This is a genomic window from Aeromonas rivuli, from assembly GCF_000820045.1.
Classification (GTDB): Bacteria; Pseudomonadota; Gammaproteobacteria; order Enterobacterales; family Aeromonadaceae; genus Aeromonas; species Aeromonas rivuli.
This window is the reverse complement of sequence record NZ_CDBJ01000100.1, coordinates 248,596-289,264: the sequence shown is the minus strand read 5'-3', so window position 1 is coordinate 289,264 and position 40,669 is coordinate 248,596. Positions and strand designations below refer to the sequence as shown.

36 protein-coding genes (1 of these 36 cut by a window edge) are annotated in these 40,669 nt (G+C 61.5%); 21 read left to right on the top strand and 15 right to left on the bottom strand.

Going from position 1 to position 40,669, the window contains the following annotated elements:
* Positions 1-638: hypothetical protein (locus BN1130_RS21065; protein ID WP_052448281.1), on the bottom strand; the 638-nt coding region annotated here is incomplete at its 3' end.
* Positions 639-849: 211 nt separating this feature from the next.
* On the opposite strand from BN1130_RS21065, the gene BN1130_RS21060 reads away from it, so the two are divergent.
* Positions 850-1,164 (top strand): DUF1496 domain-containing protein, encoded by a 315-nt coding sequence (locus BN1130_RS21060; RefSeq protein WP_042044388.1) that lies wholly within the window; start codon positions 850-852, stop codon positions 1,162-1,164.
* Positions 1,165-1,492: 328 nt separating this feature from the next.
* Here the strand turns inward: BN1130_RS21060 and BN1130_RS21055 are convergent, their stop codons facing one another.
* Positions 1,493-2,941 (bottom strand): catalase, encoded by a 1,449-nt coding sequence (locus BN1130_RS21055; protein WP_042044387.1) that lies wholly within the window; start codon positions 2,939-2,941, stop codon positions 1,493-1,495.
* A gap of 160 nt (positions 2,942-3,101) precedes the next feature.
* On the opposite strand from BN1130_RS21055, the gene BN1130_RS21050 reads away from it, so the two are divergent.
* Positions 3,102-3,593 carry a GNAT family N-acetyltransferase gene (locus BN1130_RS21050; protein ID WP_042044386.1) on the top strand — a complete coding sequence of 164 codons (492 nt, stop codon included), beginning with the start codon at positions 3,102-3,104 and terminating at the stop codon, positions 3,591-3,593.
* Entirely contained in the window at positions 3,590-4,447 is an 858-nt protein-coding gene (locus tag BN1130_RS21045; RefSeq protein WP_042044385.1) for an AraC family transcriptional regulator, read from the top strand. Before BN1130_RS21050 ends, BN1130_RS21045 begins: the two co-directional genes overlap by 4 nt.
* A gap of 114 nt (positions 4,448-4,561) precedes the next feature.
* On the opposite strand, the gene BN1130_RS21040 is transcribed toward BN1130_RS21045, so the two are convergent.
* On the bottom strand, positions 4,562-5,467 hold the full coding sequence (locus tag BN1130_RS21040) for a DMT family transporter (protein ID WP_042044384.1): 906 nt from the start codon (positions 5,465-5,467) through the stop codon (positions 4,562-4,564).
* A gap of 123 nt (positions 5,468-5,590) precedes the next feature.
* Positions 5,591-6,031 (bottom strand): DUF2214 family protein, encoded by a 441-nt coding sequence (locus BN1130_RS21035; protein WP_042044383.1) that lies wholly within the window; start codon positions 6,029-6,031, stop codon positions 5,591-5,593.
* Between the two features lie 102 nt (positions 6,032-6,133).
* Between BN1130_RS21035 and BN1130_RS21030 the strand changes: the two genes are divergently transcribed.
* Complete coding sequence (locus BN1130_RS21030; protein WP_052448280.1) at positions 6,134-7,717, top strand: sensor domain-containing diguanylate cyclase; 1,584 nt, start codon at positions 6,134-6,136, stop codon at positions 7,715-7,717.
* A gap of 104 nt (positions 7,718-7,821) precedes the next feature.
* Here the strand turns inward: BN1130_RS21030 and BN1130_RS21025 are convergent, their stop codons facing one another.
* The 6 genes from BN1130_RS21025 to BN1130_RS21000 all read right to left on the bottom strand — a co-directional run bounded on the left by BN1130_RS21025 (position 7,822) and on the right by BN1130_RS21000 (position 13,165).
* On the bottom strand, positions 7,822-8,493 hold the full coding sequence (locus BN1130_RS21025) for an HAD family hydrolase (RefSeq protein WP_042044381.1): 672 nt from the start codon (positions 8,491-8,493) through the stop codon (positions 7,822-7,824).
* An 85-nt stretch (positions 8,494-8,578) separates the two neighbouring features.
* Positions 8,579-9,586: an ABC transporter ATP-binding protein gene (locus tag BN1130_RS21020; protein WP_042044380.1), complete on the bottom strand. Its 1,008-nt coding sequence runs from the start codon at positions 9,584-9,586 to the stop codon at positions 8,579-8,581.
* A gap of 6 nt (positions 9,587-9,592) precedes the next feature.
* Complete coding sequence (locus BN1130_RS21015) at positions 9,593-10,369, bottom strand: ABC transporter permease (protein WP_042044379.1); 777 nt, start codon at positions 10,367-10,369, stop codon at positions 9,593-9,595.
* A complete protein-coding gene (locus BN1130_RS21010) occupies positions 10,362-11,261 on the bottom strand; it encodes an ABC transporter permease (RefSeq protein ID WP_042044378.1) in 900 nt (299 codons plus the stop codon). Before BN1130_RS21010 ends, BN1130_RS21015 begins: the two co-directional genes overlap by 8 nt.
* The gene (locus BN1130_RS21005; protein ID WP_042044377.1) at positions 11,261-12,094 is read right to left on the bottom strand and encodes an alkaline phosphatase family protein; all 834 of its coding nucleotides are present in this window, start codon (positions 12,092-12,094) and stop codon (positions 11,261-11,263) included. The genes BN1130_RS21010 and BN1130_RS21005 overlap by 1 nt, the downstream gene beginning before the upstream one ends.
* 9 nt (positions 12,095-12,103) lie before the next feature.
* Complete coding sequence (locus tag BN1130_RS21000) at positions 12,104-13,165, bottom strand: ABC transporter substrate-binding protein (protein WP_042044376.1); 1,062 nt, start codon at positions 13,163-13,165, stop codon at positions 12,104-12,106.
* Between the two features lie 187 nt (positions 13,166-13,352).
* On the opposite strand from BN1130_RS21000, the gene BN1130_RS20995 reads away from it, so the two are divergent.
* Positions 13,353-14,078 (top strand): UTRA domain-containing protein, encoded by a 726-nt coding sequence (locus BN1130_RS20995; protein ID WP_198135321.1) that lies wholly within the window; start codon positions 13,353-13,355, stop codon positions 14,076-14,078.
* A 57-nt stretch (positions 14,079-14,135) separates the two neighbouring features.
* Here the strand turns inward: BN1130_RS20995 and BN1130_RS20990 are convergent, their stop codons facing one another.
* Positions 14,136-14,900 (bottom strand): helix-turn-helix domain-containing protein, encoded by a 765-nt coding sequence (locus BN1130_RS20990; protein WP_042044375.1) that lies wholly within the window; start codon positions 14,898-14,900, stop codon positions 14,136-14,138.
* 401 nt (positions 14,901-15,301) lie between these two features.
* On the bottom strand, positions 15,302-16,201 hold the full coding sequence (locus BN1130_RS20985) for a LysR family transcriptional regulator (RefSeq protein WP_042044374.1): 900 nt from the start codon (positions 16,199-16,201) through the stop codon (positions 15,302-15,304).
* Positions 16,202-16,458: 257 nt separating this feature from the next.
* Between BN1130_RS20985 and BN1130_RS20980 the strand changes: the two genes are divergently transcribed.
* The 3 genes from BN1130_RS20980 to BN1130_RS20970 all read left to right on the top strand — a co-directional run bounded on the left by BN1130_RS20980 (position 16,459) and on the right by BN1130_RS20970 (position 17,985).
* Positions 16,459-16,791, top strand: coding sequence for a hypothetical protein (locus BN1130_RS20980; protein WP_042044373.1), 333 nt, complete (start codon positions 16,459-16,461; stop codon positions 16,789-16,791).
* A gap of 29 nt (positions 16,792-16,820) precedes the next feature.
* Positions 16,821-17,507, top strand: coding sequence for a pirin family protein (locus tag BN1130_RS20975; RefSeq protein ID WP_042044372.1), 687 nt, complete (start codon positions 16,821-16,823; stop codon positions 17,505-17,507).
* A gap of 85 nt (positions 17,508-17,592) precedes the next feature.
* Complete coding sequence (locus tag BN1130_RS20970) at positions 17,593-17,985, top strand: DoxX family protein (RefSeq protein WP_042044371.1); 393 nt, start codon at positions 17,593-17,595, stop codon at positions 17,983-17,985.
* Between the two features lie 12 nt (positions 17,986-17,997).
* Here BN1130_RS20970 and BN1130_RS22495 read toward each other — a convergent pair whose 3' ends face one another.
* Positions 17,998-18,231: a hypothetical protein gene (locus BN1130_RS22495; protein WP_157014129.1), complete on the bottom strand. Its 234-nt coding sequence runs from the start codon at positions 18,229-18,231 to the stop codon at positions 17,998-18,000.
* Here BN1130_RS22495 and recC point away from each other — a divergent pair.
* From recC to BN1130_RS20940, 6 genes are all read left to right on the top strand, one after another.
* Complete coding sequence (recC, locus tag BN1130_RS20965) at positions 18,230-21,640, top strand: exodeoxyribonuclease V subunit gamma (RefSeq protein WP_042044370.1); 3,411 nt, start codon at positions 18,230-18,232, stop codon at positions 21,638-21,640. The two genes, BN1130_RS22495 and recC, sit on opposite strands and share 2 nt — an antisense overlap.
* Before the next feature lie 2 nt (positions 21,641-21,642).
* A complete protein-coding gene (gene recB / locus BN1130_RS20960) occupies positions 21,643-25,245 on the top strand; it encodes an exodeoxyribonuclease V subunit beta (protein ID WP_042044369.1) in 3,603 nt (1,200 codons plus the stop codon).
* 8 nt (positions 25,246-25,253) lie between these two features.
* A complete protein-coding gene (gene recD / locus BN1130_RS20955; RefSeq protein WP_157014128.1) occupies positions 25,254-27,293 on the top strand; it encodes an exodeoxyribonuclease V subunit alpha in 2,040 nt (679 codons plus the stop codon).
* Between the two features lie 42 nt (positions 27,294-27,335).
* On the top strand, positions 27,336-28,892 hold the full coding sequence (locus BN1130_RS20950) for a coiled-coil domain-containing protein (RefSeq protein WP_042044367.1): 1,557 nt from the start codon (positions 27,336-27,338) through the stop codon (positions 28,890-28,892).
* 74 nt (positions 28,893-28,966) lie between these two features.
* Positions 28,967-29,680, top strand: coding sequence for an SIMPL domain-containing protein (locus BN1130_RS20945; RefSeq protein ID WP_042044366.1), 714 nt, complete (start codon positions 28,967-28,969; stop codon positions 29,678-29,680).
* A gap of 344 nt (positions 29,681-30,024) precedes the next feature.
* A complete protein-coding gene (locus BN1130_RS20940; protein WP_042044365.1) occupies positions 30,025-31,035 on the top strand; it encodes a sensor domain-containing diguanylate cyclase in 1,011 nt (336 codons plus the stop codon).
* A 126-nt stretch (positions 31,036-31,161) separates the two neighbouring features.
* Here BN1130_RS20940 and BN1130_RS20935 read toward each other — a convergent pair whose 3' ends face one another.
* On the bottom strand, positions 31,162-32,685 hold the full coding sequence (locus tag BN1130_RS20935; RefSeq protein ID WP_042044364.1) for an EAL domain-containing protein: 1,524 nt from the start codon (positions 32,683-32,685) through the stop codon (positions 31,162-31,164).
* Between the two features lie 493 nt (positions 32,686-33,178).
* On the opposite strand from BN1130_RS20935, the gene BN1130_RS20930 reads away from it, so the two are divergent.
* Positions 33,179-35,101, top strand: coding sequence for an EAL domain-containing protein (locus BN1130_RS20930; RefSeq protein WP_042044363.1), 1,923 nt, complete (start codon positions 33,179-33,181; stop codon positions 35,099-35,101).
* Between the two features lie 94 nt (positions 35,102-35,195).
* Here the strand turns inward: BN1130_RS20930 and BN1130_RS20925 are convergent, their stop codons facing one another.
* On the bottom strand, positions 35,196-36,098 hold the full coding sequence (locus tag BN1130_RS20925; protein WP_042044362.1) for a 1-aminocyclopropane-1-carboxylate deaminase/D-cysteine desulfhydrase: 903 nt from the start codon (positions 36,096-36,098) through the stop codon (positions 35,196-35,198).
* Positions 36,099-36,167: 69 nt separating this feature from the next.
* Here BN1130_RS20925 and BN1130_RS20920 point away from each other — a divergent pair, with 69 nt between their 5' ends.
* From BN1130_RS20920 to BN1130_RS20895, 6 genes are all read left to right on the top strand, one after another.
* Complete coding sequence (locus tag BN1130_RS20920; RefSeq protein ID WP_042044361.1) at positions 36,168-37,031, top strand: hypothetical protein; 864 nt, start codon at positions 36,168-36,170, stop codon at positions 37,029-37,031.
* Between the two features lie 156 nt (positions 37,032-37,187).
* Positions 37,188-37,781 (top strand): PilN domain-containing protein, encoded by a 594-nt coding sequence (locus BN1130_RS20915; protein WP_042044431.1) that lies wholly within the window; start codon positions 37,188-37,190, stop codon positions 37,779-37,781.
* A 70-nt stretch (positions 37,782-37,851) separates the two neighbouring features.
* A complete protein-coding gene (locus BN1130_RS20910; RefSeq protein WP_042044360.1) occupies positions 37,852-38,493 on the top strand; it encodes a type II secretion system protein M in 642 nt (213 codons plus the stop codon).
* A 7-nt stretch (positions 38,494-38,500) separates the two neighbouring features.
* Positions 38,501-38,797 carry a SctD/MshK family protein gene (locus BN1130_RS20905; protein WP_042044430.1) on the top strand — a complete coding sequence of 99 codons (297 nt, stop codon included), beginning with the start codon at positions 38,501-38,503 and terminating at the stop codon, positions 38,795-38,797.
* Positions 38,798-38,918: 121 nt separating this feature from the next.
* The gene (gene mshL / locus BN1130_RS20900) at positions 38,919-40,598 is read left to right on the top strand and encodes a pilus (MSHA type) biogenesis protein MshL (protein ID WP_042044359.1); all 1,680 of its coding nucleotides are present in this window, start codon (positions 38,919-38,921) and stop codon (positions 40,596-40,598) included.
* A 53-nt stretch (positions 40,599-40,651) separates the two neighbouring features.
* Positions 40,652-40,669, top strand: partial view of an ExeA family protein gene (locus tag BN1130_RS20895; RefSeq protein WP_042044358.1) — the start only. It continues 873 nt past the right edge of the window; 18 of the gene's 891 nt are visible here — the first part of the coding sequence; its start codon is at positions 40,652-40,654; its stop codon lies beyond the right edge, outside the window.

Sequence of the window (40,669 nt, the reverse complement as noted above, 5' to 3'; positions counted from 1 at the left end):
TTGTTGGCGCTGTCGGTGACCGCCTTGGTCTGATCGCTGATGGCCTTGTTAGCACTGTCGGTGACCGCCTTGGTCTGATCACTGATGGCCTTGTTGGCGCTCTCTGTTACCGACTTGCTGGCACCCTGCACGGCACCATCGAGCGCCGCACTGGCGGAGCCGGTCATGGCCCCCTTGAGGGCATTTGCACTGGTATGCTGCCAGCCATCCATCTCGCTCGGCCAGCTTGGCGTCATCTGACCCAGTTGTTCGCCAAAGACCTCGACCACATCCCCCTTGAGCAGCTTGACCGCCATCTGGTTGGTGTCCGAGTTCCAGACCAGACCTGCCTTCTGAGCCATGTCGGGCACCGGGGTATAGCGGGATACCACATAGAAGAGCGGACCCTCTTGCTGCAGCTCGCCAGCGGTCTTGAGCAGGGCAACGGTGGTGTCATAGTTGGGGCCGAGCAGGGCCGTCATCCTGTCCTTGATGAGGGGCTGTTCGAACAGGTTGACCTCATTGGGATCGAAGCCAACCAGGGGTTTGAGGAGGGCCCACATCAGCTGGCTGGAGGGGCCCATCAGCAGCAGGGGGGCGACACAGGCGGATAACATCAGGCTCAGGCAAGCGGCCTTGAGGAAGGTCATGATACGCATTAGGAGAAAATCCAGATAACGATTTGATAACTAAGGTAATCTAGGCCTCGTCATGGCCAGGTTTCCAGGGGTTGTGGCGGCCACTTCCTGTACAGGCAAGCGGGGCGCTGGCAGGCTACCATAATGGTTCCGGAATACCAGCTGGCCCACTAGTTATTAATCAAGTTTTCCCCCGTTCTGGTCGCCTGCAAGGGGTAACCAAGGAGTCGTTATGAAATCAGTCGGCATCATGCTGGCCCTGTGGGGCCTGAGTACAGTGGCGGTGGCCGAGCCCTTGCGCCATTCGACCCGGGTGGGCACGGATCTGCTGCTGCCACTGGGCTCATTGCCGGAGCGAGTCTGCTGGTTTGCGGATCAGAAGTATTCCCTTGGCGCCCAGCTTGAGCAGGGGGGATCCTGGCTGGTCTGTGCCCCCATCAACAGTCAGGAGAGTAATGGCCCGCTGGCTTGGCGCTCCGTGCAACAGCAGCCGAGTGACGAGGCGCAACCCGATGCACAGATTGAGCGCATTCAGACCCCTCGCTGAGGCTTTTCTTGATCCAGTTAAAGACAGGGGCGGGATGGCTATCGCATAATGTGCCCTCGCTCACAATTGGCATGGGACCCAAGACTATGGCTCGTCGCTCTTCTAATATTCAACGTCGTCGCAATAGTTGGTGGTACAAACGCCTGTTGGTCAGGGAGCGGGAAGAGCGCGAAGCGCGGTCCGTTCGGGATTGAGACAGATTGATGAGAAACGGGAACCCCAGGGTTCCCGTTTTTTATTTATCTCTCGGTGGCATGGGCGCTGAATATTGGGCGTCATTGATGGAAGCGGGGCCTGCAGGCCCCGTTTTTACGTTGCTGCCTGCGGCTCAGCGTTGCAGGGCGGCCAGGGCCAGCTCGACCCGCTTGGCGTATTCGGGATCGGCCTGCTCGAAGTGCTTGAGCTGGGCCGCGACTATGGCGTCATCTTCCACATTGATGAGAGAGCGCGCCAGGTTGGCGGCGAGGCGAGCACGCTGCCCCTCGTCCATGATGCGGAACAGGTTGCCCGGCTGGCTGTAGTAGTCGCTGTCATGGTCACGGAAGTCATGGTGCAGGGCGGCCCCTTCCAGACTCAGGGCCGGTTCGTGCTGCTCGCTCGGTTGCTGGGTGCCGAAGCGGTTCGGCTGGTAGTTGGGGCTGGCGCCACCGTTGCTGTCGGAGCGCATGGCACCGTCACGATGGGCGCCGTGGTGGAACGGGCAGCGCGGGGCGTTGACCGGCAGCAGACCGTGATTGACGCCGAGGCGATAGCGCTGGGTATCACCGTAGGAGAACAGTCGACCCTGTAGCATGCGATCCGGCGAGAAGCCGATACCTGGCACCACGTTGGCCGGGGTGAAGGCCGCCTGCTCCACGTGGGCGAAGTAGTTGTCCGGGTTCTGGTTAAGCTCCAGTACGCCGACCGGGATCAGCGGGTAGTCCTTGTGCGGCCACACCTTGGTGAGGTCGAACGGGTGGATATGGTAAGTCTGGGCCTCGGCCTCCGGCATCACCTGCACATAGACCTTCCAGCGCGGGAAGTCCCCTTGCTCTATGGCGTTGAACAGATCCGCCTGGCTGCTCTCCCTATCCTGCCCGACGACATTGGCCGCCTCTTCATCTGTGTAGAAGCTGTGGCCCTGCTCTGTCTTGAAGTGGAACTTGACCCAGAAGCGTTCACCGGCCGAGTTGATAAAGCTGAAGGTATGGCTGCCGTAGCCGTTCATCTCCCGCAGGCTCTTGGGGATGCCGCGATCGCTGAACAAGATGGTGACCTGATGCAGGGATTCCGGGTGGCGTGACCAGAAGTCCCAGGCGGCGGTGGCGCTGCGCAGGTTGGTGCGCGGATCCCGCTTCTGGGTGTGGATGAAGTCGGGGAATTTCAGGGGATCGCGGATGAAGAAGACGGGGGTGTTGTTGCCCACCAGATCCCAGTTGCCCTGCTCGGTATAGAACTTGAGGGCGAAGCCGCGCACATCGCGCTCGGCATCGGCGGCGCCCTTCTCACCGGCCACTGTGGAGAAGCGCAGGAAGACAGGGGTCTGCTTGCCGACTGCGTTGAAGAGATCCGCCTTGCTGAACTGGCTGATGTCGTGGGTCAGGGTAAAGGTGCCGTAGGCGCCGGAGCCTTTAGCGTGAACCACTCGCTCGGGAATGCGCTCGCGGTCGAAGTGGGCGAGTTTCTCCATCAACCAGATGTCTTGCATCAGCACCGGGCCGCGGGGGCCGGCGGTGAGGCTGTTGTTGTTGTCGACGACGGGGGCACCGTTGGCGCTGTGCAGGGTCTTGTCAGTCATGGGGCATCTCCTTGTGATGATGGAGGCACGATACGGCAAGGGGCGCGAGCGGGGCCAATCGGTCAGTTCTAAGTGTTTGATAGGTGGCCCTAATGGAGTTGGCTACGGACACAAAGGGCGCTATTTTGGACGGACGTTCACGGATCAGGGAGGAGAGGGGATGGTTGAGATCAGGATTCGTCAGGCGGAGGCCGGGGATGCCCAGGGGCTGCGGGATCTCTATGCCATGCCAAAGGCTCAGGCAGGCACCCTGCAGATGCCCTATCCGACCCTGGCCATGTGGCAGCAACGGCTGGCCGAGCGTAGCGGCTACGGCCTGGTGGCCATAGTGGATGAGCTGCTGGTCGGCGATCTGGGGCTCTGGCTCGAGCCGAATCCACGTCGTCGCCATGTGGCTGGCATCGGCATGGGGGTCCGGGATGACTGGACAGGCCGCGGGGTGGGCTCGGCCCTGCTGGGGGCAGCGGTGGATCTGGCGGACAACTGGCTCAACCTGCAGCGGCTCGAGCTGACGGTCTACAGCGACAACACGGCCGCTATCGCACTCTACCGCAAGTTCGGCTTCGAGCAGGAAGGTTGCTCACCCGCCTATGCGTTTCGTGAAGGGCGCTTCGTCGATGCCCTGCATATGGGGCGGGTCCGTCTGTCATGATCGACTATCGCGAGCGCCTGATCCCCGTGCTGCGGGCGCTGGAGCAGGAGCCGGATCTCTCCATCGAGGAGCTGGCGAGCCGCGCCTGCCTCTCCCTCTATCACTTCCACCGGGTCTTCACCGCCGTGGTGGGGGAGGCGCCGGGGGAGATGTGCCGGCGGCTGCGGATGCAGCGGGCGGCCTGGCAGCTCTGCTACACAGACGCCAGCGTCACCGCCATCGCTCTGGGGGCGGGTCTGGCCAGCTCCCAGGCCTTTGCCAAGGCGTTTCGCCGTCACTATGGCTGCACCCCGGGGGAGTTTCGCCGTGACAAGGGCAAGAACGGACACCATGAGCGCAAGGATGGACACGCATGGGATGCCCCCCTCCCTTATGCTGAAGGCCACTCATCAGCAAGGAGCAACACCATGAAAACCGTCGAGATGGATGCCCGCACCCTGGCCTATATCCGGGTCACAGGCCCCTATGGCGAAGGCTATGACGCCGTCTGTAACCGCCTGCACCAGTGGGCCGCGCCCCGCGCACTGGAAGGGGGGGAGTGGATCTTCATCTACCATGACAACCCGCAAGTGACGCCGCCGGCCCAGTGTCGCACCGACATAGGTGTCACGGTGCCGGTGGGGACCCAGGGGACGGGGGAGGTGGAAACCCAGCTCATCCCCGCCGGGCGCTACGCCCAGTCCCGCTACCTCATCACGGATCGCAACCAGTACGGGCCGTTGTGGCAGGAGCACATAGGCGACATAGTGTCCGCCGGGCTGGAGTTTGGCAGCGGCCCCTGTTTCGAGCTCTATCACAGCGTGAGCAACGATCCCCTGCGCGACGATGTCAGCTTCTGCTCCAGCGTGCGATAGCGTGCGATAAGGGGGCGGCAATAAAACGAGGCGCCCAAAGGCGCCTCGTTTTATTGGGGGGGCCATCCCGTCGGCACCTTCTTTCCCGCGCCACCGATCAGCATGCCGCCCGTATCAGGGCTGGCTGGGCACCTTGTCCCGGCGGGATTTCCACCACCAGCGCAGTCTGATCTGGGAGAGAAGCATACCGATCAGCATCAGGATGCAGCCGATGACGGCGCGTTCATCGAGGATCTCGCCGAGCAGCAGCACACCACCGATGGCGGCGAATACTGTCTCCAGGCTGAGAATGATGGCGGCGTGGGCCGGATGGGCACCGCGCTGGCCGACCACCTGCAAGGTGTAGCCGATGCCGACCGAGACCAGCCCCGCGTAGAGCAGGGCCTGCCAGCCCGCCACGGCACCGCTCAGGGTCGGGGTTTCGATGACGAAAGCCGTGCCAAGACTGAGCAGGCCACACACCACGAATTGCACCCCGGCCAGGCGGATAGGGGCGACCCGGTTCGAGTAGTGATCCAGCACCAGCAGGTGAATGGCCCAGAACAGGGCACCGATCACCTGCAGCAGGTCGCCATAGCCGATGGTGAAATCATCGGTCACGCTGAGCACATAGAGCCCGACCATGGCGATGAGGGCGCCGACCCAGGTGTTGGCCCCCGTCTTGTGGCGCAGCGCCAAGCCGAGCACCGGCACCAATATGATGTAGAGACCGGTGATGAAGCCTGCCTTGGCGGCCGTGGTATAGAGCAGCCCCACCTGTTGCAGGGAGGCGGCGCAAAACAGCACGCCCCCCGCCAGGGTGCCGCCGATCAGCAGCAGGCGCGGGTTATCCTCAGCGCGAGGTTGCGTCGGTTGACGGGATTTTAGCCACCAGAGCAGGGGCAGGAGCGAGAGGGCCCCGAGCAGGAAGCGCAGGCCATTGAAGGTGTAAGGCCCCATGTGATCCATTCCCAGCCGCTGGGCGACGAAGCCCAGCCCCCAGATGGCGGCGGCCATCAGCAACATCATGTTAGAACGCATAAGGTTTCATCCCTGAAATCAAAAAGTTGAACTTCCTTCCTGTGCCACCATACCGACAGCCATGGCGTTTGTCTTGGCCGAGCTCAGACAGGCCCCTGTGACTGGCTGCGAGTATTGAATGGGTCAGGAGCTGGAGCTATGGGCCAGCAGCGGGATCAGCATCAGCAGCAGCAGGTCGATGCGCAGTATCCAGATCACCCACAGCTGCTGTTGCGTCGACACCATGGGAGCCCTGCCCCGCCGCAGGGATTGGCGCCAGCGATAGAAGAGGCGGCTCGGATAGCCGAAACTCAGCGCCATCAGCATGAAGAGCACCAGTTTGAGCCGGTAGCTGGGCAATTGCAGCAGTGCGATCGGGCCCTGAGGCTCTGCGTAGAGTTGCATCAGGCCACTGATGAACAGCAGCAGCAGGGCCAGCGCCGCCAGACCATCGGCGATCAGCAACTTGCGCACCTGCTCGATGGACATGCCGCGCCTGAACAGAAAATACTCGGAGGTGAGGGCGCCGGTGAGCAGGATCAGGGCGCAAAAATGCACCGCGATCCAGTTGTCGTGAGTCAGCATGGCAGCGCAGGTTGTGGGTCAGTGCACATCTCTCTCTTCCTTTGGACGCCGTCGTGACGGGCTGTTAATCTGGCTCAAATGTCCCTGTCACCGGAGTCAAGCTTGAGCAAGTCTCCTACCACCAAAAAGCACTGGTCTCTGGTGAGCCGCATGCGGCTGGGCCTGCTTGTGCTCTTTATTCCCGTGCTGGTGTTGGGGGGCATTTACTATCTGCACATGGCCCGTAGCCTGCAACAGGAGCTGGAGCAGCGGCTCAGCGCCAATAACAGCCAGCTGCGTGAGAGCCTGGTTGAGCCCTACCTGGCCGAGCTGGAACGACAGTTTACCCTTATCTATGACCAAGTGAAGGCCGGGGATGTCGGCGGCAGTGAACTCGGCAACACCCACAGCTACCGCCATGACTGGCAGCTCTACAAGGGGCTGGCCTCGGATATTATCGCCATCTACCTCGGCACCGAGCGGCGCCTGGTGCTCAGCTACCCGGACTGGGATCACAACCCGGCCTATGATCCCCGTACCCGGCCCTGGTATCAACTGGCCTTGGCGCACCCGGGGCAGCGGGTCTGGACCGAGCCCTATTACGATTACACCACGGGGAATTTGCTGATCTCCATCGCAAAGACGCTCACCGACGAGCAGGGCAAGATCCTGGGTGTCTTTGCAATCGACTCCCAGTTGCAGCCCCTCTCACTCCTGCTCAATCGGCCCGGTGAAGATGGCTATCAGAGCATCATCAGTGCCTCGGGTCGCCAGCTGGCCCACCCTGATCCCAAGCAGCTGTTCAAGATGATGCCCCATCCCGGTTGGCTCAGGCGCTTTACCGACGACAGGGGGCTCTTCTTCGACGAAGAAAATCGCCAGTTTGTCTCCTACAGCCACTTGCCGGAGCAGGGGTGGGTGCTGGTCAGTGTCAAGCCTGCGGCCAGCCTGAATCAGACGGTGGCCCGCGCCTCCCTCAACGTGCAGCTCATGGTGGTACTGGCCTCCGTGCTCTATCTGGTACTGGCCATCGTCTGGACCCGCTATTTCAGGCGCATGCTCAACGAGATTGCCCGGATGATCCGCTACAGCCGCCATGATCCCTCTGCGACCCAGGTGGGCAGCATACAGGAGCTGAAACATATCTATGCCGAGCTGGCCGCAACCAGTCAGGATCTTCATGAAGTACGCCAGCTGGCGAACCTCGACAAGCTGACCGGCCTCTACAACCGCCGTTTCTTCGATGACCAGTTGGCTGAATTGCTGAGCGAGAGGGAGCCCTTCTTCCTCGCCATGTTCGACCTCGACGACTTCAAAGGGGTCAACGACACCTTTGGCCACCACACCGGGGACATGGTGCTCAAGCGGGTTGCCACCCTGGCCATGGAGCAGTTGGGCGAGCGGGGCTGGGTCTGTCGCTATGGTGGCGAGGAGCTGGTGGCCCTGCTGACGGGGGAGGATCAGCGCATGATCTTCGCCCTGCTCGACGAGTTTCGTGAGCGGGTAGCCAGCCTGACGTGGCGTGAACCCGGGCTGCGGGTCACCCTGAGCGGCGGGCTGGTGGCCAGTGGCCAGGCCCGGGAGGCCAAGGAGTTGATCGTCGCGGCGGATGCCGAGGTCTATCGCGCCAAGCGGGCGGGCAAGAATCGCTGCTATCAAGCGGGAGAGCCGGCCTCTGACCCCGACCCCCTGCTCAGGCAGGTATAGTCAGGGCCTGGCTGTTTTCGCCGGCTGCTGGATGGAAAAAGGAGAGGAGAGCACTGGCCTCCTCTCCTTTTTATGGGGCGTCAGGCTGTCTCGGCCCCTGGCCGTTACGGCACCCTTGTCTCGGCGAGTTGCCACTGCAGGCAGGGCCAACCCGCCTGCTCGGCGGCTTGGCGAAGGCGGGGGGCGGGATTGACCGCATGGGGATGGGGCACGGCTTGCAGCAGCGGCAGATCGTTGTGGGAGTCGCTGTAACCAAAACTCTCCTGCCAGGGATCGTCAAGCCCGCCAAACAGCTGGTTGATGCGCGCCACCTTGCCCTCCCGAAAGCTCAGGGTACCCCGGGTCTGGCCGGTCAGCAGGCCTTCCTCTTCGTCGAGCAGGATGGCGATGCAGTGATCCATGCCCAACATGCGCGCCATGGGGGCGACCAGATGCTCGCCAGAGGCGGAGATCAGCACCAGGGTATCCCCCTGTTTTCGATGCCAGTCGATGCGGGCCAGCCCCTCCGGATAGATCCGCTCGCGCAACACTTGCTCGGCAAAGTGCTGGCACTGGCCATCGAGCCAGACTCTGGATTTGCCCGCCAGGGGTTGCAGGGTGAAGGCCATGTATTGGTGCATGTCCAGCTTGCCCTGATGGTAGAGGGACATCATGGCCTGCTCCTCGGCCACCATGCTCACCGGGGCCAGCTCCTGGGCCACCATGTACTCCAGCCAGAGGCTGGCGGAATCCCCGGCAATCAGGGTCTCATCCAAATCAAACAGTGCCAGTGCCATCTCGGCTCCTTGCTATGAATACGGGGGGCTGGCGGGGCGGCACCCTGGCCGCGCCACCGCTGAAAAGAGCATGCAAACCCTCGGCTTATGCTACCTCACACAGCTGATCCCGGGCCACCGCCAGGGTGACGGCGCTGCCGACCGGCAGCAGATCCCGGGCCGAGCGGTTGAGGACGTCCACCGTCAGCAACCCGGCCTCGCACGCCACCTGATAGCGGATGATGTTGCCGAGCAACTGCTGGTGGCGTATCACTCCCGGCAGATGGGGCTCGGGAGGGCAGGCCTCCTGAGGCAATAGCGCAATGGCCTCGGGACGCAGTGCCAGCTTGGTGCTGCGTGTTCCCCCCAGCCACTTGTTGGCCTGTTCGGGGGCCAGCAGGTTGTAATGGCCGATAAAGCTCGCCACGAACTCATCGGCGGGTTGGGTGTAGATCTGCTCAGGCGTGCCGCTCTGGACGATGGATCCCTTGTTCATCAGGAACACTCGATCCGACAGGGTGAGCGCCTCCTCCTGATCGTGGGTGACGAAGATGGTGGTGAGCTCGAGGCGCTGCTGGATCTCGCGGATCTGCTGGCGCAGGCTGCGGCGGATGCGGGCATCCAGCGCCGAGAGCGGCTCGTCCAGCAGCAGGATCCGTGGCCGCACTACCAAGGCGCGCGCCAGTGCCACCCGCTGGCGCTGACCGCCGGAGAGCTCCCCCGGATAGCGGCGCTCGAAGCCGTCCAGCTCCACCAGCGCCAGAGCCTCCTGCACGCTGGCCGCCAGCTCCCGTCCCGGCTGGGGCTTCATCTTGAGGCCGAAGGCGACGTTGTCCCACACCGTCATGTTGGGGAAGAGCGCATAGCTCTGGAACACCATGCCGATGCCCCGCTTCTGGGGCGCCTGCCAGGTGATATCTTCCCCGGCCACCCGCACCTGACCGCCATCCACCGGGGTGAGCCCGGCCAGCGCCCGCAGCAGGGTGGACTTGCCACAGCCGGAGGGGCCGAGCAGGGTCACCAGCTCCCCCTTGCGGATGCCGAATTCGATCCCCTCGAACACCTTGGTGTCGCCGTAGGATTTGTGCAACTGATTGACTTCTAAATGAAACATCTTGGATCACCGATGAAATCTGTTGGCCGCCCAGGTGAGCAGCAGGGTCAGCAGGAAGTAGCTCATCACCAGCGCGCTGGTGAAGTGGCCCGAGGTGGACCTCATGTTGTAGAGGTAGACCTGCAGGGTCTCGTAGCGGGTGCCCACCAGCATGTTGGCAAACACGAACTCGCCGAGCAGGAAGGAGAGGGAGAGAAACAGCGCCGCCAGCAGCCCCTTGCGCAGGCAGGGGATCACCACCAGCAGAAAGGCGCGGCCACTGCTTGCCCCCAGCAGGTGGGCAGCATCCATCAGATCTCTGAGCGGCACCCCTTGCAGGCTGTTGGCCAGCGCCCGGTACATGAAGGGCAACACCACGGTGAACCAGGTGCCGATCAGGATCCACGGCGTGCCGATAATGGGCAGCGGGCCGTCGGCGTAGATCTGCAACAACCCTACCGAGGAGACCACGGGCGGCACCGCGAAGGGGAGCAGGATCAGCAAGTTCATCCAGGGATCCAGTCTGGGGAAGTAGTAGGCCACCACCAGCACGGTTGGCACCAGCACCAAAGTCCCTAGCAGCAGGGTGGCGAAGCAGACCAGCAGGCTGCGGCCAAAGGCCGCGAGAAAGCGCGGATCCCCCCACAGCTTGAGATACCAGTCGAGGGTGAAGCCGTCCGGCAGCAGGGTCGCTCCCCAGCGGGTGGAGATGGAGTAGAGAAAAGTCGCCAGCAGCGGCAGCAGCAGGGTGGCGACCAGGGCCCCCAGCACCCAGCGCGGCCAGCGCGGCGTCAAATCATGCATGAGATTGCCCCCTGTTCACGTAGCTCTTTTTCAGCAGCCACTGGTTGGCGGCCGTCACCACCCCCAGCAGCACCATCAGGATCACCGCCAGCGCCGCCGCCAGATTGGGCTCGAGGAAGATGTCGCCGGAGACCAGGCTCGCCACCCGTATGGTCACCAGATTGAAGTTGCCTGTGGTGAGGGCGTAGGCGGAGGCATAGGCCCCCACCGCATTGGCAAACAGAATGATCAGGGTGCCGAGCAGGGCGGGGGTGAGCACCGGCAGCGCCACGTGCCACACATACTGCCTCTTGCTGGCGCCAAGCAGGGCGGCGGCCTGGGGCCACTCATCCTGCAGGGCATCGAAGGCCGGGTAGAGCAGCAGCAGGGCGAGGGGGATCTGGAAATAGGTGTAGATGAGGATGAGGCCAGCCCCGGAGTAGAGGTTGAAGCCGTCGATCAATCCCCAGGATTTGAGCAGCAGGGTGACCGCGCCGTTGATGCCGAGAATGATGATGAAGGCGAACGCCAGGGGCACGCCGCTGAAGTTGCCGGTCATGGTGACAAAGGCCAGCAGCAGCCGCTTGACCCGCTCGCCGCTGTGGCGCAGTGCGGCCGCCCCCAGGGTGCCGATGGCGAGCCCTCCTAGACTGGCGATGCCGGCGATGCGCAATGAGTTGGTGAAGGATTGCAGATAGAAGGGGGAACTCAAAATCTCCCGATAGTAGTCGAGGCCCCAACCATCCGGGGTCTGGAAACTGCCCACCAGCACCCACACCATGGGGGCGAGCTGGAACAGTATCATCAAGAGGACAAATGGGAGCAGCACTAGCGCGGGCAGCCAGTGGCGGCGCGCCTGGCGCCGGGTTGCTGCGGGTTGATCCAGCAGGATCTCGGTGGTTGCAGGCATCATCAGTGCACCTCGCGCATAAAGGCCGCCTTGAGCAGCGGGGGCGCTGCCGACTTGTCGTGAGGAATGCCCAGCAGGTCGGCCATCAGGGCGCAGAGCTGGGTCTGGGCGATCACCACCCCATCCGGCCAGCGCTCGACGAAGGAATCACCAAACAGCCAGAGCGGCACGGTGCGCTCCTCGGGCAGGGTGCCGCCGTGGCTGAGATCCTCGTTCATGCCGTGATCCGAGGTGATCACCACCTGATACCCCTCTGCCAGCCACTGGGGCAGCAGATCGGCCAGCAGGCTGTCCATCCGGCGCGCCTGATTGCGGTACTGGCGTGAATCCAGGCCAAACTTGTGGCCGGCGTCATCCACCCCCATGGGGTGGATCAGCAGAAAATCGGGATCATGTTGGGTTCTGAGCCACTCGCCATCCATCAGCAGATGGCTGTCGGGGTAGTTGTCATCCCAGTAGAAGCAGCCGTGCTGGATGGGCAGTTGCTCGTCATGGGTATAGCGATCCCGGGCAGCCAGCCAGGGGCTGCGGTTGTAGAGTTCGCTCACCCAGTAATAGGCCGCCGCTGCTGTGCCTTTGCCCGCCGCGCGGGCCAGATGGAAGATGGAGTCATGCAGACTGAGGCGACTCACCCCGTTGTGGGTGATGCCGCTCGCCACCGGCGGCACGCCGGTCAGGATGCACTCGTAGAGGGGCCGGGAGAGGGAGGGCAAGGCAGAGCTCAGGGTCGTATGCAGGCCGCGCCCCGCCTCCACCATGCCGAAAAGGTAGCCCATGCAATGGGCTACCTCGGCTGCCAGGCCATCCACAAGTACCACTATCACCTTGTGTTGCACTGGATTTCCTTACTGCATGTTGATCATGACGGTTTCTTGCCACTGGCGCGGCAGGGCCTTGGAGCTCTGCTCCCAGGCTGCATGATCCTGCACCGGCTTGGCATTGGCATACTGCTCGGCTGGCAGCAGCTTGGCCTTGACGTCATCCGGCAGGGTCACATTGCTGCGGATGGGGCGGGCGTAGCCACGGGCCAGGTTGATTTGACCGGCATCGGAGAGGATGTATTCACGGGCCAGCTTGGCGGCGTTGGGGTTCTTGGCCCACTTGTTGATGATGGTGGTGTAACCGGCGATGACGGAGCCGTCGCTCGGGATCACCACCTCAAACTTGTTGGGGTCGATCTGGTCGCGGTAGTTCAGGGCGTTGAAGTCCCACAGCACCCCCACCTCCACTTCGCCCTTCTCGATGTTGGCGATGGTCGGGTCGTTCAGGGAGAGGCGACCCTGCTTGGCCAGCTGGCCGAACAGATCCAGCGCAGGCTTGAGGTTCTTCTCGCTGCCGCCGGTGGCATAGGCCGCCGCCAGCACGCCGTTGTTGGCCTGGGAGGCCACGCCCACGTCACCCAGGGTCACCTTGTAGTCGCCACCCAGCAGGGATTGCCAGCTGGTGGGGGCGGCCTTGACCAGATCCTTGTTGATCAGGAAGGCGATGGTGCCGGTATAGGCCAGCATCCAGTGACCGTCCGCATCCTTGGCCCAGTTGGGAATGTCTGCCCAGGTGGAGGGTTTGTAGGGCTGGGTGACCCCCTGCTTGACCGCGACCGGGCCGAAGGCGCCGCCCACGTCGCCGATATCGGCGGTGGCGTTGGCCTTCTCGGCGGCGAACTTGGCGATCTCCTGCGCCGAGCTCATGTCGGTATCCTGATGCTTGATGCCGTAGATGCTGCCCAGCTGCTGCCAGGTATCCTTCCAGTTCGCCCAGCTGTCGGGCATGCCGATGCTGTGGAGCTGGCCTTCGCCACGGGCGGCCTTTTCCAGATCCGCGATATTGTCGGCGGCATAGCTATTGGTTGCAAAAAACGGCTGACTGATGGCCGCGATGGCCAGTGCACTTGCGATCAAGGTTTTCATCATCCCATCCCTCTGGACTAGGTCAGTTAAGGTTCGAGGACGATGCTAGGGGGGGAATGTGACGGTGGCGGGGCGCTTTTGTGGCGATTGGATGACATTTTCTTGCCTGAGCCACTGTCATGGCAGCTTCATCTGGGCGGGATATAAGCGTGGCATTCGATTCGTTGGACTATGCCAGGACAGGCTCGTGACCAGACCGCTCACCAAGAGTGAACAAATTTGCCAGACGCTGCACCGCTACATCGCGAGTGGGCAACTGACGGCGGGCCAGCAATTGCCCGCCGAGCGAGCCTTGAGCGAGCGTTTCGCCACCACCCGCATCACGGTCAAGGAGGCGCTCTCGACCCTGGAGGCCGAGGGGATCATCTACCGGGCCGAGCGGCGCGGCTGGTTCGTGGCGCCCCCCAGGCTCGTCTATGACCCGGTTCGTCACACCCACTTTCATCAGTGGATCGCCGAGCAGCAGCGCAGCGCCGAGACCCGCTTGCTCGGTCAGGGCAGCGAACTGGCCAGCAGCGATCTCTGTCGCTGGATGGCCATCACCCCCTTCACCCCACTGTTCGGGATCCGCCGTCAGCGCCTCATCGATGGCCGCCCCGTGCTCCACGTCAGCCATCATCTGCTGGCAACCCGTTTTCCTGGTATCGAGAGTCAACCGCTGGCGGGGTCGCTCACCGAGCTCTATCTGCGCGAATATGGCATGGGGCAGGGGGGCGCACGGCTGGAGGTGACACCGGTGGCGGCACGGGGAGAGATTGCGCGGGTGCTCAACCTGGCCCAGGGCAGCCCCGTGCTGCGGTTGGTGCGGGTCAACTATGACCAGGCGGGCGCCTTGATCGACTGTGATATAGAGCACTGGCGTCCCGATGCAATCTGCATCGCGCTGGATACCCGTCCTGTCCGCCATGGCTGAACGCTGGCGTTTGAGGGAAATAGACCTCCCCCCGCAGGGAGAGGTCTGCGCTAAGCCTCATCCGTCGATGTTGGGGATGAGATCGTCGAAGCTCTGGTAACCGCAGTCCGCCAGCTGCAGCGACATGGTGTAGGTCTTGGTGTCTTCCCGCTGGCCGATGGCGGGGCGGTTGAGCTTGAGCTCCTGATGCCAGTACTCCTTCATCCGCTCGATCAGGGCGAACGCCTCGCTCTCGTCCAGATGCAGCTGACAGAGCGCCATGTAGTTGTTCTGTTTGTGCATGTTTTCCACCAGATAGTCGCCAAGCACAGACATGGCCTGGCGTGCCTGCTGGCGGGCGAAGCGGCTGTGCTGCTCGAAGTTGATCCGCTCGCTGATGAGAAAATGGAAGCTGTTGTCGATGCCGAGCTGCAGGATGCCGAGCTTCTCCAGCTTGCGCAGATAGAGGTAGCAGGAGGCATCGGTCAGGCCGTACTCCCGCTTCAGGTCGATGAGGGTCTTGTCACGCCAGAAGATGTTGGCGAGGAAGGCGTAGAGGCCGGGCTCGTTGTGGAAGGACTCATCTTGTTCCTGGGTGAAGACGGCGCGGCGGCTCTGGGCCTCCTGAGTGCGTTCGAGCAGCTCCTCGAATGACAGACCCACCAGATGGCAGATCTCCAACAGGGTATCAAAGGGCAGTGATGGCTTGTTCATCATCCGTTTGATGGTCGCGATGGAGACATTCATCGCCTCCGCCAGGGTCTGATAACGGATCCCCTTGTCGATCAGCGTCTTCTTGAGGGTGTCGAGAATGTTAATGGCCAGGGTCTGGCTATAGGTCATGCGTCATTCCTTTATGTGCATTTGATGAACCGCCAAAAAGTGTACCTTTTCCATGGTTCGGGCTCAGATATTGACACTTTAAAAAACCAGGAGAAAGCAAGCGGCCGAAATAAGCGGGATGATCTGACCAGTTTGGGGCAAAGGTTGCAGAAAATGACACCGGGCGGTGCACATCCTTCAACTCTGCAACATAGTGCTGGCGAGGAATAACAGTTCGCGCATAATCGAACACGAATCGAATTCGAGACTTTCCTGGTTGCGAAATCGATTGTTTGCTTCCAATTTAAGGGTTTTTTTAAACCGAAAGGTTTTTATTCTTTCCTGGCAAATTGAGCGGATCCCGTCAGGGTTCCGCTTTTTTCTTTTCCCCTAATTTGCCCCTGGCGTCAAGTTGTGACGCATTACGCCTTGGCCACAAACAGCTTGGGGATCTCCCGCACCAGCCAGCTCTTGGCCTTGCCCATGCTGTCCCGCCGCCACGCCAGCACGACCTGGAGCTGGTGACGGTACTCCGGACCGATCACCTTGAGGCGCCCCGTCTTGATATCCTCTTCAATCCAGCTCAGCGGCATGGTGCCGACCCCGATCCCGGCCAACAGGGCATCGCGCTTCTCGGCCATGGTGCTGACGGTGAGTCTGGGTTGCTTGTCGAGCAGGCGATAGGTGAGGGCGGGCTTGCGCCGCGCCGAGTCGGCGATGGCAATGGCGCGGTAGCGGCGCAGGGTCTCGTCCGCCAGGGGCTCCGGCTCCTGATGCAGCGGGTGATCCGGGTGGGCGACGTAGAGCATCACTTCCTCTTGCAGCAGTTGGTGTTTGATGCCGGTCAGCATGAGATCGGGATTGAGGGAAGAGATAAGCAGATCGGCGCGGCCATCCTCCAGCGCCTCCCAACTCCCCGCCAAGACCTCGGCCCGCAGTCGCAAGCGGGTATCGGTCAGCTCGGCCAGGCGCTCCACCAGAGGGAATAACCTCTGCACCGGCATCAGGGCATCCACGGCGATGGTGATGTCGGTCTCCCACCCCCGCGCCAGGGCACGGGTCTCCCCCACCAGATGCTCGGCCGCCTGCAATAGCAAGCGACCCTGCTCCAGCAGCATGCGACCGGCCGGAGTGAACCTGGTTCTATGGCCGCTGCGGTCAAACAGCATGGCATCCAGTTCATCTTCCAGTTTTTGCACCGTGTAGCTCAGTGCCGAGGGTACCTTGCCCAACTCCTCCGCGGCGGCGGCGAAGCTGCCCCGTCTCTCTATGGCATCCAGCACCCGAATGGCTTCCAGGGTCAGTGCGCGCTCTTTGCTCATGGGTAACCTTCAAATATTTTGAATATGATAGCCAGATTATCTCGCTAACAACTTAAGCCATGCAGGTTTAATATTCAATCATCGCTTGAGCAGGATGGCTCAGTGGCCAAATAAGTGCAGTTCCAGGCTGTGACCCCTTCAAAATGAGGTGGTCAGCTTTCAGTAAAAGAACAACATAATATTTGACGTAGTCTCTTGCATGGAGGCATTGGCCCAGGCCTGACGGCCTATCAATGACATAAAAATCCAAGAGAGAATTGAACATGAAAAACGTAATCAAGATGTTGGCCGTTGCAGGCCTGATGAGTTCCGGTCTGGCCCAGGCCAGCGTGCCAGCTGATTTCAGCGCCACCCCGGGCTCCCTGCTCGTCAACTGGCAAGCCAGCGCTGTCATCGACGGCAAGTCCAACCCCATGCTGGAGGTGCGTGACGAGTCCGGCGATCTGCTGGCCTCTGTCCATGCCGATCTGATGGGCACCCAGCGGGTCAAACTGCCGAGTCGCACCCAGGGCAACCTGACGGTGAGCCTGGGTGACGAGTCCAGTGAGTACCGGATCCCCTTCGGTCTGGGTGACGGTCGCCAGCGTTAACCACAGCTTTATAGCGTAAGGAGCACACCATGATGCAATTGAGAGCCGCAGCAGATCGAGGTCACGCCAATTTTGGCTGGCTCGATACTCACCACAGTTTTTCCTTCGGTCACTACTACGACCCGGAGTGGATGGGGCACTCAGCCTTGCGGGTTATCAACGACGACATGGTGGCAGCGGGTGGCGGTTTCGCCACCCACCCTCACGCCAACATGGAGATCCTGACCTGTGTGCTCAAGGGCACCATAGAACACAGGGACAGCCTGGGTCATGCCGAGCAGATCCCGGCTGGGGATTTCCAGTTGATGAGTGCGGGTTCAGGTATTCGCCACAGCGAGTACAACCCCTCTCAGAGTGAACCGCTGCAACTGCTGCAGATCTGGATAGAGCCGAACGAGTTCGGTACGACCCCCGGTTATCAGCAGAAGCGGATAGAAAACCAGCCAGGCATGACGTTGGTGGCATCGCCGGATGGCGAGGCCGGATCCTTCAGCATTCGCCAGCAGGCCCGGGTATGGCGACTGCAACTCGCCGAAGGGGAGACCCTCAAATGGGCATTGCAAGGGCGTCATGGTTACCTGCATATGATTTCAGGGAGCTTGACCGCGAACGGTCTGGCGGCCCAGCCTGGCGACGGGGTACTCAGTCGTGATGAAGATAACTGGACACTGAGCGCCTCCCAAGGGAGCGAGGCTCTGTTGTTTGATCTGCCTTGATAAATAAATCTCGGCGAAATGAATGAGTTAGTAAATCGGTCTTACACTATTAACACTGTGAATTGGTAATCAAAGGAATCTGAAGATGGACAAGATGAGAGATGTGGCACTGCTGGTTGGTCGTATTCTGCTGGCCCTGATGTTTGTGGTCGCAGGCTGGGGCAAGATCGGCGGCTACGCTGGCACCCAAGGTTATATGGAGGCCATGGGAGTGCCCGGTGCCCTGCTGCCCCTGGTGATCCTGCTGGAGCTGGGCGGTGGTCTCGCCATCATGCTGGGCCTCTTTACCCGTAGCATCGCCGTGCTGATGGCCGGCTTTACCCTGATGGCGGCCTTCCTCTTCCATTACCAGCCTGCGGAGCAGATGCAGATGTTGATGTTTATGAAGAACGTTTCAGTGGCTGGTGGCTTCCTGGCCCTGGCGGCAGCGGGTGCCGGTGCCTTCAGTGTGGATGGCCGTTTGGGCAAGTGCTGGTAATACCCTGATACGTCATATTTTCCATAAAGTTCCCATGTTTTTAGCCGGCGCAGCAGCGCCGGCTTTTTTGTGTCCGTGATTTGCCACCGCCAATGTCGGTAGTGTGATGGCGGCCCGCTCTGCTGCTACAAGGGCCTTTTGCATCTTCCCCCCCGATCCCTGACAATCCAATGTCTGGTGAAGTGACGGGATTTGTTCATCTTTTCCTGCGCGCACCCCTCTTTTTAATTGGCGGGACTTGCCCATGTTTACCCTCTACCACTCCAATCAGCTGGATCTGCTCAAAGAGTTGCTGGTGAACCATATCCGGCAGGCGCCCCTCTCTCACCCCTTCGAGCACGAGCAGATCCTGGTGCAGAGTCCCGGCATGGCCCAGTGGCTCAAGCTGGAGCTGGCCAAGGCCTTCGGCATCGCCGCCAATATCGACTTCCCGCTGCCCGCCAGCTTCATCTGGGAGATGTTCACCCAGGTGCTGGCGGATGTGCCCCGCCAGAGTCCCTACAACAAGGGATCCATGAGCTGGCAACTGATGACCATATTGCCCGCCCTGCTGGACAGGCCCGCCTTCGCCCCGCTCGCCGCCTATCTGGGGGGGGATGAGCAAGATCCTGCCCAGGATCCCGAGCAAGTAAGGCTCTGGCAGCTCTGCCAGAAGGTGGCGGATCTCTTTGACCAGTATCTGGTCTATCGGCCGGACTGGATCGCCCGCTGGGAAGCGGGGGGGGGATTGGTTGATGGCAACAGCCAGGAGCTGGCCGGGGTGAGCGGTCAGGATTGGCAGCCCGAACTGTGGCGCGAGCTGGTGGCCCGCACCCTGGCCCTCGCGCCCAGCGGCTACCACAGAGCCAACCTCTACGAGGAGTTTATCCACGAGCTGGCGCGCACCCGTGAATTGCCGGGCAAGCTGCCCCAGCGGGTCTTCGTGTTCGGCATCTCGGCGCTGCCGCCGCGCTATGTGGAGGCCCTGCTGGCCCTCGGCAGCAGACCCGAGGTGGAGGTGCACCTGTTCGTCACCAACCCCTGCCGCTACTACTGGGGGGATCTGCTGGACAGAAAAACCTTGGCGCGGCTCGAAACCAGGCTCAAGCCCGGCACCGACATCGAGACCCTGCAAGGGCCCGCCAACCCGCTGCTCGCCTCCATGGGCAAGCTGGGGCGCGACTACCTGCATCAGCTGATGGAGCTGGAGGTGCCGCAAATCGAGGCCTTCGTCGATATCGACGAGGTGGATGAGCAGGGCAATGTCAGCCTGCTGCGCGCCATCCAGAAGGATGTGCTGGAGCTGGCAGAACGGGGCGCCGGTCAATTCGACCTCGACAGCAGCCATCACAAGAGCCCCATCAGCCCGGCGGATGGATCCTTGCAGATCCACGCCTGCCACGGCCCGATGCGCGAACTCGAGGTGTTGCACGACCGGCTGCTAGGGCTGTTCGAGCAGGATCCCTCTCTCACCCCGAAAGATGTGGTGGTGATGATGCCGGACGTGAACAGCTACGGCCCCTACATTCAGGCCGTCTTTGGCGCCCGTGGCCAGATCCCCTTCGCGGTGTCGGATCGGGCGGCGAGTCAGGAGAGCCCGCTGCTGCAAAGCTTCCTCGCCCTGCTGCACCTGCCAAATGCCCGCCTCGGTGCGGGGGAGCTGCTGGCCATTCTGGAAGTGCCCGCCGTGCTGCGCCGCTTTGAGCTCGATGACGACGAGTTCAACCAGCTGCGGGTCTGGGTGCAGGAGACCGGCATCCGCTGGGGGCTGGATGACGGCTACCCCGTCCGCTTCGATCTGCCGCCCATGTCCGGCAACAGCTGGCTGTTCGGCCTGCGCCGCATGCTGCTCGGCTTTGCCATGGGAGATGGGGAGCCGGTGGCGGGCATCTTGCCCTGTGCCGACAGCACTGGGGGTCAGCAGGGCCCCTTGGCCAGCATCTTGCCCTACGCCGAGATCGAGGGTCAGCAGGGACTGGCGCTCGGCAAGCTCGCCTGGTTCGTCGACTCCCTGGCGGAATTTTTGCCCCGGCTGCAACAGGCGCAGCCGCTGGCAGAGTGGAACGCCTGCCTGCTGGCGCTGCTGGAGCGCTTCTATCTGGCCGACGAAGATGAAGAGCGTCAGCTGCAGCTTATTCGCAGCCAGCTGGCCGACTGGCAGACCCAGCTCGGGGAGGCCCGCTTCGATCAGCCCATCACCGCCGACCTGTTGCAGGATTATCTCGGCAGCGTGCTGGGGGAGTCTCGCTCCAGCCAGCGCTTCCTCGCCGGTCAGGTCAACTTCTGTACCCTGATGCCGATGCGCTCCATCCCCTTCAGGCAGGTCTGCCTGCTCGGCATGAACGACGGCGTCTACCCGCGCACTCTGGCCCCCATGGGCTTCGATCTGATGGCGGTGGCATCGCGGCGCGGTGATCGCTCCCGCCGCGATGATGACCGCTACCTCTTCCTCGAGGCGCTGCTGAGCGCCCAGCAGGGGCTCTATATCAGCTATCAGGGCTTCAGCGCCCAGGACAACAGCGACAAGGTGCCCTCGGTGCTGCTGGCGGAACTGATCGACTATGTGCGTCAGGGTTTCGTGCTGGCGGGGGATGAGAGCCTGGATGACGAAACCTCAGGCCGGCGGCTGCTTCAGCACCTGATAGTGGCGCACCCGCTCACCCCCTACAGCCGCAACTACTTCTACCCGGAAGCAGAGTCCCGCCTCTTTACCTATGCCGCCGACTGGCTGCCCGCCCTCAATCCGGTGCGCGGCGCGGCCAACTTCCAGAGCGGCGAGCTGCCGCTGCCTCCCGAATGGGGCAAGGAGCAGGGGCTGGAGCTGGCGGAGCTGCTGCGCTTCTATCGCCAGCCCACCAAGTATTTCCTCAACCGTCGCCTCAAGGTGTGGTTCGAGCTGAATGAAGCCAACATCGAAGACAGCGAGCCGTTCGAGCTGGACGGCCTGCAGCACTATCAGCTCAAGGCCTTGCTGCTCGATGCCCATCTGGCACAAGGAGATAGTGCCGTGCGTCGCGAGCGGTTGCAGCTCACCGGCCTGCTGCCCCAAGGCTGGTTCGGCAGCCTGCTGCTGGAGGATCTGGACGCCGAGATGGGCAAGCTGGCGGATCGGCTGCGCCCCTGGGTTGCGGCCAATGAGGCAGAAAAACGGGCGGTGGAGATCGATATCTCCCTGACCCAGGGCCAGCTGCAGGGGTGGATAGACACCCAGAAGGGGCGCTTGCTGGTGGTGAAACCCGGCAGCTTCAACGGCAAGGATCTGCTGCTGGGCTGGGTTCAGCACCTCTGCCTCTCCCTGAGCTGTGCCCCCGGCGACACCCTGCTGTTCGATGCCAAGCAGAGTCTGCGGCTGCCAGCTCTTCCGGCCGAGGAGGCGCGCCCCAGGCTGGCTGCCCTGGTCTCCCTCTGGGCCCAGGGAATGAAGCGGCCGCTGCCGTTTTTCCCCAACACCGCCTGGGAGTGGTTCAGGGCGATCGAGAAGGATCCGGACAAGCCGGAGGCGGCCGACAAGGCGGCCCTCACCCGCTTCAACGGCGGCTACATGGTGACGGGGGAGGGGCAGGATCCTTATGTCGCTCGCTGCTTCCCCGAACTGGATGACGCCGTGCTGGGCCAGTTGCAGGCCCTGGCCCGCGAACATCTGACCCCGCTGCTGACCACCCTGGAGATGATGTGATCATGGCCAACCCGCTCAATACATTGCGTTTTCCCCTCCACGGTGAACGACTGATCGAGGCCTCTGCCGGCACCGGCAAGACCTACACCATTGCCGGTCTCTACCTGCGCCTGCTGCTGGGGCACGGCCCACTGATCGAAGAAGGCGCCGATGTGGGTCAATCCAGCGCCCACGAGCGGCCGCTCTCGGTGACCGAGATCCTGGTGGTGACCTTTACCGAGGCCGCCACCGCCGAGCTGCGGGGGCGGATCCGCGGTCGCATCCACGAGGCGCGGCTCGCCTTTATGCGGGGTGAGAGCAAGGATGACTTGCTGGCCCAGTTGCTGATCGAGGTGGAGGATCACGAGCTGGCGGCCCGCCGCCTGCTGGCCGCCGAGCGGCAGATGGATGAGGCGGCTGTCTTTACCATCCACGGCTTCTGTCAGCGGATGCTGAAACAAAACGCCTTCGAGTCGGGCGCCCTGTTCGAGACAGAATTTTTGACCGACGACAGCCAGCTCAGGCTGCAGGCGGTGAGCGACTACTGGCGCGCCGAGTTCTATCCGGTGGATAAAACCCTCGCCAGCTCGGTGCGCGCGCTCTGGCCTAGCCCCGCCGCCCTGCTGCGGGAGATGAACGGCTGGCTCGACAACAGCGAGCTGGAGATACACCCCGCCTTGGGGGATGAGACCCTCGCCGCCCGCCATCAGGCGGCCATGAGTCGCATCGCTGCGGTGAAGAGCGAATGGCTGGCGCAGGGGGGCGAGATCCGCCGCCAGACCGACGGCCAGATCAGCCGCTATACCGGCAAGAACTACGAAGGCTGGCTTGCCAAGATCGGCGACTGGGCGCAGGACGAGGACAGTGGCTACGCCATCCCCAAGGAGCTGGAGCGCTTCGGGCAACGCGTGCTGGAGGAGAACCTCAAGAAGGGGGGCGCAGTGCCGACCCTGCCGCTGTTCAGCCAGATCGACGAGCTGCTGGCGAGCCGCCCCGGTATTCGCGATCTTATCCTGCAACGGGCCGCCAAGGTGGTGCGCAGCCGGATGCAGGCGAGCAAGCGCCAGGCTCATCAGCTCTCCTTCGATGACCTGCTCAAGGATCTCGATGGGGCGCTCGGCTCCAACCTTGGCGAGCGGCTCTGCGATCGCATTCGCGCCACCTACCGGGTGGCGATGATAGATGAATTTCAGGATACCGACCCCCAGCAGTACCGCATCTTCCACCGGCTTTACGGCGGCCATAGCGACACGGCGCTGTTGATGATCGGTGACCCCAAGCAGGCCATCTACGGCTTTCGCGGCGCCGACATCTTTACCTACATTCAGGCGCGGCGAAATGTGAGCGCCCACTACACCCTTGGGCGCAACTGGCGCTCCAGCGGTGCGTTGGTGGGAGCGGTCAACGGCCTGTTCGAGCGAGCCAGGGATCCCTTTATCTACGAGGCGGATATCCCCTTCCTGCCGGTGGAGGCCCAGGGCAAGAGCAAGGCGCTGCTGCTGGGTGGCGTTACCGCTCCTGTGCTCCACTGCTGGCAGCTGACCGGCCAGCCCACCTTTAACCGGGGGGATTACCAGAGCAAGATGGCCCGCGCCACCGCCGCCGAGATCCACCGCCTGCTGACCCTGGCCCGCGAGGGCAAGGCACAGATAGGCGACAAGGCGGTGAAGGCGGGGGACATCGCCGTGCTGGTGCGCACCGGCGCCGAGGGCAAGCTGGTGCAGCAGGAGCTGGCGCGGCTCGCCATCGCGTCTGTCTATCTGTCGAACCGCGAGAGCGTACTGGAGCAGGTGGAGGCGCGGGAGATACTGCTGATCCTGCACGCCTGCCAGAACCCGAGCGAAGAGCGCAGCCTGCGGGCGGCGCTGGCGACCGGCCTGTTCGATCTCGACGCCAGGGCACTCGATGCGCTGGCCTCGGACGAGCGGGCCTGGGAGAGCGCGGTGCAGGAGTTTATGGAGTACCGGCAGATCTGGCATCGCCGTGGCGTGCTGGCCATGCTGCGGGCCCTGCTGCACAGGCGCAATCTCGCCTCCTCCCTGCTGGCGAGCCCCTATGGCGAGCGGCGGCTGACCAACTTCCTCCATCTCGGCGAGCTGCTGCAACAGATAAGCAGCGAGCTGGATGGGGAATATGCCCTGCTGCGCTGGCTGGGGGAGGCGGTGAGCCGCCCGGGCGGCCAGGATGCTGAGCAGGTACTGCGCCTCGAATCCGAGCGCAAGCTGGTGCAGATAGTCACCATCCACAAATCCAAGGGGCTGGAGTACCCGCTGGTGTTCCTGCCCTTTATCTGCAGCCACAGAACCGCCGAGACCCCGCTCTATCACGAGGCGGACGAGGGGGGCAATCGCACCATTCTCGATCTGACCGGCGCAGACCATTCGCTGGCCGAAGCGGACAAGGAGCGCCTCGCCGAAGACTTGCGTCTGCTCTACGTGGCGCTGACCCGGGGCGTCTACGCCACCTGGCTGGGGCTGGCCCCGGTGCGCTCGGGCAACGGCAAGTCGGAGAAGACAGAGCTGCACCACACCGCCATCGGCTACCTGCTGCAAAAGGGGGAAGAGGGGGATGCCGAGACGCTGGCGACCGCCCTCACCGAGCTTGCCCAGGCGCTGCCCGGGGTGGTGGTCTGTGAGCCCTCGCTCACCCGTCCGGCCCCGTTGCCGCCAGAGGAGGAGCGGCTGGGGGAGCCCCAGGTGCGCCACTTTACCGGTCGGCTGGAGCGGGACTGGTGGATCAGCTCCTACTCCGGGCTGGCGGCCCAGGGGAACGGCCACGGCAAGGGGGTCTTGGCGAATCCCGGCTTCGATGACGAGGTAGTGACCGAGGCGGCTGCCGCTGCGCAGGAAGAGGAAGCGCCCCAGCCCTCCATCTTCACCTTCCCGAAAGGGGCGCGCCCCGGCACCCTGCTGCACAGCCTGTTCGAGACCATAGACTTCGAGAGCGCCGCTGGTGAGCCGCTGGCACAGCATATCGCCAGTTTGTTGCTGCAAGATGGTTTCGACGAGAGCTGGGCCCCGGTGCTGCAACAGCAGGTGGAGGCTGTGCTCGATACCCCCCTTGATACCGGCTTTGGGGAGCCGGTGCGGCTGCGGGATCTGGCCCCCGATCGCAAGCAGGTGGAGCTGGAGTTCTTCCTGCCCATGGGGCGGGTGACCGCCCCGGCGCTCACCGCGCTCTGCCAGCAGCACGACCCCCTGTCGCGGGCCAACAAGCCGCTCGGCTTCGCCACAGTGCAGGGGATGCTCAAGGGCTTTATCGATCTGGTGTTCGAGTGGCAGGGGCGCTGGTATCTGCTCGACTACAAATCCAATCACCTCGGCATGAGCCCGGCCGATTACAGCCGTCCGGCGCTGGAGCGGGCCATGGCGGAACACCGCTACGACCTGCAATACCAGCTCTACTCGCTGGCGCTGCACCGGCTGCTCAGCCTGCGCCTGCCGGGCTACGACTTCGACCAGCACTTTGGCGGGGTTTTCTATCTGTTCCTGCGCGGCATGCCGCAAGGGGGGGTATTCCATACCCGTCCGAGTCGTGAACTGGTGCTGGGGCTCGACAAGTTGTTTAGTAAAGGTGTAATGCCTGACGATCATCGTTTAGAAAAACCAAACAAGGCAGAGGCATGAGGGGCGAGATGAAGAGCGACGGTATGATCGAGCGGCTGAAAGCCCTGGCGCTAGGGGGGCGTATCCGCCAGCTGGATCTGCAATTTGCCAAACTGGTGGCCGATTTGGGCGGCGGCCCCGAGCTGGTGCTGGGGGCCGCGCTCGCCTGCTTCGAGCTTGGGCGCGGCCATGTCTGCCTGCCGCTTGACATGCTCGCTGCCGGATCCCTGCGCCCCTTCGGGTTGGATCCGGATCAGAGCCGGGATCTGCTGGGGGATCTGGCGGATCCTGCGAGCTGGCCCGCCCTCTTTGCGGCAAGTCCGCTGGTTGGCTCTGAACAGGATGACGGGCTTGCCCCGCGCTGGCCGCTGCGGCTCTGGCACGGGCGCCTCTACCTCACCCGCTACCACGATTTTGAGCTGGGGGTGACCCGCCACCTGCGTGCCTTAAGTGAACGCGCCGAATGGCCCGAGATAGCCCCGGCCCTGTCGCGCCTCTTTGCCCGCGACCACGGTCTGGTGTTCGGGGCGCTGCTCAAGGCCCGCCTCGCCCCGGATTTCTCGGCCCGCCACTTCGTCGAGAAGTATCTGGATCTGGTGTTCCCGAACGAGGTGGATTGGCCCGCCATAGAGGCGCTGCTGGGGAGCGCCCAGGCGGCGAGCGACTTGAGCAAGCTGGATGCGCTGGTGCCCGAGGCGCTCTGCTGCAACGGCCAGAAGCTGGCGGCGGCCACCGCGGCGGCGCGCCCCTTCGCGGTGATCTCCGGCGGCCCCGGCACCGGCAAGACCACCACTGTGGCCAAGCTCCTGGCCATTCTGGTGGAGACAGGCCTGCAAACAGGCAAGGCCCCGGCGATCCGGCTGGTGGCCCCCACCGGCAAGGCGGCGGCGCGCCTGACCGAGAGCATAGGCTCTGCCCTGCAGGCGCTGGACTTGCCCCCCGAGTGGGCCCAGGCCATCCCTACAGAGGCGGGCACCTTGCACCGGCTGCTCGGGGTGATCCCGGGGCGCAGCCAGTTCCGCCACCACGCGGGCAACCCGCTGCACCTCGACTTGCTGGTGGTGGATGAGGCCTCCATGGTCGACCTGCCCATGATGGCACGCCTGCTCGATGCGCTGCCGAGCCACGCCCGCCTCATCCTGCTCGGCGACAAGGATCAGCTCGCCTCGGTGGAGGCGGGGGCCGTGCTCGGGGATATCTGCAGCTTTATCGAACAGGGCATCAGCCCCGCTCAGGCGGATTGGCTCTCCCGCCAGACCGGCTACCGCCTGCAGGGTTCGCCTGCCGGTGCACCTGTGCGCGACAGCCTCTGCTTGCTTTCCAAGAGCTGGCGCTTCGATCAGCACTCCGGCATAGGCCAGCTGGCGCGGGCCTGCAACGCGGGCGATGCCGCCGCGGTGGAATCGGTCTGGAGTGCGGGATTCAAGGACATCAGCCTGCACCCCTGGGCGGGAGAGGCCTACGAGGCCCTGATTGCCCAGGGGGTGGCCGGTTACGGCAGCTATCTGAAGGCGGCCCGCGCCGGAGAAGAGGCGTCTGCCGTGTTCAAGGCGTTCAACGGCTTCCAGATCCTCTGCGCCCTGCGGGACGGACCCTTCGGGGTGCTGGGGCTCAACGAGCGGCTCGAACTGGCCCTGTCTCGGGCCGGGCTGATCCAGCGCGACGGCGACTGGTATGCGGGCCGCCCCGTGATGGTGGTGCGCAACGACCACGGGATCGGCCTCTACAACGGTGACATGGGGCTCTGCCTGCCCGATGAAACCGGCCGCCTCAAGGTGTGGTTCGAGCAGCCGGACGGCAGCCTGCGCGCGCTCTTGCCAAGCCGCCTGCCCCCCCACGAGACCGTCTACGCCATGACCATCCACAAATCCCAGGGCTCCGAGTTTGCCCATACGGTGCTGGTGCTGCCCGACACCCCCAGCCCGCTTTTGACCCGCGAGCTGGTCTATACCGGCATCACCCGCGCCAAGGCGCGCCTCGATCTCTACGGCGACCGCGCCCTGCTGGCCCAAGCTGTGCGGAAAAAGACCGAGCGTTATTCGGGGTTGGCGGAGCGGTTGGGGGAGTGATTTTAAATTGTAGGTATATCCAAGCTTTAAATGAGTAAAGCTATGAAGAATGAAATATTGTCATTTATGGGGTTAAAGGGGAATGAGATGGATAAAGCAGAGTTTAATAGAGAGAAAGATTATATATGGAAGAAAATCTCTGAAATAACATTGGAGATGGATAAAAAAGCTAATGCTGAAGAATTGAATAAGCTAGCAATGACTATTCCTGAAAGCTTGAAGGATGCAACACAAGCATCCAAGAGAACCTCTGAGTTTAGAAATAGAGCTAAAGAAGCTAAGGAGGAGGCTGAGAAAGCAAAAGGGTTAATTGATAAGTTTAAAGCAGACGCAGAATCTGCTTTTGGTCGTGTTACTGATATTGATCTACAAGCCTCAAATATCCATGATAATCTAAAGACGTTACTGAAAGATGCAACGTTAAAGCATGATGGATTAACAATAGCTTATGATGAGTCAACCGAAGTTATCGATAAAATAAAAGAGATAATTCAGGAGCATGATGAGCTTGTTAATACTGTTGAGTCGATTCAGGAATATAGAAAAGATAGTGAGTCAAATCATGGGAAGATAAAGTCGCTGTTATCACAAAGTGCGATGTTGAAAAGGGATATTGATAATATCCATGATGAAATATTTGGCTATGACAGTACTGCGGAAGGAAGTGAGGAAGAGACGCGGGTAGAGGGATTGTTAGATAAATTAAATAAGACATATAAAGAATTGCGAACTGAACTATCAAAAATGACAACAGATATTGAAAGTCATAAGTCTAACACTAGTGATTTTCTATCTAAATTAAAGTCAGAAGCTGAGGATAATTATGACAAATACATCTCAGGTTGCCATGATTCATATAATGAAGTACTGCATAACATAAAAAGATTGCTACCTCAAGCTATGACGGCGGGCCTCGCATCTGCATATAATGAAAAAATAGATAAAGAAATAATCGAACAGCAAAAGCATGAGAAATCATTCAATTGGTCAATTTTTTATCTTGTGTTAATATCACTTCTTCCATTCGCTATAAATGCATATAGACTGTTATCCAGTGGGGATAACTTAATTGTTATTATTAAAGACACTCCATATTTATTAAGCGCAATGTTGCCATTGTATATTCCTGTATTGTGGCTGGCCTATACAACGAACAAAAGTTATAAGTTATCTAAGAGACTAATTGAGGAATATACTCATAAAGGTGTTGTCAGTAAGACATTTGAGGGTTTATCTCACCAAATTGATGAGTTAGAAGATCAGGCAATATCTGAGGAGCTCAGAGTTAAGCTTCTCTTCAATATCGTATCTGTGAACACAGAAAACCCAGGGAAGTTGATTTCAAATTATGATAAATCAGACCACCCGCTTATGGATGCTCTCGATAAAAGTGCACAACTTGCCGATGCTGTAACCAAACTGTCTAAAATACCTGGTTTCTCTGCCATTGCTAAAAAGCTAGATGATCAAGCAAATCAGATTGTTGCCGATAAATCAGATAAAATTAATGCAGTTCTGAACTCTGATGTAGATGGCGCGGAAAATGAAGAGGCTAAAAATACAGCATCCAAAGATTCACGACCGGGGCAGGCGGCATAAAAACTGTCAAATTACATTTTTCAATACAACTAGGGAACGTCTTGTCACAAGACACCACTGATGCGGAGTTTGTTATGGAACAGAGCGTGAAATCTTCCCTCGCCCTCGGCAGCCTGCTGCTGGTCGGGCTGCTTGGCATGGCCTGGATAGGTGGCAACAGTCTGCTCAAGGCCAAGGAACTTGAGCGGCGGGTGTCGGTGAAGGGCTTGTCGGAGAAAGAGGTGCAGGCCGATATCGTGGTCTGGCCGATCCGTTTCTCCGGGGCCAGCAACGAGTTGCCTGCTCTTTATAGTGAGATGGGCAAGAGCGCCGCCGCCGTGCTGGCCTACCTCAAGCTCAACGGGGTGGCGGAGGAGGAGATACTGATTGCGCCCCCCGCGGTCACCGACAAGCTGGCTCAGCCCTATGGTGGCGCCGAGTCGGGCGCCTTCCGTTACACCGCGGCCCAGACCATCACGGTGCGGTCCGCTCAGGTGGAGCGCGTTCGCCAATTGATGAACGGCATCGCCGAGCTGGGTCAGCAGGGCATCGTCTTCGGGGGGCAGGATTACCAGCAGACCGAGTTTATCTTCACCAAGCTCAACGAACTCAAGCCGCTGATGGTGGAGGAAGCGACTCGTTCGGCACGGGAAGTCGCCGACAAGTTTGCCAAGGACTCCGACAGCCGGCTCGGCAAGATCCGTACCGCCAATCAGGGCCAGTTCACCGTGGAGAATCGTGACTCCAGCACCCCCTATATCAAGAAGGTGCGAGTGGTCTCGACGGTGGAATATTACCTCTCCGACTGATCCCGGCCCGGCGCCAGCCAGCCGTGGCTGGCTCATGTTCGACTAGCCGACGCCCTGGCTTGAAGCATGGGGTTGAAGTCTTGAATTGATTCAGTGGATGCATGGCCATGGCGAGCGCCGGGAGCCATCATGACGCCAGTTGTCTGTCCAGCGTCATATCGCGGCTCGCATCCCGCTGTCGATGGCCGGGAAGCCGCTTGCCACGCGCTGTGCCGTTCGAATCACACCGTCCCAAAAAAGTGTGATTTTGAGTATTCGGGGCGCCAGCGCAGGTATTTTTCACCCTGATGCCCCTACACTTGATCCCACTAAGTGGCCCCATGAGTGTGAGCAAGGATGGCATCATGAATGAGGACAGCTATCGACAGCAGTATCAACAACTGCCTGATGTGACGGACGATGTGGTGCAAGCCATCATCGATCTGGTCAGTGATGGCATCTGGGATTGGCACATAGACACAGGCTATGTCTATCGCAACTCGGGTTGGTACCGGATGCTGGGCTATGAACCCCACAGTCTGGACAATGACGTATTGACCTGGGAGTCCCTGATCCACCCCGAGGATCTGACCCGGGTCATGCTCCACTTCGATGACTATCTGAGCGGACGTTCGCCCTGCTATCGCATCGAGTACCGCTGCCGCACCAGTGGTGGGGATTATCTCTGGATAGAGGACTGCGCCCATATTGTCACTCGTCTGCCTGATGGCGCCCCGGCCCGCATGATAGGGGCGCACCGCGATATTCATGACAAGAAACTCTATTTTGAGACCCTGGTATCGACCAACAAGTCCCTCGCGCTGCTGGTAGACGAGTGTACTCAGGAGTTGCGCCACACCAACGAGGAGTTGCACCGCCAGGTGGAGGAGAATCGGCGCCTGGCCGAGACGGACTCCCTGACCCAGGTCGCCAATCGCTATCGACTGGAGCAGACCCTGCGCCATGAATGTGAACGGGCCAAACGCTTCAACCATGCCTTGAGCATAGTGACGCTCGATATCGATGAGTTCAAACAGATCAATGACTTGTATGGCCATTGCGCCGGAGATCAGACCCTGGTCGAGCTGGCGAATCAGGTAAAACACCAGTTGCGGGAGATAGACACCCTGGCGCGCTGGGGAGGGGATGAGTTCATCCTGATCTTGCCGAGCACCTCATTACAGGATGCGCATCGGGTTGCCGAGAAGATCCGGGCTCACATTGCCGAGGTGGGGCTACAGACGCCGCTGCCCATCACCCTCAGTTTCGGCCTGGCGGAATACTTGCCGGGAGAGGGTTCCCATCAGTTGCTCAATCGGGCTGATGGCGCCCTCTATCGGGCCAAGCGGCTCGGCAAGAACCTGATCAGCGAGTAGTGCCCCCAGACTCTCATGCCCATATCTGACCGCGGCAGCCATGCCGCCCGCTCTGCTGTGAAAGCGTGCGCCAAGGTGCGTTCTTTGGCGACAGGCTAAAGCCTGTGGTCTCTCGTTTAACCTCTTCTACTCTGCGGGGCGGGACACCTTGACCGGCGGGCGCCAATGGATGACATCCATCAAGGCCATGGGCCTGGCGAACACATAGCCCTGGATCAGGTAGACGCCCCGTTCGGCGAGATAGTCCAGCTGGGCCTGGCTCTCGACCCCTTCCGCTATCATCTCCATTCGGGATTTATGGCCGAAGGCGATGATGGCATCGAGCACGTTACGTTTCAGATCCTGGGTGCCTATGGTGTCGATAAACATCTTGTCTATTTTTATGCGGCTGATGCCGAGCCGTTGCAGATAGGAGAAGCCGCCGTAGCCGGTACCAAAATCATCGATCTTGAAGTGGTAGCCTCGCAGGCCAAGATTGGCCATCTCGCGGGCCGCCGTCTTCATGTCCGAGATGGGGATACGCTCGGTCAACTCGAAGGTGAGCCGGTCGGGATCCGGCCAGTGCAAGCGGGTCAGCAGCTCTTGCAGATAGGGGCGCTCGACGTGGGCTGCGACCAGATTGACACTGACCCATTGGGGGGCGGCCAGTTGCTTGAGATCTGCCACCACCTGGCAGACCAGCTGCTCCGTCATGGGGATGATCAGCCCCTGACGCTCCGCATAATCGATGAAGGCCCCAGGGGAGATGAAATCTCCGCCCCGTCGCCAGCGGATCAGGGCCTCATGGCCGACGACCTCATGGGTGCGGCTGTCGACAATGGGTTGGTAGAAAGGCAGAAACTCCCCCCGTTGCAGACCCAGCTTGAGCAGACCCTCCAGGGAGTTGCGGTAGTTGCGCAGCAACCAGTAACCCGCGGCCAGCAGCAGACCCAGGGGAAGGGTAATGAGCAGTCCGATATGACGGATTCGTTCGGCTGCATGCTGACGCAGGGCCGTGCCAGCCCACAGGGTCTGTTGCACCTGTTGGCGTTCATACAGGTGGCTGAGCTTGATTGCATGGGGCTGACTCATGATGTCGGCGTTGCCTCGCGGGAAATAGAGGTGAGCCAGGGCCGGGTCATGATGGGTTAATTCCAGATAGAAACACGCCTCGCAAGGGGTGCGTAGCAGTTCATGGGTCCAGCTGTTGCTGAGCACCCAATAGGCCAGGTTGCCTGAGCGTTTGACGTAGACCATCAACTCTTGCTCTGTGCCAAATAAACTCTCGGTGGCGGTGAGCCCGAAGCCTGAGGGCAGTGGCTTGCCTTCGATGCCTGTCAGCTGAGGGAGTCCCGCACCAAGAGTCGAACAGCTCTTGCCATCTGCGGACTGGAGCCCCGCGAGGCGGATAAGGCGACTGTAATAGTTTGGGGCGCGCAGCAGCGCCATGTCTTCTGCGCCACAGTCGAACTTGAAGTGTGCCAATTGGCTCTCCATGTCGTGTTCGAGTACTTTATTCAGCTCCTCCTGATAGGCGAGCAGCTCTCGCTCCTTGGCCTTGAGCAGCTGATGGGTGATCGGGCCGGTCAGTAGCGGACTGAGCAGCAATAGCAGCAGAGCAGGAGCACACAACAACCCCAGGCTAATCCACAAAGAGGTGAGTCGAGACATGAGTAACCCTTGCCATTGTCGAACCGTCAGGCTCGATTGAGTTTTGAACAGCATAGCGATTAGCTGTATCAATTTGAGTGACGCAGTTTGCGTTTTCAAACTAAGAAAGTAACTTGCTGATAATAGTTGAGTTTTTATCTACGTCAGCACAAGATTCAATCGATGACCTGTCAGAAATGACAATTGTCCAGCTTATCCGAACTCGGTAGAGTAGCCCTGCGGTTTGACTCACCGTGTGTTCAATACTCCTGTATCTGTATGTTTTGTCAGTAGCACAGAGTGTTAGTTTTGATATGAGTGTTTTGGTCCCCTCTGCGGGACCACTTTTCTTTCTGCTCCCCCTCATTTTTACCTTCCCGAATCACCTTGGTATTGGCGGCGCTATTGATTATGCTCGCGCCCTTAATCTCAGCAGTGGGATCCTCGTCCATAGGCGGGCTCGGATCCGGCTGTTACCATGAGTCCACACGGACGTTGGTGCAACGGAAGGCCCATGAAACTCACGACACAACTCGTCTCCTTCATCACCTTGTGCGTAATAGCGGCCATGACCATGGTGCTACTGGGCGGGGTATTCAGCTTTCGCCAGCTCGGGTTTGAGATGCAGGAGAACAAGATCAGTGCCCTGGTCGAGGTGATCGACAAGCAGCTGGAGGTGGCCGATGACCATCAGGATCTCACCCGCTGGCTGCCGACCCTGCTGCGCTCGGCACGGGTGGTCGAGCTGGAGGTACGCCAGGGAAAGCAGCGTATCTACTGGTTTCGCGACGTGCAGTTTCAGGAAGACGAGAGTCTGTTGATCCCCTACCGTCGGCAGCTTGACCGCCAGCCGGGTCTGGTCGCCGACTTTAAACTGGAACGCCCCTTCAAAGAGTTCGAGTACTCGATGCAGGCCATGTCCGGCATCTCCCTTGGCATATTGATAGTGGTGTTCGGGCTCTGGTACTCGATCCGCTGGCTGCGTCTGCAACTGCGGGGCGCCGAGCTGCTGGCCCTGCGGGGTCAGCTGATCCTCGATGGCAAGCTGGCCAAGCTGGCCCATGATCCGGCCGAGGAGTGGCCCGTTTCGGCCAGCAATGCCCTCGACAAGCTGATCGCCGAGCTGACCGATGCCCGCAAGGAGCGCAGCCGCTTCGATAACTTCATTCGCAGCAATGCCTTTGTCGACAAGGACATCGGCATCGGTAACCGACTCTTCTTCGACAACAGGTTGGAGAGCGCCATCATGGAGGCGAACGTGATGAGCGGCGGCATGCTGCTCATCGAACTGGCCTGCCTGGAAGAGCTGGACATCGAGGAGCAGGCTCATCAGGTGCGGGAGCTGCTGCAGGAGACGAGCGGCTCCATCGCCACCTTCGTGCGCAAGCACAATGGTGCCTTGCAGGCCCGCTACGCCGGTCAGGTCTTTGCGGTGCTGCTGCCCAACATGGCCGAAAACGAGATGGTGGACGGGGCCAGTCAGTTGCTCAAGAGCCTGCAACGGTTGCACTGGCCCGCGCAGGTCAACCCGGAAACGGCCGTCTTCATCGGTGCGGTCTGCTATCAGGCCAGCGACTCCCTGCTCAAGGTTCAGGAGGAGGCCGAGCTGGCCCTCAAGAGCGCCAGACTCCAGGATCACAGCGGCTGGTTCCTCTACGAGAAACAGCTGGATCTCGAGCCGAGCAGCAAGGGCACGGTACGCTGGCGCACCCTGCTCAGCCGCAGACTGGAAGAGGGGGGCATCGACTTCTATCGCCAATCGGTGCAGCAGGATCGCGGCGCCCTGGTGCTGCAACAAGAGATACTGACCCGGATCCAGGATGAGCAAGGCCGCACACTGCAGGCCGGTGTCTACATTCCCATGGCCGAGAAGACCGGGTTGTTGCTGCCCCTGGATCGGCTGGTGGCGGAGCAGACCTTGCTGCTGCTGCGAGCCGGTGGCGAGGCGAGCCCGCCCATGACCCTCAGTCTGTGCGCCCAGAGCATGCTCAATCGCGAATTCCAGCGCTGGCTCTTCTTCGCCCTGTTCCAATTGCCACGCAGCACCAATGAGCGGCTGGTGTTGCAGTTTTCCGAGGCCCAGGTGACCCGCCATTATGAGGCCCTCAAGCGGCCGCTGCGCTCCCTGCGCATGCTGGGCTGCCAGTTGGCCATCGATCATGCGGGTCAGGACGTGGTGAGCACCCAGTACATCAAGGAGTTCGAGATAAGCTTCCTGCGCCTGCACCCCAGTCTGGTGCGGGAGATCCAGAGCCGTCAGGTCAATCAGATGGCGGTACGCAGCCTGGTGGGGGGCTGTGCCAACACCCAGGCGCGGGTCATCGCCGTCGGGGTGGAGAGCCAGGAGGAGTGGAAGATGCTGCGCCACCTGGGGGTCTATGGTGGTCAGGGGCCCTGGTTCTCCGAGCCGGAGCCGCTCCCCTCGCCTCAGGCCTGAGTCACCGGGTCAGCCCGCCTAGGGGATCCCGGTCGATGAGCAGTGACACAGGGCCTGGGCGGCCCTGTGTCATTGGTGATGACGCTGCCCAGACTCAGATCCGGCCTTGCTCCCGCAACCCGGCCAGTCCCTGCAGGCCGCCGGTGTGGATGAAGACGATGCGGCTGCCTCTGGGGATGCGTCCGGCCGCCAGCTCGCGAAACAGCCCCCACATCGCCTTGCCGCTGTAGATGGGTTCCAGCGGCAGACCCGTCTCGGCGCTGAAGGCTTGCAGCCACTGCCAGAGCGCCGGGCTGAACTTGGCATAACCCCCATCGTGATGGTCGAGGGCGATGCGCCAGTGCGGATCCTGCTCGGCGGGCGGATAGAGGCGGCAGACCTCCTCGCGGATGAAGTCGCCCCCCTTGAGCACGGCGATGGCGAGGATCTGTTCCCCGGTGCGCTTGCCCGAGACCAGACCCGCCAGGGTACCGCCGCTGGCGCAGGGCAGCACCCAGAGATCCGGCGAGAAGGGCAGCTCATCGACCAGTTCCGCGACCCCGGGCAGGGCCAGGGGGGCGCTGCCACCCTCCGGAATAATCAGGGTATCTGGAGCCTCGAACTGCGCCAGCCAGCCGGGTTCCTGGCGGCGTCGATAGCTCTGCCGGTCGACAAAAATGAGATCCATGCCCCAGCCCCTGGCATCTATCAGGGTGGGATTGCTGACGGCACTCGGCTCACCACGTATGATGCCGGTAGTTTTCAGGCCAAATTGACGCCCAGCCGCCGCCAAGGCATGGATATGGTTGGAATAGGCACCGCCAAAGGAGAGCAAGTGGGTCTTGCCCTGTTCCCGGGCATGGGTCAGCTGGTACTTGAGCTTGCGCCACTTGTTCCCCGAGAGCTGGGGGTGGATGAGATCGTCGCGTTTGCACCAGAGCGTGACCCCGTACTCGTCCAGTAAGGGGTGGCTGATGGCTTGCAGGGGGGAGGGCAGTCTGCCTTGGGTATCCGTCATTTATCTAGAGGCTAATCCACTGTATATGTTAAGGTTTGATTCGTTTTTCGCGGCCAGGTATCGGCGAGCATGACATCCTTTTTTTCCGCAAAGCCCCAAGGGCGCCCGGTGGGGCTGCTGCTGGCCCAGGACAGGGTCATGCTGGCAGCGCTCAGCGCATCCCCTCTCTTCGTCACCCGCAAGGTCAACAGTCAGCAGGAGTGGCCTCTTGCCATCGCCGAACTCTTTCAGCGTCACGGTCTCGCCAAGTCGCGGGTGCGGGTCGCCCTGGCCGCCAATCTCTGCCAGCAGGTGCAGATAGACAAGCCCGCGGTGCCCGAGGCCGAGATGGCCGGCGCCCTGCCCTGGGCCGTCAAGGATTACGTCAATGAACCGGTAATGCAACTGGCGATGGATTATGTGGACCTGCCCACTCCGCCTGCGGGCCAGCCGCGCATCAATGTGATCTGCGTGCCCAAGAGCCGGATCCAGCTGGTGGCCGATGCGGTCAACGCCGTGGCCCACCTGGAGGCGATACAGAGCGACGAACTGGTGCTCACCGCCCTGTATGAGCGCGACCCTCAGGTGCGCATGCTGCTCTGGCAACCCAGGGGCCAGGATCTGCAACTGCTGGTATTTCGTCAGGGTGGACTCTGCTTCTCCCGCCAGCTGCGCGGTTTCTCCGCCCTGACCGCGGAGCAGGAGCCAGACAGCATGCAGCTCGACAGCCTGATGCTGGAGATACAGCGCTCCCTCGATTACCTGGCAGGTCAGCTCAAGTTGCCCGAGATCAGCGCCCTGCAGCTCGCCATTGCCTCTCCCTTCATGGGCACCCTGGTGCGCCACATGGAGCAGACTTTCGGCTTCCCCGTCTCGGCCATGGCCAATAAAGCGGTGCTGGCCGGGGTCGAGTACCTCTCAGCCTATGGCGCCGCCCTGGGAGGCCGCGCATGAGCCTGATCAGGATGAACAGTTGCCAGATAAGCCGTGGGGCCTCTGCTGCGGTTCCGGGAGGCCGGTCATGAGCCAGACCACGATGAAAAATGACCTGATAAGCCGTGGGGCCTCTGCTGCGGTTCCGGGAGGTCGGTCATGAGCCAGGGCGCGCAAATGAAGCATCAGATCAACCTCTACAGCGCCGAATTTCGCCCCCGTCGCCAGTGGGCCAGTTTGCCGCAGATGCTGCTGGCTTGGGGCCTGCTGGCCCTGCTGATGAGCGGCCTCGGCGCCCTCCATGGCTGGCAGCAGCAAGGGGTGAGCCGTGAGCTGGCCCAGGTGCGCCTGGCCCTCGATGTGCAGCGCAATGAGGCCAAGCGGCTCGACACGGCCCTGGCTCGTCATCAGGCCGATGAGGCATTGCAGCGCACCCTGGCCGACAAGCGTGACGAGTTGAGTGCCAAGCAGGGGCTGATGCGCCAGCTCGGCAGCCTCTCTTTGCAGAAATCCCAGGGCTATGCCGGTATCCTGTCGGATCTGGCCCGCCTCTCCAGCGACAAGCTGGCACTGGAGCGCATCGAGATCAACGAGGGCCACATCAATCTGGCCGGGGTGGCGCGCGCCAGCCAGGACGTACCGGCCTGGGTCAATCGCTTCAAGCAGATGCCGACCCTGGCGGGCAAAGAGTTTGGTGAGCTGACCCTGAGCCGTGACAAGGCGGGGCGGCTGCAGTTCCAGTTGAGCGGTATCGCCCGGGAGAAGCCCTGATGATCGCACAGTGGAAAATGGATGCGGGTGTCATGCCGCTCAAAGTGACCTGGCAACGCGGGGGGAACCCATGAAGGCCCATTGGCAACAATATGGCGAGCGGGTGGCGGCGCTGAGTCAGCGTGAGCGGGTACTGATCCTGCTGACCGGTCTGATCCTGGTGTTCGCCCTCTTCTATTACGGCTGGCTGGAAGGGGCCGCTGCCCGGCTGGATCAGGACAGGCAGGCGCTGGTCACGGCCCAGCGGGATCTCGAGATCATGGGACTGGAGAACCAGGGCAAGCAGGCCAAGCTCAACCGGGATCCCAATCTCGGGGTGCGCAGTCAGCTGGCGAGCGTCACGCAAGAGTTGGTGCGCATCGACGCTGACCTCAAGGCTCAGACGGTGGATCTGATCCCGGCCGACGAGATGGCCGCGGTGCTGGAGAGCCTGCTGGCCAGCTCCTCTCGTCTGCACATGCTGGCCCTGACCACCATAGCGCCGACCCCTCTGGTGGCGGGGGATCAGGCCGACAATCTGTTCAAGCACGGTATCCGCCTCAAGCTGGAAGGGGGGTATTTCGACGTTTATCAATATCTGAACGCACTGGAAGCCTTGCCCCGCCACTTCTACTGGCGGCTGTTCGATTATCGGGTGCAGGGGCATCCCAGTGCCGTGGTGGAGATGGAGATCTACACCCTGAGCACCAGCAAGGAGTTCATTCGTGGCTAAGTGGCTGATGTTTTTATTGTTGTTGGCACCACTTGCCCAGGCTGAGGTGTTGCGGGATCCGACCCAGCCGCTGGACGGGCTGGCGGGCAATGCCAGCCCTGTTCAGGGCGCCGGTCTGCCCAGACTGCAGAGCATCATGCTGGGCAATGGCCCGGCGCGCGCCGTGCTGGATGGGCAGAGTTACCGCATCGGTGACAGGGTCAACGGCTATCGACTGGTCGGCATAGACGCCGATGCGGTGCACCTCGACAAGGGCGGCAAGCGACTGCGGCTGGCCCTGTTCGCCGCCGGGGTATTGCAGTGAGCCGGGCCAGGGCTGCGAGGGACAGGGCAATGACGTCCTGTGCCGCCGCTCGCCTGGCCGTCATCCTCTCGGCGCCGTGCGCCAATCCGAATCGCATTTTATGTCAGGGCATCCTCATTTCATGAAAAGACATCGACTCTGCCTGCTCTCCCTCGCCGTATTGGCCGCAGGCTGTACCAGCTATCGTCACCCAGAGCCCACCGCCGCCAAGGATGCGTTGCGAGACGCGCAGCTCGAACAGCAGCGCAATGCCCAGGCTCAGGCGCTGGCAGTGCCGAGCGCGGTGCAAAGCGAGCTGCTGGCGCTCAGTCGTCCGGCCATGCCGACCGCCATGCCCGAGAAGCGGCTGCGGATCGCCGCCCGGGATGTGGAGGCGGTCGACTTCTTCGGCTCCCTGTTCAAGGGCTCCCGTTACAGCGTGGCGGTACACCCCGGTGTCGCCGGGATCATCTCCCTGGAGCTCAAGGATGTGACCCTGCCCGAGGTGCTGGCGGTGACGGCGGACATGTATGGCTATGACGTGCAGCGCAAGGGGTATGTCTATCACATCTACCCGGCCGGACTGCGCACCGAAACCATTCCGGTCAACTACCTGATGATGGCGCGCCGGGGCATGTCCCGCACCGCCATCAATACCGGGGGGGTGACCGCCAATGACCCCAATAGCGGCAGTAGCAACAACAGCTTCGACAACGGTAACAACGGCAACAATGGCAACAGCAATAACGCCGGGTCGAGTCGCAGCAGTGACAACCAGAATGGCACCCAGATAGAGACGGACACCAACACCGACTACTGGACAGATCTCAAGGAGTCCCTGCAGACCCTGATCGGCAAGGGAGAGGGGCGCGCCGTGATCACCAGCCCCCAGGCGGGACTGGTCACCCTGCGCGCCTATCCCAATGAGCTCAAGGCGGTGCGGGAATTCCTCAACCAGTCCGAGTCGCACCTCAAGCGTCAGGTGGTGCTGGAGGCGCGGATCCTGGAGGTAGCCTTGAACGAAGGCTATGAGCAGGGGGTGGACTGGAATGGTCTGTCCGCCACCTGGGACGGTAACAAGGGGATCACCGGCATTGGCAGTCTGGTTGGCAATACGGTCGCCGCCAGCACCAACCCCATCTTCAAGGCGTTGGGGGGCGGCGCCGGTTTCACCATCTCGGATGGCAACTTCGATGTGGCGGTCAGCCTGCTCAAGACCCAGGGGGATGTGAATACCCTCTCCAGCCCTAGGGTGACGGCCACCAATAACCAGAAGGCGGTGATCAAGGTCGGGACCGACGAATACTTCGTCACCGATGCCTCCACCACTGTCACCAGCAGCAACAATCAGGATCAGGTCTATCCCAACGTGGAGCTGACCCCCTTCTTCTCCGGCATTGCCCTGGACGTGACCCCGCAGATCGACGAACAGAATCGGGTGCTGTTGCATGTTCACCCCTCGGTGATCGACACCCAGGAGCAGCAGAAGACCATCAGCGTGGGCACCACCAACCCGCTGGTGCTGCCCCTGGCCAAGAGTTCGATCCGCGAGTCCGATACTGTGGTGCAGGCCAACGACGGTGACATCATCGTCATCGGCGGCCTGATGGAGACCAAGAAGCAGGAGATAGTGAGCAAGGTGCCCCTGCTCGGCGACATCCCCTGGGTGGGGGAAGCCTTCACCAACCGCAGCGAGAGTACCCGCAAGGTGGAGCTGGTCATCCTGCTCAAGCCGACAGTGGTGGACAAGGACACCTGGCAAAAAGAGCTGCAACGCTCCTCCGAGCTGCTGGATAAATGGTACCCGTCCCGGGATCAGTGAGCCGCGATGCGCGCTCGCGTCCCGCGCCCCTCGCCATCCGGCAAGGCAGTGCCATGTACCTGAACCACTTC

Coding starts and splice junctions, on each gene's coding strand:
- BN1130_RS21060 (WP_042044388.1), top strand. CDS start 850: ATGAAATCAGTCGGCATCATGCTGGCCCTGTGGGGCCTGAGTACAGTG.
- BN1130_RS21055 (WP_042044387.1), bottom strand. CDS start 2,941: ATGACTGACAAGACCCTGCACAGCGCCAACGGTGCCCCCGTCGTCGAC.
- BN1130_RS21050 (WP_042044386.1), top strand. CDS start 3,102: ATGGTTGAGATCAGGATTCGTCAGGCGGAGGCCGGGGATGCCCAGGGG.
- BN1130_RS21045 (WP_042044385.1), top strand. CDS start 3,590: ATGATCGACTATCGCGAGCGCCTGATCCCCGTGCTGCGGGCGCTGGAG.
- BN1130_RS21040 (WP_042044384.1), bottom strand. CDS start 5,467: ATGCGTTCTAACATGATGTTGCTGATGGCCGCCGCCATCTGGGGGCTG.
- BN1130_RS21035 (WP_042044383.1), bottom strand. CDS start 6,031: ATGCTGACTCACGACAACTGGATCGCGGTGCATTTTTGCGCCCTGATC.
- BN1130_RS21025 (WP_042044381.1), bottom strand. CDS start 8,493: ATGGCACTGGCACTGTTTGATTTGGATGAGACCCTGATTGCCGGGGAT.
- BN1130_RS21020 (WP_042044380.1), bottom strand. CDS start 9,586: ATGTTTCATTTAGAAGTCAATCAGTTGCACAAATCCTACGGCGACACC.
- BN1130_RS21015 (WP_042044379.1), bottom strand. CDS start 10,369: ATGCATGATTTGACGCCGCGCTGGCCGCGCTGGGTGCTGGGGGCCCTG.
- BN1130_RS21010 (WP_042044378.1), bottom strand. CDS start 11,261: ATGATGCCTGCAACCACCGAGATCCTGCTGGATCAACCCGCAGCAACC.
- BN1130_RS21000 (WP_042044376.1), bottom strand. CDS start 13,165: ATGAAAACCTTGATCGCAAGTGCACTGGCCATCGCGGCCATCAGTCAG.
- BN1130_RS20990 (WP_042044375.1), bottom strand. CDS start 14,900: ATGACCTATAGCCAGACCCTGGCCATTAACATTCTCGACACCCTCAAG.
- BN1130_RS20985 (WP_042044374.1), bottom strand. CDS start 16,201: ATGAGCAAAGAGCGCGCACTGACCCTGGAAGCCATTCGGGTGCTGGAT.
- BN1130_RS20975 (WP_042044372.1), top strand. CDS start 16,821: ATGATGCAATTGAGAGCCGCAGCAGATCGAGGTCACGCCAATTTTGGC.
- BN1130_RS20970 (WP_042044371.1), top strand. CDS start 17,593: ATGGACAAGATGAGAGATGTGGCACTGCTGGTTGGTCGTATTCTGCTG.
- recC (WP_042044370.1), top strand. CDS start 18,230: ATGTTTACCCTCTACCACTCCAATCAGCTGGATCTGCTCAAAGAGTTG.
- BN1130_RS22495 (WP_157014129.1), bottom strand. CDS start 18,231: ATGGGCAAGTCCCGCCAATTAAAAAGAGGGGTGCGCGCAGGAAAAGAT.
- recB (WP_042044369.1), top strand. CDS start 21,643: ATGGCCAACCCGCTCAATACATTGCGTTTTCCCCTCCACGGTGAACGA.
- recD (WP_157014128.1), top strand. CDS start 25,254: ATGAAGAGCGACGGTATGATCGAGCGGCTGAAAGCCCTGGCGCTAGGG.
- BN1130_RS20950 (WP_042044367.1), top strand. CDS start 27,336: ATGAAGAATGAAATATTGTCATTTATGGGGTTAAAGGGGAATGAGATG.
- BN1130_RS20945 (WP_042044366.1), top strand. CDS start 28,967: ATGGAACAGAGCGTGAAATCTTCCCTCGCCCTCGGCAGCCTGCTGCTG.
- BN1130_RS20940 (WP_042044365.1), top strand. CDS start 30,025: ATGAATGAGGACAGCTATCGACAGCAGTATCAACAACTGCCTGATGTG.
- BN1130_RS20935 (WP_042044364.1), bottom strand. CDS start 32,685: ATGTCTCGACTCACCTCTTTGTGGATTAGCCTGGGGTTGTTGTGTGCT.
- BN1130_RS20930 (WP_042044363.1), top strand. CDS start 33,179: ATGAAACTCACGACACAACTCGTCTCCTTCATCACCTTGTGCGTAATA.
- BN1130_RS20925 (WP_042044362.1), bottom strand. CDS start 36,098: ATGACGGATACCCAAGGCAGACTGCCCTCCCCCCTGCAAGCCATCAGC.
- BN1130_RS20920 (WP_042044361.1), top strand. CDS start 36,168: ATGACATCCTTTTTTTCCGCAAAGCCCCAAGGGCGCCCGGTGGGGCTG.
- BN1130_RS20915 (WP_042044431.1), top strand. CDS start 37,188: ATGAAGCATCAGATCAACCTCTACAGCGCCGAATTTCGCCCCCGTCGC.
- BN1130_RS20910 (WP_042044360.1), top strand. CDS start 37,852: ATGAAGGCCCATTGGCAACAATATGGCGAGCGGGTGGCGGCGCTGAGT.
- BN1130_RS20905 (WP_042044430.1), top strand. CDS start 38,501: ATGTTTTTATTGTTGTTGGCACCACTTGCCCAGGCTGAGGTGTTGCGG.
- mshL (WP_042044359.1), top strand. CDS start 38,919: ATGAAAAGACATCGACTCTGCCTGCTCTCCCTCGCCGTATTGGCCGCA.